The following is a 53,701-nucleotide window of genomic DNA, read 5'->3' on the forward strand; positions in this document are numbered from 1 at the left end:
TCGCAATGACCGTCGACGAGCAGGGCTGGATGCGCCCCTGGACGCAGATCTGGCCCTATACCAAGCGCTTCGTCGCCGTGGACACGGCCACGACCCGGCGCAACCCGGCCCTGCCCGAGCAGCGGATGGCGGATCTCTACTTCTTCGGGCGGTGGTCGCCGGTGAACCAGGCGCCGATGCTGTTCGATTGCGGCGCGCGGCGCTCGGCGCTGCTGATCGACGGGGCGGAATTCGCCGCCGATGGCAGCGTCGCCGACGCCGATTGGCGGGCCGTGCCCGAGGGCGACCCGATCCTGTCCCTGGTCTGCGAGACCTGAGATGCTGGCCCGCCTGCCCCTGCGCCTGCGGATCTTCCTGTTCTTCGGCTTCCTCGCCTTGGGCGGGGCGGCACTGGCGGCGGGGGCGCTCTGGTTGGGCTGGTCGCGCTCCGAGGGCGCGGCGGGGCCCTTCGTGACGGCGTTCCTGGTCTTCGCCTTCCTGAACACGGGGCTCGCGCTCGCCGTGTTCCTGCTCTTCGACGAACATGTGGCCAAGCCGATCGACCGTCTCTCCGCCGATCTGAGGCTCCGGGCGCATTCCGGCGTGGACGCCGCGCTGTCCACCGATGCCGCGCGCTGGCTGGGCGACCTCGCCCCTGCCGCCGACGCGCTCTCGCGCTCGCTGGGCGACAGCGTGATGGAGACGGCGGACAAGGTCGCCCGGGAAACGGAGCGACTGCGCACGGAAGCCGCGCGGCTCACGGCCCTGCTGACCGAGATTCCGATCGCGACGATCCTGCTCAATCCCCGGGGGGAGATCGTGCTTTATGACGGGCAAGCGGCGGATGTGCTGTCACAGATCGCCCCCCCGCGGCTGAAGGCGCCCCTAACCGACTATTTCGAGCGCGACGCGCTGGACACGGCCATCGCCGCCCTGCCCGAGGCGGGGGGAGAAATCCCGCTCACGCTGCGCGCCCTGCCCGACGGCAGCACGCATCAGGCGCGCCTCAAGCCCTTGGCGGGCGGCGGGCATATGGTGCTGATCGACGCGCAGGGCGCGCCGATCGCGCCGCGCCCGCTGGTCTTCGACTTCGACCTCATGGAGGCCACACCCTCCCGCGAGACCCAGGACACGCCCCTGCGCGACCTTTGCTACATTCCCTTCGACACCGAGACGACGGGCCTCTCGGTGGAGAGCGACGCGATCATTCAGATCGGCGCCGTCCGGGTGCTGGGCGGCCGCATCGTCGAGGGCGAGGTGCTCGATACCTATGTCGATCCCGGGCGCCCGATTCCTGCCCTCTCCACCCGGATTCACGGCATCCGCGATGCCGATGTCACCGGCGCCCCGAAGATCGAGACGGCGGGGCGGGCGCTGCACCATTTCGCCCGCGATGCTGTGCTCGTGGCCCATAACGCGCCCTTCGATATCGGGCTGCTCCGGCGCGATGCCGACCGGATGGGGGTCGCGTGGTCGCATCCGGTGCTCGACACCGTGCTGCTTTCGGCGGTGGTGTTCGGGACGACGGCGGAGCATTCGCTGGACGCGCTTTGCGCCCGGCTCGATGTGACGATCCCGGCGGAGTTGCGCCATACCGCGCTGGGCGACGCCCGCGCCACGGGGCAGGCGCTGGTCCGGCTTCTGCCGCTGCTGGAGGGCAAGGGGATCGAGACCTTCGGCCAGCTGATCGCGGAGACGCGCAAGCATGGCCGGCTGTTGAACGATCTCAACGTCTGAGGGGGGCGAGCCGCCCCCCGAGGGTCGGTTGGATCAGGCCGCCCGACGCCGCCGGCGCAGGCCGAGCGCCCCGAGGAAGATCACACCTCCACTCAGGAACGCGATGCCCCCCGGCAGCGGGACCGCCGCCGCCTCACCATAGATGAACTGCGCCCCCGCGATGTCGTCGGCCTGAAGTGCCGACAGCGCGGGGTTGTAGTACGGGTTCATCACCGCGACTTCGCAGGGCGTCGCGGTCCCATCGTTGCCGCATTCGTGGCCGAGCCCGATGCTATGCCCGATCTCATGCAGCGCCACAAAAAAGATGTCGAATGAGGTCGTCGTGCCACCGAGGCTCCACGTCTCATCCAGATCGAAGAAGATATCGCCCCGAAGGCTGTCGAACGGGTCGAAACTCCGGTCCGGGTTGAACGCATAGGCGAGCACGCCGCCCGGTCCGTCGATCGAGTAGCCGCTGATGCGAATATCCCCGAAATTGCCGTTGAGCGCGCCGTTCGGACTGCCATCGTCCGACACCTGTTGGAAAGAGATGTCGGCCACCGCCTCCCACGCCCCGAAGGCGTTTGTGATCGCCGTTTCGAATCCGCTCGGCATCGCGTCGGCCAGGGCGGTCGTTGTCCCGCTGCCGCAGTCGCCGAACTGCTGCATGATCGTGCAGTTCGTTCCGGTCGGCACGAGGCTCCAGGTCACGACGCCGCCGGGCGTTCCGTAGGTCGTCCCGCCCCACTTTATGGCGTCGCCATTCGTGTCGGTCCCGTAGGTCACGAAGGGGTCGGTCCGCCCAGCGCGCGGCGTGTGCAGCTTGTCCTCGACCTGTTCGACATAGGCCTGGTCGGTTCCCGGCGCAAAAATCGCGCCCGCCTGTCCAGCGCCTCCGGTTGCGATAAATGCGCAGGCCGCCGCGCCGAGAATACGTCTGTTCATGTTCGAATGCCCGTCTTCACTGCCCCCCATCAGGAGGACATTTTCTTTACCGTTACGTCAAACGATTTCTTCCCCTATGACGTCGAGCGCGAACCGGGATAGCGCGTCAAATGAGCCCAGGCCGTGCCTGTCGGATGCTTGGAGCGCCGAGCCTGACGCTTGCTCGCCGGGAGGCACCGCCGGAGATCGGACCGCCCCCTCGATCATTCCCTCGTGGCTCTCGGGGGCGGTGTCCGGCACCACCGCCGCGCAGCCCGTGGACGCGCCCTGCGCGCGAAGAGGTCCGCGTCTTTCGCCGGTTCGCCGCCGCCGATATGGCTGAGCCCCCATCGTAAAACGCGCGTCGCAATAGGCGTCGCTGCCTTGAAGATGTGTGGCTCGATCTGGAGCCCGCCGAAATCGCCTAGGAACAGATCTTCATCGGCCGACGCCGGCGCCGTCGAGATGGAGGGGCGCCTCGGCGGGAGGGTCCTGGATCGTCCAGGTGGAGCCCGTATAGACGATCACGGTATCGAAGCCCGAGCCGATGACGTTGATGGCGAGCGGACGGAAATCCTGCAGGGTCTGGGCGCTGTCCAATTCCTCTCCAGTCGACGAGACGACCGATTGCTGCCCGCCGGTGTAGCGATAGCTCTCCCCGGCCCGCAGGGCATCCGGCCCCGCCAGCGCCACCTGGAACTCCCGGAAGCGGGCGATCTCGACATCGCTGGCATCCGCGTTGATGGTGATCGTTACAGGCTCGCCGATGAAGACCTGCAAGTCGTCGCTGACGATCTGCTCCTGCTGGATGATGTGGCCCAGGTCGAAGGACAGGCCCGCGTCGGGATTGTTGCCCTCGATGGTCGGCGCGGCGTGCCCAGGGCCTTGGCCACGGCGCTGTCCCTAGGAATCTTGCCCAGCGCACCCGTCAGCAGCAGGTCGATATCGCCGGTCAACTCCAGAAAGGCCAGTTCGGAGAAGCCCTCGTCGGTGACGAAGGTCGCGCCGTGGTTGCGCCCTTCCGTCCTCGTCACGCCGCAGGTCGGCACCGCGCGTCACCGTTGCCTGCTCGAAGAGGATATTGTCGTAATGCGTGCGCATGGCGATGTCGGCGCCCATCGAGAAGTTGGGCGGCGTGCCGAGCGACACGCTGACGATGACGCCGAAGGCAAGGCTGACATCGAGCGTGGCCCGCAGCGCGCCCAAGGCGAAGAGGTCGATATCCGCGATGGTGGTCGCCTCGTCGATGCGCAGCACGAAATCGTCGAGGCTGTAGGTGGAAACCGCCTCGCCCGAGATGCCCTCACCCAGAAGAGACCCTGTGCTGGTGTTGTACGAATCAATGGAGTGACTGGTGATAATCGGCATGACGGATCCCCGGCTGCCGCCACCCGGGCTCCCCGGACCATCCGGCACTCATGATCATTGCAGCGACAAGGGAGCGACACCCTGACGCCAGGGAGGCCAAAGCATCTTAGCCGCCTCCTATTCGGGCAGCGATGGGGGCCTCGCACGCGATCGAGACGATTTCGGCCCCGGATCGGACCGATTGCGCAGGGGCGGCCCGCCCGGCGGCGCCCAGAATCCCGGCGGGCTGGCCCCACAGACGAGGAAGGCGGACATGCCCGCTCGTGCCCGGGCGCTCAAGCCTACCGGCCGGGCGTCGCGCCGCGCTGACGGTCCCGGTAGAACGCGGCCCCAAAATCGACGCCAGGCTTGCCCTCCGCGCCTTGCGCGCTCACCTACCTCCCCACCGGCCGGCCCAGGAGCCGGCCGCCCCAGGCGTCAGAGGAAGGAACCCGAACCATGCGCGTGAACGCCGATTTCAACGACCGCGTCCTCGTCCGCTTCGATGAGACCGACTGGGTCGCGTCGCCGGTCCCGGGCGTGGAGCGCAAGATGCTCGACCGGATCGGAGAGGAGGTCGCCCGCGCCACCTCCATCGTCCGTTTCGCGCCCGGCAGCGCCTTCTCGCCCCACACCCATGACGGGGGCGAGGAATATCTGGTGCTGGACGGCACGTTCCAGGACGAGGATGGCGACTTTCCGGCGGGCTCCTATGTCCGCAACCCGCCCACCTCTTCGCACAGGCCCGCCGCCCGGGACGGCGCGACGATCCTCGTGAAGCTCCACCAGTTCGCGTTGTTCGACCGGACCCAGGTCCAGATCGACAGCGGGACGGCGGAGTGGCAGGCGGTCGTGACGGGCGTCGATGCCCTGCCCCTGCATGCGGATGCGCGCGAGACCGTCATCATGGAGCGCTGGAGCCCCGGCACGGCCAGGACCTTGGACGCCTCGCGCGGCCTGGAGATCTTCGTGATCGACGGCGCCCTGACGGAGAACGGCGACACCCTGGGCAAATGGGACTGGCTCCGCCTGCCCGTGGGGTCGCAATTCCAGGCGGAGGCAGGCCCGGAGGGCGCCCGGGTCTGGATCAAGACCGGTCATCTCCGCCACGTCACCGCGCGCGCGGCGTGACCGGGGGAGGTCGAGATCGCCATCGTCGGCGCGGGGCTGTCGGGCCTCGCCCTGGCAGTTGCCTTGCGGGCCGAAGGGCGCGACGTCCGCGTTCTGGAGGCACGGGATCGGCCGGGCGGCCGGGTCCTGTCGCAGCATGGCTACGATCTCGGACCGGCCTGGATCTGGCCGCACAACCATCGTCTGCTCACGCTCGCGCGGCGGCTCGGGCTGCGGACGTTCCCGCAATACAGCGCGGGGCGGCTGGTCTTCGAGGATGGTCGCGCTCTTCTCGCGCAGTTCCTCGATGGTGCGGTTTCCAAGCTCGACGGCCGATTTTAGTTCCTGCAGGTCAGACATGGGTAACCTCCTTAGCCAGCAAGTTCGGTTCGGCGGCGCAGAAGCTCCGCTAGCTCGGAGAGGTCCATCTCGTCAGCGTCCTGCTTGACGTTCAGCGCCTCCATGCCGCCTCGCTTCCCCGAGCAAACTTCGATCGTGGATCTCGCCAAGCGCTGGATGCGCTGCCGTCGGTGCGGAGCGACAGGGGAGCACGTACTATCCTGGCATATCCAGCGGGCCTTCCCGCCCGTTCGGGAAGTCTAGCGAACTCCGGGGGGCCAGGCATGATGAACGGCCACCTAAACCTTCTCGCTCGGGCCGTGACCCTTGCCCTCGCCACCTTACGCGCCCTGGCCGATCGCGTGATCGACGACGACAGCCTGCACGGTGATCCGGTAAACCAGCGCCTGCCCCTGCGCGACGGCGCCCCCTTCGACGCGCGCGACACTTGGCGCTCCGGCTGTCCGGCGGAGGCGGCCCTGGGCGAGATGGCGACGGCCGCGCTTCGGATGCTGATGGCCGAGGGCGCCACCGTCCACGTCCTGCCCGGAACTTGCGGCTTCGACCGCGGCTGCGCCTGGGTCGAGCTGTCGGATAGAACCGACGCGGGCGAGCTGCTGCTCGCGCTGGGCCTGACCCAGCCCGAGCAGAACGCAGACTGGTGCGGGCGCTGAGGATGGCCAGGAATACCTCCGTAACGCAGTCTCAGATCGCTCGCGCCATCCGCGCGGCGCGGCGAGAAGGGTGTGCGGCGGTCGAGGTGCTAGGCGCGATCCGCATCTACCTGGACGAAGCGCCGATCGCAGCGTTACCGTCACAGCCCGAGGGGGACGAAGCGGAGTGCCACGAGATTTTCGGAACCAGAACGGAATGACGCGCCCGCCGAACGTGAAGATCGTGCGAAAGCCGAACGGGCGCGAGTTCCTCTATTACCAGGCCAAGGGTCTGCCGCTCATTGTGCTCCCGAACCTGCCCTACGACGACCCGACATTCCTCACCGCCTATGCCGACGCGCGCGAGACCACCCGCGCCGACGCGCCGCCAAAGACGACCGGCCTGGCGCATGGATCGGTCGCCGCCTGGATCGTCCGAGCCTGCGCAGGCAAGCGACTGGACGGATAATCTGCCGGATACCGGGCGATGCTGCGCCGCGAACTCGACACCGTGAGAGAGACAAGGGGCACCGCGACGCTTCGTGCCGTGCGCCCGCGCCACGTCAGAGCCGACGTAATTGGTGCCGGGAACCCCGGAAGCCGCCTCAAGGCTTGGCGCTACCTCTGCGCTTTCGCCATCGCCTCGGGCGGGATCGACGAGGATCCGGCTATTGCCGTCCGCCTACCGCGCGACCCAGGCCGCCAGAAGGCAACGATCGGGCACAAGCGCTGGCCGCGCGAGGCGATCGAAGCCTACCGGGCACGCCACCGCATCGGAACCGTGAAGCGCGCCGCGATGGCGCTGCTGCTCTGGACCGGGGGGCGGATCGGAGACGCGGTGGAGATGGGCCGCCAGCACGTGCCCCGGGACGGCGTGCTGGACTACAGCCAGTCGAAGACAGGCGGCCCGGGCTACGTGCCCTGGACCTCTCCGCTCCCGAACTGGGCGCTGGCCTGGGAGGCAGATCGGGATGCGATGCACCAAGCGCTATCCGCCCTTGGCACCGGTCGCCTGACCTTCCTGGAGACGCAGACCGGCCGGGTCCGCTCGTCAAAGGCGCTCGGCAACCTGATTCGGGAAGCGTGCGACGAAGCGGGCTGGGCCGACCTGACCGGCCACGGCGCCCGGAAGACGCGCGCATGCGACCTGATCGACAGCGGCGCGACTCCCCACCAGGCCGCCGCCTGGACTGGTCACGAAGACCTAAAGACGCTGATCCACTACGCCCGACAAGCTGATCGGCGCGGGTTGGTCATGGGACGAGAACGGGAACAGAACGTTGGAAACCGGGAACGATCTGACGGTGGAAACGGAAGCTAAGCCTCTAGCACAAAACAACTTGTTTGAGAGGGTGGCGCGCTGGGGAGGATTCGAACCCCCGACCCCTTGATTCGTAGTCAAGTACTCTATCCAACTGAGCTACCAGCGCACTACGAGGCGGCAGATAGCCGTCCCGCTCTGGGGGCGCAAGGGGGTCCGGAGGGAATTCCTCGTGACGCCGCAAGAGCCGGACGGTTTCCGCGCGGGCGCGGCAGGAAATTCGTCGCCCGAGGGAACCGGCCCGTCGGCGTGCAGTTGGAATAAGGCGAGCCCGGCCCAGCGATACCGTCCGCATCTTTAGACCGCGATCTCGCGCGGGAGCTCGATCAAGAAGACCGTTCCCTCCTCGCCCGTCCGCTCCAGCGTCAGCGTTCCGCCATGGCCCTGCACAAGCTCGCGGGCGATGGCGAGGCCAAGCCCCGTGCCGCCCTTGCGTACATTGCCCTGGAAGGCCTGGAACAGGTTTTCCTGCGCGCGCGGCGGCAGGCCGGGGCCGTTATCGGACACACGGATGCGCCAGGCTTCCGGCGTTTCCTCGGCGGAGATCACGATCTCGCCCGGCGCGTCGGTCGCCTGAATCGCCTGCCGCGCGTTTCGGATCAGATTGCCGATGACGCGGTGCAGTTGCTCCGGGTCCCCCCGGAACGCCAGGCCCGTCGGCGCCGTATGCCGCACGACGATGGGCGCATCGCCGATCGAGATCCGCGCATCCTCGCAAAGCTCGGCGAGAAACGGACCCGCTTCGATCATTTGCAGCGCGGGCGGGGCCTCTTCGGCGCGGCCGAAGGCCAGCGTGCCCTCGGTCAGCGTCACCGCGCGGGTCAACGAGGCGACGATGCGGGGAGCGACGCGCTTGACGGTCGGGTCGTCGACACGCTCGAGCCGGTCGCCGAGCAGCGTCGCGGTGGTGAGGATGTTGCGCAGGTCGTGGCTGATCTTGGCGACGGCGGAGCCCAGCTGCGCCAGCCGCTCCTTCTGACGCAGGTTCGCCGTCAGCTGCGTCTCCAGCGCCTGGAGCGTCGTTTCCGCCTCCCGCAGCTCCCGGATGCGGGAGCCGGGCTCGATGATGCGGCGGCCGTCCTCGGGGGAGGCGGCGTAGCGGTTCATCTGCCGCACGAGCGACCGGATCGGGATGACCATGAGCCGCCGCACGGCCAGGAAGAGAAACACGGCGGTGATCGCCGAGATCACCAGGCTCAGCCAGAGAATATTGAGCCCGTAGGTGAGCAGCGCGTTGCGCAGATCCGTGGTGTCGATCGCGGCCTCGATCTGCATGCCGCCGCCCTGGGCGGGTTCAGCAATCACGCGGATAACCTCCGCCTCGGGAGTGACGAAGCGCACCAGCGCATCGCGGATCAGCTCGGCCGTGCGCGGGTCGCGCAGGTCCACCGTCTTGGCCACCGGCCCCGGGAGATCGGAGGACAGCACCAGTTGCCGCATCTCGTCCCGGCGCAGCACGACATTCAGCACGCCGGCATTGGCCAAGAGCTCCGCCTCGACCGCTTCGTCGATCATCTCGCTCGAGCCGAGCAGGGCGAGCGCCGCGATCTGCGCCCGCTCCATTCGGTTGGTGAGATAATCCACGCGGTAGCGCGCGATGGAGGGCACGAATATCAGCACCTCCGCCAGCATGACGAAGATGACCGTCAGGATCAGAAAGCGCCCGGAGAGCGTGGTCAGCATGGCGTCGGGTCGATGTTATCCACGGTCGTGTTATGGCCGAGGGCGGCCCTGGGCGATAGGGGGGCCGGACCGCAAGCGGTCCGGTGGCCGGATCGGATCAGGGCAGATATTTCTGTACCAACCCGACCACTTTCTTGACCATATCGCTCTGGAACAGGCGTGGCACGTAATACTGCCCGGCCGCGCGCTTGGAGATCTCGCCCAGGGTCGGATAAGGCGCGACCATCGCCGCAACGGCGCCGATCTTGAGCTTGTTGGCCAGCACCAGCGCCCAGAGCCCGATCAACTCTCCGGCCTTCTCGCCCGCGATGGAGGCGCCGACCGGGCGGCCCTTGACCACCATCACTTTGATGAGGCCGTCGGTCTTGCCCTCGGCGATGGCACGGTCGTTCTCGTGATAGGGGAAGCGTAGCACCTCGACGGCGTGCTTTCCGTGCCGCTCGACCGCCTGCGCCTCGGTGAGGCCCACCTGAGCCAGTTCCGGGTCGGTATAGGTCGCCCAGGGAATGTGATCGGTCCGCGCCTTGGCGGGCAGGCCGAACAGGATCGGCCGGATCACGGTCGCGCCGTGATAGCCCGCGACATGGGTGAACTGGAATCCGCCCGCGACGTCGCCGATGGCGTAGACGCGCCGGTTGGTCGTGCGCAGATCGGCGCCGACGGTGATCGCCCGGTCATGCTTGATGCCTGCCGCGTCCAGGTTCAGCCGCTCGATATTGGCCTTGCGCCCCACCGCCATCAGCAACGTGTCGCCGGTGAAGTCGCCCTTGGGCGTGTGGACGGTGATCGTGCCTTTCTTGCCCGAGACGCGGCTGACCTGCGCCTCCTCGACGATCTCGACGCCCTCCTTGCGGAGCCTCTTCAAGACCACCTCGGCCATCTCCGGATCGTCCTTGCCCAGGGCCTTGGCTCCTTCGATCACTGTGACCCGGCTGCCCAGCCGGACATGCGCCTGCGCCATCTCCATGCCGATGGGACCGCCGCCGACCACGATCAGGTGGTCGGGCTTCTCCATCAGGTCGAAGAGCGTCTCGTTGGTCTCGAACGGAACCTCGTCCAGGCCCGGAATCGGGGGGACGAAGGGCGACGACCCCGTGGCGATCACGACGCGGCGGGCCTTGATGCGGTAACGACCCGCCTCGACCGTCTCCTTGTCGACGAAGCGTCCATATTCGCGGATGACGCGCACGCCCAGACCTTCGAACCGCTCCTGGCTGTCGACCGGGGCAATGGTCTCGATGACGCGATGAACGTGGCGCTTGGCCTCGGCATAGCTGACCTTGGGCAGGACCGGCGTGACGCCCAGCGTCTCGCCCGTCCGCATCGCCTGGGCCTGCTTGCCCGCCGCGATCAGCGCCTTGGAGGGCACGCAGCCGAAGTTCAGACAGTCGCCACCCATCTTGTGCCCCTCCAGCAGGGTCACGTCCGCGCCCATCTGGCTGGCGCCCGCGGCAAAGCTCAGCCCGCCGGACCCCGCGCCGATCACCAGTACATCGGTCTTGATCTCTTGCATCACGGGCTCCTGCGGCCGAAGGGTTTCGTTGGGTGTGTGAGCCGTATCCTTCATCGCTCAGACCCTCCGAAAGCGCTTGATGACGATGGGCAGCAGCGCCAAAGCGGCGAGCCCGACAATCGGCCCCAGGATATGCGGCTCGAAGATGATGCCCAGATCCGGGGTCTCGCCGCGGGCAAAGACCTCGCCCAGGCCGGCGCCGACCCAGGTATAGACCAGACCGCCCGGCAGGATGCCGAAGAAGGTGGTCAGGAAGAACTTCCGCAGACTCACGCCGACAAAGGCCGGGATCAGATTCGCGACGAAGAAGGGCACGGCAGGCACCAGGCGCATGATCAGCAGATAGGAGGTCTCATCCTCGCGAATGCCGTCCTTGATCCGCTTCACCGCCCCGCCCGAGGCGTCCATCTTGGCGGCAAGCCGGTCGCCCAGCCCGTGTTTCGCGGCCAGGAAGATCACCGTCGCCCCGACCGTGGCGGCGCCCGCGTTGAAGAGCACGCCGGGAAAGAGTCCGAAGAGGAAGCCGCCCGTCAGCGTCGCGATGGCCGCGCCGGGCAGCGAGAAGGCGACGATGAGGATATAGCAGCCGACGAAGGTCAGCGCCGTCGCCACGTAATTCGCGTCGCGGAAGGCGATCAGCGCCTCGCGGTTGTCGGCCAGGGTCTGGAACGACAGGTAATCGCGCAGAAGAAAGGCGCCAGCGGCGGCGACCGTCAGGATCGCGGCGAGGGGGAGGTAGCGGGCGACGCCGCCTTTGGGGCTCTCTTGCATCGTCTGATCAGCCATCTGTGTCGGGTCCATGTCTAGGGGTCTCGGGCGGGGCAGCGCCGGATCCCTGCCTGTCTGCCGAGTCGCGGGCGGTCGCGATACCCGGCCTCACGGCCCTGTGTCGGGCCGTGTGGGCGGGGCCCGGCCAGGGGACGAAATGTTTCAACTCGCCGCTTCGGACCCGCCCCGGACCGCCTGCCGCTGACACATTCTCAAGCGCCGGGAGCCCCCATCCCGCTCCCAGAGGCCCGCGCCGGGGCCCATCCGATGGAAGACCGGCCTCCGGCCTCCTTGGACGCCACGCCGATGTTGACACCCTCGCCCTGCCCTCCTATTGCGCGGCTTCCAAGTCATTCCGCCGTCGATTCACACCGGATCCGGCTACGCACCCGGAGAGCAGGCCATGAAGCGCACGTTCCAACCCTCGAACCTCGTCCGCAAGCGGCGCCACGGTTTCCGTGCGCGCATGGCCACGAAGGCCGGCCGCAAGATCCTGAACGCCCGTCGCGCCCGCGGCCGGAAGTCGCTCTCGGCCTGATCGCCCCCATGGGACCGCAAGACGCGACGCCGGAGGCCCCGCCCCCGGCGTCTCTTCGCGTTCTCAAGGTCCGGCCCCAATTCCTGGCTTTGGCCCGCGCGCGCCGGGTTCCGGCGGGGTCTTTCCTGCTTCAGGCCCGCGACCGGGGCGACGACGATCCCGCCATCGGCGTCGGCTTCACCTGTTCCAAGAAGGTCGGCAACGCAGTGGCCCGCAACCGCGCCAAGCGCCGCCTCCGGGAAGCCGCTCGCGCCGTCCTGCCCGAGGCAGGGCACCCGGGCTGGGACTACGCGCTGATCGGCCGGGCGGAGGCCACCGCGGCCCGCCCCTTCCCGCTTCTGCTCGACGACTTACGCCGCGCTCTGGCCAAGGTGCATCGGTGACCCCCTTGGCCCGTTTCCTGTCCTTTCCGGTCCACGCCTACCGCGCGGTCTTCTCTCCGCATGTGGGGCATAACTGCCGCTACCACCCGACCTGCTCCGCCTACGCGCTCGAAGCCTTGGAAAGGCATGGCGGGCTGAAAGGCGGCTGGCTCGCGCTCCGCCGCATCCTGCGCTGCAATCCCTTCGGCGGCTCCGGCATCGACAACGTGCCCGACTGAGCCCCGTTCCTCCCCATCACGGGTTCGAAAATACTCCAGAGAGCGCGAGAGACAGCGTCTCTCGTCGGGCCGCGCGGGGCTCGATGCCCCGCCCGGCCCGCCCCCCTCGCGCGACAGATCGAAGAAAACGCTTGGTGGATCGCAAGATGTGGCGTAAGCACGCGCCACCACGCGCTCGAACCAAGGGAGGGGCAGCATGACAACCGCATATCGCCGCTCCCTCCGACGCGCTTGGCTCATGTCCGGCCTCCGCGGCTGACAATTCGTCGCCTTCGGGCGACCCCCTCGCCGGCAGACTGATCCGCCCCGCCGCATAAGCGGCCGGCCCCAGCCCGTCCGGTTCTTCCAAACTGCCACCAGAGGCCCCGAGTCCCTCGGGGAATGACCCATGACCGCACTCCCTTTGCGTCCGGATACGTCCCGGACCGCCATCGAGATCGCCATCGACGCCCACGGTCCCGGCCGCGTCCTGCTCGCCGCACTCGCCGCCCTGCTGCGGCCGCGCGCCCGGCCGCCCGACACCGCCGCCCTGCCTTCGCATCTGAGGCGCGATATCGGCTTGCCCCCGCACGAGCCGGGCCTTCCCTCTCAGCGGGTCGATGCCGCCTTGGCCATCCGCGGCCCCTTCGCGGGCCTGCGCTGACATGCCCCGCGCGTCCGGCCTCTGGCCGGGCGCCTCCGAACCGGCTAGAGGGGCGCCATGCTCGACGATGGCGACGACATTCACCCGCTCTTCCGCGGTGCCCCCCGCACCACGGAGTTCCGCAAGCTGCGCAAGCGCCTCGTCCGCGAGACCCGCGAGGCGATCGACCGCTATGCGATGATCGACCGCGACGGCCCGCGCGCCAAGTGGCTCGTCTGCCTCTCGGGCGGCAAGGACAGCTACACGCTGCTCGCCGTCCTGACCGAGCTGCAATGGCGCGGCCTGCTGCCCGTCGATGTCCTGGCCTGCAACCTCGACCAGGGGCAGCCGGGCTTCCCGGCGACGGTCCTGCCAGAGTTCCTGGAGCGGATGGGCGTCCCCCACCGGATCGAGTATCGCGACACCTATTCCGTCGTGGTCGACAAGGTGCCCGCCGGGCGCACCTATTGCGCGCTCTGCTCGCGCCTGCGCCGGGCGAACCTCTACCGCATCGCCCGCGAGGAAGGCTGCTCGGCCGTCGTGCTGGGCCATCACCGCGACGATCTGCTGGAGACGTTCTTCCTGAACCTCTTCCACGGCGGAAAAATCGCGACCATGCCGCCGAAACTGCGGAACGACGAGGGCGATCTGCTGGTCCTGCGCCCCCTCGCTCATGTCGCCGAAGCCGATTGCGAGCGCTTCGCCCGGGCCATGGACTACCCGATCATCCCCTGCGACCTCTGCGGCAGCCAGGACGGGCTGCAACGTCAGGCGATCAAGGCGATGCTCGACGGCTGGGAGGCAAAGGTCCCCGGTCGCCGGGCCAAGATGTTCTCCGCGCTCTGCCAGGTCCGGCCCTCGCATATGCCCGACCCGGCGCTCTGGGATTTCGCGGGTCTCTGGCCGGAGGGCGACATGCCGGACGACATCCCCCGCCTTCGCTAAACCTTCTGTCAGGGATTTGGCGCTATCCCGGGGCAATACCGCCTCGTGAGACGCCGATGACCCGACTGTCCGACATCCCCCATTTCGACAGCCCGCTCGGCCATCGCCTGCGTGCCCTGCGGGATCGGGTCGACTGGATGATGCTGTTCCCCGTCGCGGCAGCCTTTGCCTGGTTTCTTGGGGAGGCTGCGGTGGCCGTGGTGCTGGCCGTGATCCTCCCGGCCTTCCTGGCGCTGCAAGGCCGCCCCGCGGGCGCCACCGCGCGGGGCGCGCCGCGCGCGGGCGCCGCGATCGCCCCCGATGCGCTGCGCCGCCAGGTGGACGATATCCTGACGGACTGCGCGGCGCTGAACCGGACCACCGCTGTCCTGCGCCTGCATCTCTCGCCGAAGGGCAATGAGGACTGGGACGAAGAAACCCGCGCCAAGGTCACGGCGCGCCTCGCGCTCCGGGTCATGGCGGCGATGCGCGGGCAGGATCAGGTGCTCCGCACGGGCGCCACCGATCTCGTCCTGCTGCTCTGCCCGACCCGGCGCGCCGACCTCCAGGTGCTGATGAACATCGTCGACCGCGTGCAGATGGCCGTGGCCGAGCCGATCTCGCTCGACGGGGCGACGCTGTCCGCGCAATCCGCGATCGGCGTCTGTTCGGAGACGATGGCAACCAGCCGAACCGGTCATGCCTTGCTTCGCGGCGCGGAGACCGCGCTGACCGTCGCCCGGCGAGAGCGGGAGGACAGTGTCCGCTTCTTCAACGCGGACCTCCGCGCGGAGGCCGAGATCGACGCCCAACTCACGCGCGAGATCGATGCCGCGCTCGAAGGCGGGCAGATCGGGGCGTGGTTTCAGCCTCAGATCGACGCCGCGACCGGCGAGATCGCCGGCTTCGAGGCGCTTGCTCGCTGGACTCACCCGGAACTCGGCGTTTTGGAACCCGACCGCTTCCTCAGCGCGGCACAGGCCTCTGGACGTATGTCAGACCTTGGGGAAGCGGTGCTCGCGGCGGCGCTCGACGCCTTGGCGAGTTGGGACGCGGCCGGACTGACGGTGCCGGGGATCTGCGTCAATCTCTCCATGGAAGAACTGGCGGACCCTCGACTGGCGGAGCGGATGGTCTGGCAGGTCGATCAACGGGACGTGAGGCCGACGCGGATCGCGTTCGAGCTCCCCTCCTCGGTGACGGAGCTGGCCGAGGACGCCGTGGTCCAAGCGAATATCGAGGAGTTGCGCCATGTCGGCTTCCGCCTCGACCTCGACGATTTCGGGACGGGCCCCGCGACGGTCAGCCATGTCTCGCGTTTCGGCGTCCACCGCATCGTCCTGGACCGCAGCTTGGTGGCCGGCATCGACGTCGATCCGGCCCGTCGCCGCGTCGTCGCGGCCATCCTGGCCATGGCCGAGGTCCTGGGCCTCGTGACCCTAGCCGAGGGTGTCGAGACAGACGACTTGCAGGCGCTGCTCAAGCGGATGGGCTGCGTCCACCTCCAGGGCTTTGCGGTCGCGCGGGCGATGCCTCTGGTCGATACGCTGACCTGGCTGCGCGGCCGTGTCGCCGCCCGTGGCGCCGCAATGGCCCGCCAGAGCCGCGTGCGCGCCCGAACGGAGGATGCACCCGAACCGACCGCACCCCGGGCCGCGCAGAAGCGCTGGCTTCAATAGGGCGACCGACGAGCGACAAGCGAAAGGGCGGCTCGGCCCGGAGACCCTCGAAGAGCGCGCCGCCGAAGGGGATCTCTTCGTCTCCGCGCCCCGCCGCGTCCCAATCCGTCCCCGCGGCCCTTTTCACAAGCGGCTTCCCCTTGGACAAGAAAAGCCCCCGCCGGATCGCTCCGACGGGGACTCTCGATTTCCATCCGCCCCGCGACCGCGGGACTCGGATCACCAGTCTTCGCGGACGACCGTGCGGGTCTTCACCGGAAGCTTCATCGCGGCGAGGCGCAGCGCCTCGCGGGCGATCGGCTCGGACACGCCGTCGATCTCGAACATGATCCGGCCGGGCTTCACCTTGCAGGCCCAGTAATCGACCGAACCCTTACCTTTACCCATCCGGACTTCGACCGGCTTCGACGTCACGGGCACGTCGGGGAAGATGCGGATCCAGACACGGCCCTGACGCTTCATGTGACGCGTCATAGCCCGGCGGGCGGCTTCGATCTGGCGGGCAGTGACCCGCTCGGGCTGGGTCGCCTTGAGGCCATAGGTGCCGAAGTTCAGGTCGGACCCGCCCTTCGCCTCACCCTTGATGGCGCCCTTGAACTGCTTGCGGAACTTGGTCCGTTTCGGTTGCAACATGACTGCTACTCCTTACCGGCGCGGGCCGCGGGGACCGCGGTCGTCACGGCGGCCGCCACCGGCGCCGCGGGGGGTCGGGCCGTCCTGCAGCTCCTGCGCCTTGCGATCACGAGCCGACGGGTCGTGCTCCATGATCTCGCCTTTGAAGATCCAGACCTTGATGCCGATGATGCCATAGGGCGTCTCGGCCTCGGAATGGGCGTAGTCGATATCGGCGCGCAGCGTGTGCAGCGGCACCCGGCCTTCGCGATACCACTCGGTCCGCGCGATCTCCGCGCCGCCCAGACGGCCAGCCATGTTCACGCGGATGCCGAGGGCGCCCATGCGCATGGCGTTCTGCACCGCGCGCTTCATGGCGCGGCGGAAGGACACCCGGCGCTCCAGCTGCTGGGCGATGCTCTCGCCGACCAGTTGCGCGTCCAGCTCGGGCTTGCGGACCTCGACGATGTTGAGGTGCAGCTCGCTGTCGGTCATCTTGGCGAGCTTCTTGCGAAGCACCTCGATATCCGCGCCCTTCTTGCCGATGATGACGCCGGGACGGGCCGTGTGGATCGTGACGCGGCACTTCTTGTGCGGGCGCTCGATGATGACGCGGCTGACGCCGGCCTGCTTGCAGTCCTCTTCGATGAACTCGCGCATCTTGAGGTCTTCCAGCAGGAGCGGACCGTATTCGGCGGTGTCGGCGTACCAGCGCGAGTCCCAGGTGCGGTTGACCTGGAGGCGCATGCCGATCGGATTGACCTTATTGCCCATTACGCTTGCTCCTCGACTTGACGCACGACGACGGTCAGCTCCGCGAACGGCTTGGTGATCCGACCGAAACGACCGCGCGCGCGGGGCCGGCCGCGCTTCATGGTCAGGTTCTTGCCCACGTAGGCCTCGGCGACGACCAGCTCGTCGACGTCCAGGTTGTGGTTGTTCTCGGCATTGGCGACGGCCGACTGAAGGCACTTCTTCACGTCCACGGCGATCCGCTTCTTGGAGAAGGTGAGGTCGGACAGGGCCGATTCGACCTTCTTGCCGCGGATCATGGCGGCGACGAGGTTCAGCTTCTGCGGCGAGACGCGCAGGCTCCGCACTTTCGCCATGGCCTCGTTATCGGCCACGCGGCGGGGATTTTTCTCCTTGCCCATGGCTTACTTCCTCTTGGCTTTCTTGTCGGCGGCGTGCCCGTAATAGGTGCGCGTCGGCGAGTATTCCCCGAACTTCTGGCCGATCATCTCTTCGGTGACGTTCACGGGGATATGCTTGTGCCCGTTGTAGACGCCGAAGGTGAGGCCCACGAACTGGGGCAGGATGGTGGAGCGGCGCGACCAGATCTTGATGACCTCGTTGCGGCCCGACTCACGGGATTTCTCGGCCTTCCGGAGGACATGCGCGTCCACGAAAGGGCCTTTCCATACGGAACGAGCCATGGATCAGCGGCCTTTCTTCTTGGCGTGACGCGAGCGGATGATCAGCTTCTGCGACGCCTTGTTCGTGTTGCGGGTCCGCGCGCCCTTGGTGGGCTTGCCCCACGGGGTCACGGGGTGACGGCCGCCGGAGGTGCGGCCTTCGCCGCCGCCATGCGGGTGGTCGATCGGGTTCATCACGACGCCGCGGACGCTGGGGCGGATGCCCTTGTGCCGGTTGCGCCCCGCCTTGCCGAGGTTCTGGTTCGAGTTGTCAGGGTTCGAGACCGCGCCGACGGTCGCCATGCATTCCTGGCGGACCATGCGCAGTTCGCCCGAGGAGAGCCGGATCTGAGCGTAGCCGCCGTCACGGCCGACGAACTGGGCATAGGTGCCCGCGGCGCGCGCGATCTGACCGCCCTTGCCGGGCTTCAGCTCGATGTTGTGGACGATCGTGCCGATCGGCATGCCCGAGAACGGCATCGCGTTGCCCGGCTTGATGTCCGCCTTGGCCGAGGCGACGACGCGGTCGCCGACCGACAGCCGCTGCGGGGCCAGGATGTAGGACGCTTCGCCATCGGTGTAGCGGATGAGCGCGATGAAGGCCGTGCGGTTCGGGTCGTATTCGATCCGTTCCACATTCGCCTGGACGTCCAGCTTGTTGCGCTTGAAATCGACGATCCGATAGAGGCGCTTGGCCCCGCCGCCCTTGCGGCGCATCGTGATCCGTCCGGTGTTGTTGCGGCCACCATTCTTGGTGAGACCTTCGGTCAGCGCCTTGACGGGGCGCCCCTTCCACAGCTCCGAACGGTCGATCAGAACCAGCCCACGCTGGCCCGGCGTCGTCGGCTTGTACGACTTGAGTGCCATTGTTTACCTGTCTTCCGTTGTGTGTCGGACGCCCGCCTCGCGACGATCCGCCCGGGATGTAGGGCCCCGTAGGTCCCCGGTGCGAAGCCGTCCCGAGAGACGGCGAACGCAAAGCCCCGAGCGAGGCCCGGGGCTTTGCGGTTGCCGCCTGCTATGGGAATCGCACGAGGGGGTCAAGGGCGCATCGCACCCTCCCGACCAGCCGTGCGAAGAAGCACGTCGAGGCGCGGCGCGACCAGCGTGGCCAGAGCGGCGTCGCGCCCGTCATGCCGCATCCGCGCGGTGGCCACGGCGACCAGTTTTGGCCCCTCCGCATGGGCGCGCAGCACGGCGCCGCCGCTCTGGCCGCCGACCACCTTGCAGCCGAGCACGACCTGCTCGGTCGGCAAGGCCAGCACCGGACAGCCGCGCCGAACCGGTGCCAAACCGTCCTCCCCGAGCCAGGTCTCCAGAATGAGCGTCTCCCCCACCTCCGGCGGCCCCGGATCGACCGGAACGATGGGCGCTCCGGGCACGGGCGCGACGGTCGCGAGCGCGATGTCGTAGCGCCGCCCGGAGGCAGCGCCCCCTGCGAGGCCGAACACCGGATGCCGGTGGATCTCGCTGACGGGCCACGTGCCCCGCAGCGTGGCGAGGCCCGGGCGGTAGCCATACTCGTGTTCGGGACTCAGGCAGTGGGCGGCGGTCAGGATCAAGTCGGGCGCAATTTGCGTGGCGCTGCACGTCCAGGCATGGGCGCTCGTCTCGATCCGGCCTGAAACGGGTTGGGCACTCGCCTGAGTGGCCAGCATAAGAACGAAGATGACTAGGCGCATGCCCGCAGCGTAACGCCAGTTTGCGACGTTGTCCCGGGGCGTGAACCGCGTGTCAGGCGGCTTGGCGTCTGCGCCGACGGATGGCCACAAGCCCTCCCAGCGCGGGAAGCATCAGCGCAATCGCTGGAGGCAGGGGGATCTCGCCCGAGACGCGGTCAACGCCCCAGAGCGACATGTGGCTCAGACCCTGGGCCGAAGGAAAGCCGAGTTGCAGAACGTCGAAAAGGACCTCCGTTCCGCCCGTGACGATAGGGTCGTAGACGGCGACCACGAAGGAATTCCCCGCCTTGTAGACGACCACATCCGCGTCGCCCTGCGCGATCCAGCTGCCCGAGGTCTGCTCGTTGCAGTCGATCTCGACGCCATCGCAATCCTGGCGCACCAGCCAGCCAGCGGGCGCGGACCCCTCGTTCGAGATCGGGCTCGCGTCGGCTTGACGGGCGATCAGCGTGAGGGATGAACTGTCGAAGGTGCTCCCGTCGGACAGCGTGATCCCATCGAGAAACGTCTGCAAATCCGTGTTGGTCGCTTCGTCGTTGCCGCTGAAGACATCGGAGATGAAGGCAGGCAGTGGGGACAATGTCGCGGCGTTCGCCGCCCCGACAAAAAGACAACCCACCGACATGAGGGCCGCAGCAGCATTCGACAGAACAGACTTAGGCATAATTAACACGCTCGACTGACCAGCCCCAGATATGTCGGAACTTATTCAATATGACAAGAGATTCGGCCAAGACCGGGGGCTGCGAATGATCTTCGCCGGGCGATTTTGTGGCTAATTGGCCGAACGGACGCGGTCGGCGGCGGCGTCCCCATCATCAGGGGCGCGACCAAAGAAAAAGGCCCCGGCATCGCTGCCGGAGCCCTCTCGGGACGGACGGGACGGGGCTCAGAGGCCGGTCGTCACGTCGATCGTGTTGCCCTCTTCGAGCGTCACATAGGCCTTCTTGACGTCCTTCCGGCGGCCCAGCTGACCGCGGAAGCGCTTGACCTTGCCCTTGGTGACGGTCGTGTTGACGGCCTTCACCTTGACGCCGAAGAGCTCCTCCACCGCGGCCTTGATCTGCGGCTTGGCGGCATCGATGGCGACTTCGAAGACCACCGCGCCCGTCTCGGACGCCATCGTGGCCTTCTCGGTGATGATCGGCTTACGGATCACATCGTAGCTGTTCATTTCAGTCGCGCCTCCAGAGCTTCGACACCCGCCTTCGTGAGCACGAGCGTGTCACGCTTGAGGATGTCGTAGACGTTCGCGCCCTGGCTGGGCAGAACGTCCAGAGTGTCGATGTTGCGCGCGGCCTGGGCGAAGTCCTCGTTGACCGAGGCCCCGTCGATGACCAGCGCCCGCTTCCAGCCGAGATCGGCGATCTGCTTGGCCAGAACGCCGGTCTTGGCGTTCTCGATCGTCAGATCCTCCAGCACGACCAGCTTGCCGGCCTGGGCCTTGGAGGCCAGCGCATGGGCGAGGCCCATCTTGCGGACCTTCTTGGGCAGGTCATGGGCGTGGCTGCGGGGCGTCGGGCCTTTGTAGACACCGCCCTTGCGGAAGATCGGCGCCTTGCGGGAGCCGTGGCGCGCGCCGCCGGAGCCCTTCTGGCGGACGATCTTCTTGGTCGAATAGCTGACCTCGGAGCGCGTCTTGACCTTGTGGGTGCCCTGCTGCGCTTTGTTGCGCTGCCAGCGCACGACGCGGAACAGGATGTCCCGGCGCGGCTCGACGGCATAGATGTCGTCGGAGAGCTCGATGTCCCCCGCCGACGAGCCGTCCATCTTGATGACGTCGAGTTTCATTCGTCACCTTCCTTCTTCTCGGCATCCGAGTTGTCGGTCGCCGCAGTCTGTTCGGCGATCTCCGCCTCGGCTTCCTTGAGCGCGGCCTCCTGCGCGGCGGCCTCCTCGGCCAGACGCGCCTCCTCGGCGGCCTTGGCTTCGGCCTCAGCGGCAGCGGCGGCTTCCTCGGCGGCCTTCTGGGCCTCGCGCTTGGCGGACATCAGGGCGGCGGGCAGGATCGCGTTCTCGGGGAACGGCTTCTTGACCGCGTCCTTGATCGTCACCCAGTTGCCCTTCGACCCAGGGACGGCGCCCTTGATCATGATCAGGCCACGGTCGGTGTCGGTCTTGACGACCTGCAGGTTCTGCGTGGTCACACGGGCGGCGCCCATGTGCCCGGCCATCTTCTTGCCCTTGAACACCTTGCCAGGGTCCTGACACTGACCGGTGGAGCCGTGCGAGCGGTGGCTGATCGACACGCCGTGCGAGGCGCGCAGGCCGCCGAAATTGTGCCGCTTCATGGCACCGGCAAAGCCCTTACCGATCGAGGTGCCGCTGACGTCGACGTACTGACCCTCGAAATAGTGGTCGGCGATGATCTCCTCGCCCACATCCACCAGGTTCTCGGGATCGACCCGGAACTCGACGATCTTGCGCTTGGGCTCGACGCCCGCATTGGCGAAGACCTTGCGCATGGCCTGGCTGGTGCGCTTCGCCTTGGCGGTACCGGTGCCCAGCTGCAGCGCGGTGTAGCCGTGCTTGTCTTCGGTGCGCTGGCCCACGACCTGGAGGCCGTCGAGCTGCAGCACGGTGACGGGGATCTGCTTGCCGTCTTCCTGGAAGATACGGGTCATCCCGATCTTCTTCGCGATCACTCCGGAACGCATCATATCCGTGCCCTCCTCAGACCGAGATCTGGACGTCGACGCCGGCGGCGAGGTCGAGCTTCATCAGCGCGTCCACGGTCTGGGGCGTCGGGTCGACGATGTCGAGCATGCGCTTGTGGGTGCGGATCTCCCACTGGTCGCGGCTCTTCTTGTCGATATGGGGGCCACGGAGCACGGTGAAGCGCTCGATCTTGTTGGGCAGCGGAATCGGGCCGCGGACCTGCGCACCCGTGCGCTTGGCGGTGTTGACGATTTCCTGGGTGCTGGCGTCCAGCACGCGGTAATCGAACGCCTTGAGCCGGATGCGGATGTTCTGGCTTTTCATGTCGTTCTTTCCGACAGGGCGACAGCCCCCTCGGGGGTCGGCCGCGTTCAAGTCGAGAGGAGGAGGACGGACCACCCGGCCCCCTCATCGGACCAGAACGGAAGCGGGGCCGCAAAGCGACCCCGTCCGTGGAAGCGGGCGATAGACCGACTCGCCCCGGGGCGCAAGCCCCCTGCCCCACCTTTCGAGCGGCGACACGAGAACGCCCGCGCCGGATTGCGCAGCGCCCATCAGAAACTGGCAACGCAGGCGAGAAATCCCAAGCCTCGGGCCAGTCGATGCCGGGCGCCGGCCTGTCTAGTCGGAGAGGCCAGTTCCATGGAGACCGACAAGACCCTCCTCGCGACCGCGACGTTCACCCCATGCGCGTCAGCTACGGGGACAGAGCGGCGACCTGCTCGGACCGCTTCAGCGCGACGGGCGCGGTCCAAACCTGCACGATCGTGATCGCCGGCGCTGACATGATCGCCCCGTGTGACGCCCACGCCCCCTTCAGCCGGCGGTCTCGGCGCGCGCGTAGCCGGCGACGCCTTCGTCGCGGCGATAACGGAGCGCTGGATCGTTGCCGCGGACGCCGGTCTCACCGGCGGGGAGGCAACTGCGTCGCGCGCATCGGCGGTGCCTTCGCGCCTTTGCGGTGCCCCGTCCCGCCCCCGCCTTCCGAGCCCGCGGCGCCGAAGACCATGGCTCAGCTCATGGCGGCCCGCCGCAGCGATGACTCTGCGGACGGGGACCCATCCGATGCGGCACCGATCCGGAACGTCTCGATGAGCCCCAGCATATGCGAGGCGGCGTTCTTCAGCGACAGGTTCGCCGTCGTCATCTCTTCGAACATGGCCGTATTCTGCTGTGTCGTCTGATCGATCTGGAGCAAGGCGCGGTTGATCTCCTGGACGGCGACGGACTGCTCGTCTGCGGAGACCGCGATCTGTTCCATCTGGCCGCCGATCCGGTCGATGCTCGAGCCCAGCTTTTCCAAGGCCTTGCCCGTCCATCCGACACTCTCGACCCCTTTCTCGACCTGTTCTGCGGAGGTCGCCATCAGCGCGCCGATCTCCTCTGCCGCAATGGAGGCGCGCTGAGCCAGCGCCCGAACCTCCGAGGCAACGACAGCGAAGCCGCGTCCGGCCTCGCCCGCCCGCGCGGCTTCGACCCCAGCGTTCAGCGCAAGCAAGTTGGTCTGGAACGCGATATCGTTGATTACGTTCAAAGATCTTGAGATGTCGCTCGACACGCTGCGGATGCTCTCCATGGAGTGGATCGCCTCTCGGACGATGCGGTCGCTCTCGACGGCCTCGTCGCGAGCCGCGCGCGCCGTTTGCCGAGCTTCGCCAGTCGATGCGGCCGCGGTGGCGATCAGGTCCACGATCTGGTCGAGCGCGGTCGTCGTTTCCGCAAGGGAGACGGCCGCCCGCTCCGTCCGCTTCGACAGGTCTTCCGCGGACGCCGAGAGGTCGCTGCTATCGCCGAGGATTTCGGTCGCGTTCTCGTTGAACTCCTCCAGGGCGCAATTCAGTCGCGCAGCCGTGGCATTTGCCGCGGATTGCAGCGCCTCATAGCGCCCCGCGCAAGCCCGCTGCATGCGTGCCGTCAGATCCCCTTGCTCGAGCCGGGCCAACATCTCGACGACGTCGTCGATGACCGCCCCCATCTGCTCGACCATCTCGTTGACCATCCTGCGCAACGCGATCTGGTTCGCCGGAACACCCTCCACCGGCATGCGGTGATCCAGAGCTCCGGCGGTCACCGCCGCGACAATGTCGCTCAGGCCCGCTTGCAGCAGCTCCGCCTCCGCGCGCACGCGCCGCGCCTCGGCCTCGTCTTGCTCCGCCCGGCGCTCGGCCTCCAGCCGATCTGCGGTCGCTCGTGCTTCCCGCTCCTCGATCAGGGCGCGGCGCTCGGCCTCGTCCCGGGCTTGGGTCGCGGCCAGATCCCGTCGGATGAGGATGTTCTCTCGAAACGCCTCCAGGCAGGTACGTGCCGCAGCGATCTCTGTGGTGGCCGCGTCCGGGAGAACGATGTCGAGCCGGTCCTGCGAGAGATCCCGCATGGCGTCTATGACTTGCGCCAGGGGCCGCGCGATCATTTTCTGCAACGTAATCGAGATGATCGCCGAGATCACGACGAGACAGAGCGCGAAGTATCCGACCATCTGCCAGATCGCGGCGCTGGCCTCGCGAGATGTCGGCTCCTTGCTCCAAACCGTCAGCAATTCTCCCACGTGGACGGTCTCAGCCCCCGTCTCCAGAAGGATCGGAACCGAAACACTGAGCAGTTCCTCCCGGCTGGTCGCCATCGGCGTCGCGTCTGTGCGAGGGGGCGGCAGTTGCGCGGACAGAGCCGTCCCGGGATCGGCGAGGAAAGCGACCTCATAGCCATCGCTATGGGTGACGCGTGCGGCCTCGAGATCGAGGGCGGAGGAACCGATGAACTCCGCCAGTTGAGGCGCGATCACGTCCCGGCTCTTGAGCCGCGCGCCCGCGGCGATGCGGCTGGTGAACAAGATGGATTTCGTCACGGCAGCTTCGCTGAAGGCCCGGTCCATCCGGGCATTCGTCACCATCGATTGCCAGACCAGCAGGATCGCCATGCAGGCCGACGTGGCGATGACCGCGACGATGGTCGCGCGAACCACGAAGGAATGGAGCTGTCTCGCCATCGAGCCATCCATGGTGGGGCCGCCCGCGCGGCCGGATCAAAAGACCAACGCCCCCTGCGAAGGTGCGCGACACGATCCAGCGATCCTCTCCGTCTCGGTCCTCGCTGCGGTCTCTGCGATGCCTACCCGGCCCGCCTTAACATCTCCTTACCTCCGCAGCGCAGCGCGCGACCGGTCTGGGCCTTGGCAAAGGAAAAGGGCCGCCTTAGGAGGCGGCCCTTCCAGTAGGTCGGGGTCGTCTGTCGCGCCCTGGCAGTCCGGGCGCGTCAGATCATCGATTACTCGATGATCTTCGACACAAGCCCCGGGCGCGTCAGATCATCGATTACTCGATGATCTTCGACACGACTCCGGCGCCGACGGTGCGGCCGCCTTCGCGGATGGCGAAGCGCAGGCCTTCCTCCATCGCGATCGGCGCGATCAGCTCGACGCCAAAGCCGACATTGTCGCCCGGCATCACCATCTCGGTCCCTTCCTTCAACTGAACCGTGCCCGTCACGTCCGTCGTCCGGAAGTAGAATTGCGGGCGGTAGTTCGCGAAGAACGGCGTGTGGCGGCCGCCCTCTGCCTTGGTCAGGATGTAGGCCTCGGCCTCGAACTTCGTGTGCGGCGTCACCGATTTCGGCTTGCACAGAACCTGGCCGCGCTCCACGCCGTCCCGGTCGATGCCGCGCAGCAGCGCACCGATATTGTCGCCCGCCTCACCGCGATCCAGCAGCTTGCGGAACATCTCGACGCCCGTGCAGGTCGTCTTCTGGGTGTCGCGCAGGCCGACGATCTCGATCTCGTCGCCCACATTGATCACGCCGCGCTCGACCCGGCCCGTCACAACGGTGCCGCGGCCCGAGATCGAGAACACGTCCTCGACAGGCATCAGGAAGGGCTGGTCCACCGCGCGCTCCGGCGTCGGGATCCACTCGTCCACGGCCGCCATCAGCTTGCGGATCGACTCCTCGCCGATCTCCGGGTCGCGGCCTTCCATCGCGGCCAGAGCCGAACCGGCGATGATCGGAATGTCGTCGCCCGGGTAGTCGTAGGAGGACAGAAGCTCGCGCACTTCCATCTCGACCAGCTCCAGCAGCTCCTCGTCATCGACTTGGTCGACCTTGTTGAGGAACACGACCATCGTCGGGATGCCGACCTGGCGGCCCAGCAGGATGTGCTCGCGGGTCTGCGGCATCGGGCCGTCGGCCGCGTTCACAACCAGGATCGCGCCGTCCATCTGCGCCGCGCCCGTGATCATGTTCTTCACGTAGTCGGCGTGGCCGGGGCAGTCGACGTGGGCATAGTGCCGGTTCTCGGTCTCGTATTCCACGTGGGCGGTCGAGATCGTGATCCCGCGCGCCTTCTCCTCGGGCGCACCGTCGATCTGGTCATAGGCCTTGAAGTCGCCGAAATACTTCGTGATCGCCGCCGTCAGCGTCGTCTTGCCGTGGTCCACGTGACCGATCGTGCCGATGTTCACATGCGGCTTCGTGCGTTCGAACTTTGCCTTCGCCATGATGGCTCCCCGACTTGCAGGGGCACCCATCCCGGGCGCCCAGATTCCATATCGCGGGCCGTCTAGCGGGGCATCGCCCCAAGCGCAAGCGGCGCGTGCGCCTTGCGCGTCAAAGCTCGGGCGGGATCTCGGGCGCGGCGTTGCCCAGGCCCGGCGGCAGCCCGAACATCTCCCCGTTGCGGAGCATCCAGGACTGGATCTTGAAAGCCGCGTTCCGCGCGAGCGTCACCATCTGCGCCTCCGCGTCCTTCATCAGGCCGGAGCCGAGGAAAAGCGTGTTGGCCCCCTCGAACGTGCTGATCTGCTCGGGCCCCGCGATTTTCCGCTGGGGGTCCGCTTCCCAGACATTGGCGGTGACGACCAGCAGCGATTTCGGCGTCAGAACCAGCGGAATGCCCGGCGGCGCCAGCGCGTAGCCGTCGATGGCCAGGGCGATCACATAGCCCTTGCCGCCACGATAGCCGCCGAAGCGGCGTTCCAGCTCCGAGGTCATCACCTGCTCCCACGCCTCGGGCGAGGCGTCGCGCGACGGCGGAACCTTCTTGATGTTGTTGGTGACGACCACGGTGAAGGCCAGCTCGAAATCGCCCATCGGACGCTGCTCGGACTCGAGCGGATCGGGGATGGCGCAGGCGGTGAGCGCCCCCGACGCCCCGGCAAGCGACAGAGCCGAGAAGGCGCGGCGGGATAGTCGGGTCATCGAGCACTCCTGGCAGTCGGCGCGGGGATAGCGAAGGCGCCCGGCGGTGGCAACTCAGCTGCAGATGTCGCGCAAGTCCGCCCATTGCTTGGGGGTCAGCGCCGGCCGGCCGATGGGCGGATCGCCCGCGGCGTCGGCGGTCCGAATGCGGTCGGCCAGGGCGGGATGGGTGCTGAAATGCTCCATCAGCCCTTCGACATCACCATAGCGGTCGCGCAGCCGCTGGAACATCTCGCCCAGGGCCGAGGGCGGCAGGCCGACGGACCGAAGCTGATCCGCAGCGAAGGCGTCTGCCGCCAGTTCCGCGTCGCGGGAATAGCCGGAGGCGATCGCCCCGCCCAGCATCCCGCTGAGCAATCCGCCGCCGGTCACGTCACCGACCAGGACGGAGATAACGGCCAGCCCCGAGGCCGATTGCAGCGTATGGCGGACAGGATCGTCGTTAACGACATGGGCGATCTCATGGGCGAGGATAGCGGCGATCTCCTCGGGCCGCTCGGCCGCCTGGATCATGGAGTTGAAGAAGGCGATCCGCCCGCCCGCCACGGCATAGGCGTTCAGGATCGGCCGGGCGCTGTCGTCGAGCACGGCAACTTGCAGATCGTACGGAAGGTCCACGCCCTGCGCCACGCGCTCGGTCAGCGCGTCGAGCGCGGCGGCACCTGCGGGGCTGCCGCATTCGCGCAAGGGCTCCAGCCCCTGGGCGAAGAAGACGCGGGTCTGTTCGTAGTGGATCTCGCCCATGGCGATCTCGGCCTCGACATCCATGAACCGGGCCAGAAGGCCGGCGAGGCCGGGCAGGACGAGGAACAGCAGCACCGCCAGCGCCGCCACACCCCCCGCCGACACCATCAGCGCCCGGCGCCAGAGCGGCGGCCCCGGCAGCTTGGCCCGGGTCGCGGGGTCTAGCCGCTCGATCAGGTCGCGCGCCTCTTCGTCTTCGACCACGAGGCGGGCCTCGCCCCCGGTCACAAGACCATAGGCCAACGCCCCGCCCGGCGCCTGGTCCGGCAGCAGACGGATGCGGCGGACGGGCCAGCGGACGGCCTCGCCCGCGGGCGGCTCGATCAGCAGGACGCGGCCGCGATCCCCGGTCTGGGCCCGCAGGCGCGCGCGCTGGCGCAGGGCGCGGATCCCGTCGAAGTAATCGGCGAAGACCGGCGCGCCGGGATCCGGGGCCATCGAGGGCTCGGGGGCGGGCGCATGTCCCCAGGGGCCGCTCATATCCCCGACCCCATGTCGAAGAGGTTCGCGAAGCCGTCGGCGTCATGCATGTGCGAACTCTCCCCTTTGCGGACGGCGTTCACCTCGGCGGCGCCGCGCACTTCCAGGCCCTGGCCGACATGGCGGATCAACGGATAGGTCACGAAGACGAGCCGCAGCGCGCTGCGGCCCAGAAAGAAGGTCAGATAGAAGAGCAGGCCGCCGAGGACGAACCAGATCGGGTCCAGTTCCTCGATATTCTCGATCTGCGGCAGGGCGCTGACGGCAAGGAAACCGAAGGCGAAAAGCGCCGCGATCAGCGCGACGACCAGCACCAGGCCCACCGCCAGCCAGCCGCCCGTATGGATGCCGATGACCCGGCCTGTCGCGGGGCGCACCGTCAGCCCCGCCGCTCCGGCGAAGGCGAGCGAGGAGGCCAGGAGGCGGAAGGAGACGGTCTTCCAGTGGACCCAACCGAACACGGCGAGCGGACCGAACAGCAGATAGAGCCAGGCGTAGTCCTCCCGCTCCATGCCGCCAACGATATAGGTCGTGGCCGCCAGCCCCCAGATCCCCGCCAGGGCCGGCAGGAAGGGCGGGACTAGGCGCCGCGCCGGAATGGTCAGACGAAAATGGTCGTCCCCGTAATAGGTGTTGCGCGCGCGGAAGCGCCAAAGCTGCTGCTGTCGCACCGGCCAGAGCAGCCCCAGGGAGAGGATGGAGAGAAGCGTCCAGAGCGTCGCCAACCCGCTATAACGCCAGGCCCCGGGCGTCATCGAAAAGGAGATCCCGCGCCAGCGCGTGTGGTTGAGCAGGTAGCGCAGGCCCCGATATTGCGCGAACCAGTAGACCGGCAGCAGCAGGCCGAAGGCCGCCGCCGTCCCAGGCCCCGGCCCTCCGAAGAGGTTGAGGGAGGCGAAGATCAGGACCATCACGATCAGGCCCAGATAGACCGCCACGATCACCGCCGCGATGACGAAGCCCATCAGCTTTTCCAGCGGCTGGCCGACATATTCGAAGGGCGAGCCGCCCACCCGGAGCGACGACCAAAGCCAGCGCCGCGTCCGCGTCCGCGCCCAGAAGGAATAGATCCCCAGCGTTGCCACCGTCAGCGCCGTCGTCTTAAAGACGAGGGCGAAAAGCGCCCCCTTGGAGCCCACCACCTCCGCGCTCATCCGGTCGAGCGCGGTGCCGCTACTCATGGATCAGCGTGGCGAAGCTGTTGTCCCTTGGGAACCCCCGCGGCGCCATGCGGCCCGCGCTCGCCCGGGCGCCAAGCCATTCGGACAGGTCCTGTTGATGCCGCGTGCGCCCGCCCGCGTCGGGCCATTTCATACCATCGGCCAGGGTCACGACGGTCACGTCCGACAGTCCGCCATCCTTGAACCGCTGGAGCCGCACGCCCTTGCCCCGTGGCATCTCCGGCAGGTCGGCCAGCGGGAAGACCAGCATCTTGCGGTTCTCGCCGATCGTGGCGACGTGGTCGCCGCGCGCAGGCACCGGCTTCATCGCGGTCACGTCCCCCCGGACGTTGAGCACCTGCTTGCCAGCCCGCCGCATGGCGATCATCTCGTCCTCGGGGCAGACGAAACCGTCGCCCGCCGAGGACGCCAGGAGCAGCTTGCGGCCCGGGACGTGGATGAACATGTCCACGATCCGCGCCTCTTGGGGCATGTCGACCATCAGCCGCAGCGGCTCGCCCATACCGCGCCCGCCGGGCAGCGCGCTGGCTTGGAGCGTATAGGCCCGCCCGTCCGAGCCCCAGACGATCAGCTTGTCGGTGGTCTCAGCGTGGAACACGAAGGCGGGCCCGTCGCCGTCCTTGTATTTCAGCTCCTTGTCGAGCGGCTGATGGCCCGAGAGCGCGCGCAGCCAGCCCATCTGAGAGCAGACGACGGTGATCGGCTCGCGCTCGATCATGGCCTCCAGCGGCACGTCGGCCACTTCGACCGCCTCGGCGAAATCGGTGCGCCGCCGCCCCGCCTCGGTCGCCTTGCCCATCAGCTTGCGCACCTCGCGCAGTTCGGCCGAGATCGCCTTCCACTGGAGATCCTCGTCGTCGAGCAGGTCTTGCAGCCCCGCCCGCTCCTCCATCAGAGCATCCCGCTCCTTCAGAAGCGCCATCTCTTCGAGCCGCCGCAAGGCGCGCAGCCGCATGTTGAGGATCGCCTCGGCCTGAACCTCCGACAGCTGCGGCTCGCCCTTGGCGGGCAGGGGCGAGACATAGTCCGACTCGTCGGTGGCGCGGCGATAGTCCGCCGACCACTGTTCGTGGATCAGCGCCTCTTTCGGGGCGTCGTCATAGCGGATGATGTCGATCACGCGGTCGAGGTTGAGATAGGCGAGGATGAAGCCTTCGAGCACCTCCAACCGATGGTCGATCTTGCCGATCCGGTGCCGCGAGCGCCGCAGCAGCACGTCCTGCCGATGGTCGAGGAAGGCCTGAAGCACCTCGCGGAGCGAACAGACCTTGGGCGTCACCCCGTCGATCAGCACGTTCATGTTGAGCGGGAAGCGCGTCTCAAGATCCGACAGACGGTAGAGCGTCGACATCAGCACGGCCTCGTCGACATTGCGTGTCTTGGGCTCCAGGATGATGCGGATGTCGTCGGCGCTCTCGTCGCGCACATCGGCCAGGATGGGCACTTTCTTGGCGGTGACCAGCTCCGCCAGCTTTTCGATCAGTTTGCCCTTCTGGACCTGATACGGGATCTCGGTGACGACGATCTGCCACTGACCCTTGCCCAGATCCTCCCGGTGATGCCGCGCCCGAAGACGGAAAGCGCCGCGGCCCGTGCGGTAGGCCTCCAGGATGTTCTCCCGCGGCTCGACGATGATGCCGCCGGTGGGAAAGTCCGGACCCGGCACATGCTCCACCAAGGTCTCGTCCCGGGCATTGGGCGCCTTGATGAGATGCAGGCAGGCCGCGATCAGCTCATCCAGGTTGTGGGGCGGGATGTTGGTGGCCATGCCCACCGCGATCCCCGCCGCGCCATTGGCCAGCAGATTCGGGAAGGCGGCGGGCAGGACGACCGGCTCCCGCAGGGTGCCGTCGTAGTTGTCGCGCCAGTCGACCGCGTCCTGGTCCAGCCCCTCCAGCAGCGCCTCGGCGGCCGCCGTCATCCGTGCTTCGGTGTAGCGAGCGGCGGCAGGGTTATCGCCGTCGATGTTTCCGAAGTTCCCCTGCCCGTCCACCAATGGGTAGCGGACCGCGAAATCCTGCGCGAGCCGCGCCATCGCATCGTAGATCGCGGCATCGCCATGGGGGTGATAGTTCCCCATCACGTCGCCCGAGATCTTGGCCGACTTGCGGAAGCCCCCGGTCGAGCTGAGCCGCAGTTCCCGCATGGCGTAGAGGATGCGGCGATGCACCGGCTTCAGCCCGTCCCGCGCGTCCGGCAGAGCACGATGCATGATCGTGCTGAGGGCATAGGTCAGATACCGGTCGCCGATCGCCCGCGAGAGCGGTTCGGACACGGTCATCTCGTCTGGGGCGTGATCTGGGTCATTATCCGGCGCGGTCATGGCATGGGATGTAGCGGTGCCTCGGAAACATCACAAGAACACGGGTTCGAATTGCAGGCCATCTGTGGTATCGTCTTTTTCGCTGGCCGCGCTCCCAAGGAACTCATTAGGCTGGCGATTGTTATTTTAGCGAATCGTGATTGTCGCACGGGGGGATCTTGCAATGCTCAAACTGACCGTCACCCTTGCCCTCGCCCTTTATGCGGGCTTCGTGATCTGGGGCCAGCCCACCGACGCGACCACCGAGCGGGAGGCATTGGCGCCCGTCATCGCTTCGGTCGTCCCGACCGAGCGGTCGGAATTTACCGAACCCACGATTCTCGGTGCCGAGCCAGAAGCACAGGTGACGCGCACAATTGTCGAGGCGCCGGACCCGGCCGCCATCGCCGCCTCCACGCCCGTCCCCAGCGTCTCCGAGCCGCGCCTGATCGGCGAGCCAGTCGTCGTCAGCCTCGTCTCGCCCGCGTCCCGCCCCAGCGAGGAGGCGGCGCCAGAGGCGCCGACCAACCTGCTGCGCGTGACGGGCAGCCGGGTGAACATGCGCTCCGGTCCGTCGACATCGAACGGAGTGGTCGACAGCCTGCCGCAGGGTACCCTGGCGGAGCCGTTGGGCGAGCCGATCGATGGCTGGCAGGAGATCCGCGACGTGGAGACCGGCCGCACCGGCTTCATGGCCGACCGCTTCCTCGAACCCAGCTGACCGCCATCATCGGACAAAGGAAGGGGGCGTCCCGGCGGGGCGCCCTTGCGCATTTCGGACGGTTCGGACCTAGCTGCGTCCCGGGCAGCGAATCGGAGGCGAGGTTGGCGCAGCGCAGCATTCTCATCACCGGATGTTCCAGCGGGATCGGGTTGGACGCCGCCCGCACATTGGCGGAGCGGGGATGGAAAGTCTTCGCGTCCTGCCGGAAAGCCCAGGATTGCGCCCGCCTCGAGGCCAACGGGTTCAGCAGCCCGCGCATCGACTATGAGGACGCTACGACCTTCGACCCGGCGCTGGAGCGGGTCGCGGAAGAGACCGGCGGCACGCTCCACGCGCTTTTCAACAACGGCGCCTATGCCATTCCCGGCCTGGTCGAGGACCTGCCGACCGACGCGCTCCGCGCCAATTTCGAGGCCAACTTCTTCGGCTGGCACGACCTGACCCGCCGCGTCATCCCGATCATGCGCACGCAGGGTCACGGCCGGATCGTCCAGAATTCGAGCGTTTTGGGCTTTGCCGCCATGCCCTGGCGCGGCAGCTACAACGCCACCAAGTTCGCGCTGGAGGGGCTGACCGACACGCTGCGTCTGGAAATGGCCGGCAGCGGTATCTACGTCTCTCTGATCGAGCCGGGGCCGATCACCTCCGCCTTCCGCATCAACGCCAAGAAGCAGTTCGATAAATGGATCGATTGGAAGAACGCCGCCCGCGCCTCGGACTACAAGGGCGAGATCGCGCGCCATTCCTCCACGGCTAAGGGCCGGTTCGAGCTTCCGCCCTCGGCGGTGACCGAAAAGCTGATCCACGCGATCGAGTCCGACCGCCCCCGCGCGCGCTACTACGTCACGGTCCCCACCCACATCGCCGGCACGATGAAACGCCTGGTGCCGACCGCGACTTTGGACCGAATTCTCTCGAAAGGCTGACACGGCCCACTAGGTAGCGGGGCCAAGCAACAGGAGCCAACATGGCAGATGATCCTCTTTTCTACGTCGTCGCCGCCGCCTGTCTGGCGGTGGTGGTGATCCTGCTCGTCGGCGTCGGCGGCTTCGCCAAGGGCGGCGAGTTCAACCGCAAGCACGGAAACCGGATGATGCGCTGGCGCATCTACGCGCAGTTCATCGCGGTCGCGCTGCTGCTCGGGTTCGTCTGGCTCCGCGGCGCCTGACGGTCGCTCCGCGGGAGCGCGAATGACAAGCGCTCCGAAGGGGCGCGAGTGATAGTCGCTCCGAGGGAGCGCGAATAATGATCGGTCGAGAGGAGTGCGGCGAATGGTCGTTCTGTCGAAGATTTACACCCGCACCGGTGATGCGGGAACCACTGCGCTGGGCAACGGAGAGCGCGTGCCGAAGACCTCCGCCCGGGTCGAGGCCTACGGCACCGTCGACGAGGCGAACGCGACGATCGGCCTGGCGCGCCAGCATGCCGAGGGCGAGATGGACGCGCGGCTGGCCGCGATCCAGAACGACATGTTCGATCTGGGCGCGGATCTCTGCCGCCCGGACATGGCCAAGGATGCGGAGGCCGAATACCCCCCGCTGCGCATGGCCCCGGCCCAGGTCGAGCGGCTGGAGGCGGAGATCGACGCGATGAACGACGCGCTGGAGCCGCTGCGCAGCTTCGTGCTGCCGGGCGGCTCGGCGCTCTCGGCGCAGCTGCATCTCTGCCGCACGGTGACCCGCCGTGCGGAGCGGCGCTGCGTCGAACTGGCCCTCTCGGAGGACGTGAACGAAGCGGCGGTGAAATACCTAAACCGTTTGTCCGACTGGTTCTTCGTCGCCTCCCGCATCGCGAATGATGACGGGAAAGCGGATGTTCTCTGGATCCCTGGCGCGAACCGCGGTTGAGGCCGAACTTGTAGGGCGGGGTTAACCCCGCCCTACCCCACTGCCCTTCCGCCTCGCGACGTCAAACGTCAGGCCATTGCGTCAGATGGCCCTGGCCCTTCGTTTTCCGGCTGTCGGGTCCCTGCGCCCTGCGCTAAACGCACACCGAAGACGCGAAGGAGGAAGCCATGAAGGTGCTGGTGCCCGTGAAGCGGGTGATCGACTACAACGTCAAGGTTCGGGTCAAGGCCGACGGGTCGGGCGTGGATCTGGCCAACGTCAAGATGTCCATGAATCCCTTCGACGAAATCGCCGTCGAGGAGGCGATCCGCCTCAAGGAAAAGGGCGCGGCCGAAGAGATCGTCGCCGTTTCCATCGGCGTGAAGCAGGCGCAGGAGACGCTGCGGACCGCGCTCGCCATGGGGGCCGACCGCGCCATCCTCGTCGTCGCGACCGATGACGTCCATCAGGACATCGAACCGCTCGCCGTCGCCAAGATCCTCAAGGGCGTCATCGACGAAGAGCAGCCAGGCCTCGTGCTGGCCGGCAAGCAGGCGATCGATAACGACATGAACGCCACCGGGCAGATGCTCTCGGCACTGCTGGGCTGGTCGCAGGCGACCTTCGCCTCGGAGGTAAACGTCGAGGGCGATCACGCCGTCGTCACCCGCGAGGTCGATGGCGGGCTCCAGACCATCAAGGTCAAGATGCCGACCATCGTGACGGTCGACCTGCGTCTGAACGAGCCGCGCTATGCTTCCCTGCCGAACATCATGAAGGCCAAGAAGAAGCCGCTGGATGAGAAGACGCCCGCCGATTACGGCGTCGACGTCGCCCCGCGGCTGGAGATCGTGAAGACGTCCGAGCCTGAGGCCCGCAAGGCCGGGGAAATGGTGCCGGATGTCGACACGCTCGTAGCGAAACTCAAGGAAGTGGGAGCTGTGTGATGGCCGTTCTTCTGATCGGAGAAGTGACCAACGGGGAACTCAACGTCGACGCGACCTCCAAGGCACTGACGGCGGCGACCCAGCTGGGCGAAGTGACACTGCTCTGCGCCGGGGCCTCGGCCGCGGCCGCCGGAGAAACGGCGGCGACGTTGGCGGGCGTGGCCAAGGTGCTGGTCGCAGAGGATCCGTCCCTGGGCCACCGCCTGGCGGAGCCGACCGCGGCGCTGGTCGTCGGGCTCGCCGGCGACTACAAGCACATCCTGGCACCGTCGACGACCGACGCGAAGAACGTGATGCCCCGGATCGCCGCCCTGCTCGACGTTATGATCCTCTCGGACGTGACCGCCGTGGTGGATGCCGACACGTTCGAGCGCCCGATCTACGCCGGCAACGCAATCCAGACTGTCAAATCGTCCGACGCGACCAAGGTCATGACGATCCGGACCTCGACCTTCGACGCCGCGGGCGACGGCAATTCGGCCCCGATCGAGACGATCGCGGCAGCCGAAAATCCCGGCCTGAGCGAGTGGGTCGAGGACAAGGTTGCCGAGAGCGATCGCCCCGAGCTGACCTCGGCCGGAGTTGTCGTGTCCGGTGGACGAGGCGTGGGCTCCGAGGAAGACTTCAAGATCATCGAAGGTCTGGCCGACAAGCTGGGCGCGGCGGTGGGCGCGTCCCGCGCCGCGGTCGACTCGGGCTACGCGCCGAACGACTGGCAGGTCGGACAGACCGGCAAGGTCGTGGCGCCGGATCTCTATATCGCCGTCGGCATCTCGGGTGCGATCCAGCACCTTGCCGGGATGAAGGACTCCAAGGTGATCGTCGCGATCAACAAGGACGAAGAAGCGCCGATCTTCCAGGTCGCCGATTACGGCTTGGTGGGCGACCTCTTCACCGTGGTGCCGGAACTGACCGAAAAGCTGGGCTAAGCGCCCGGCTCTTCGGCCCTGTCGGACCTCATCGCCGCGGCCTTCCCTGGCCGCGGCGTTTTGCGCTCAGGCCGCCGCCTGATCCCGCCAGCCCAGCGCCTTGGCGAGAGCGATACCGACCCGATCATGCGCCAATTGCGGAAAGGCGCCCAAGGCCGCCAACTCCTCCCCCTCGGAAAATACGAGCCCCTTTGGTCGGCGGTCAAGCCGATCCTCGGTCACGTCGCAATGGACGAGCTTGTCGATCAACGGCCTGAGCTTCTGTATCATGTCCACGGTCACGAAGAGCGGCTCGGGTCCCAGCGCGTCGTTGCCCGGGTCCTCGATCCACAGCAGGATCTTTTCGCCGGGGATACGAGAGAGCAGAAGGCGCATGCGCGCGACCCAGGCCTCTCCCAACTCACGGGTGACCATCGCGAACTTGTCCGGACTGGCATGTTGCAGCGTCACCAGCATGTGCCGGGTGAAGGCGAAGTCGCTGAAATCCACGTCCTGAAACAGCGTCTCCATCAGGACGGACCGGTGCAGGAAGCGATCGTTGCGACGTGGATGCACGGTATAGAACCGGTTCGACAGGTTGGCCGCGCCCATCGCCTGGACGATCACCGTCTCCGCGCCCGCGATCACCGGATGCAGCGTTTCGTCCCGGGCGAACACGTCCAGCCCGCCATTGTGAACGCCCAGATTGACGACCCGGCGATGCGTCAGCTCGGCCACGCGGTCGCAGAACGGATCCTCGACGAACTTGCCGTAGGTCTCGCTGCCGCCCAAGACGACCGTATAGGGCCGCGTGAGCTCGACCCGCGGACCGCGGAACGGAATCCGGCACGCCCCGTAGCGGCAGGGGTAATAGTCGAGCGGAGCATCGGGCTGCAGTTGGGCCATCGTCCTCGGGGCGCGTGATTCGCTGGATACGTTCAGCTTTGCCCGAGACGGGTTGACGATAGGTTGAGCCCTGCATTCGACACAAATCGACGGCGCTTGCGGCCCCTCGCCGCGCTGATATGGTCGCGCCAGCAATCCGGAGGGACCGCCATGGAGATCGGCAGCATCGGCATCGTAGGCGCCGGGCAGATGGGCAACGGCATCGCCCATGTCTGCGCATTGGCGGGCTATGACGTGGTCCTCACCGATGTGAGCGAGGACGCGCTGGCCGCCGCGCTGAACCTGGTGACCAAAAATCTGGACCGTCAGGTCTCCCGCGAGAAGATCGACGCCGCCGAGCGCGACGCGGCGCTCGCGCGGATCCGCACCACGCCGACCCTGATCGACTGCGCGAAATGCGATCTCATCATCGAAGCCGCGACCGAGCGGGAGACCGTCAAGCAGGCCATCTTCGAAGACCTAGTGCCGCATCTCGCGCCGCAGACGATCCTGACCTCGAACACCTCGTCGATCTCGATCACGCGGCTGGGCTCGCGGACCGACCGGCCGCAGAAATTCATGGGCTTCCACTTCATGAACCCGGTGCCGGTGATGCAACTGGTCGAGCTGATCCGAGGCATCGCCACCGATCAGGAGACCTTCGACGCCTGCAAATCCGTGGTGGACCGGCTGGGCAAGCAGGCTGCGACCGCCGAGGACTTCCCCGCCTTCATCGTCAACCGCATCCTGATGCCGATGATCAACGAAGCGGTCTATGTCCTCTATGAGGGGGTGGGCACGATCAAGTCGATCGACACCTCGATGCGGCTGGGGGCGAACCACCCGATGGGGCCCCTGGCCCTGGCCGATTTCATCGGGCTGGATACCTGTCTCGCCATCATGAACGTGCTGCATGACGGGCTGGCGGACACGAAATACCGGCCCTGTCCCCTGCTGGTGAAATATGTCGAGGCCGGATGGCTGGGCCGCAAGACGCAGCGGGGATTTTACGATTACCGGGGGGACGGCGATCCCGTGCCGACGCGCTGAGCGCGCCACCGGAGACCTGCGAGGTCAGCCTTCCAGCGTGCGGGCGCGCAGCCAGGCCATGAACTCCTTGGGATTTTGGGCCATCGGCCCCCATTCCGCCGGCCGGATCGGCGCCCGGATGACGGGGGCTTGCGGCTTGTTCAGGGCATACACCACCTCATGCAGCAGAAGGCCCTGCCGCAGCGTCGCCGATACCTGGTTGGCGATCTGGTAGGCGCGGGAGTTGCTGCCGGCGAAGTGGACCGGCAAAACCGTCGCACCGCTGAGCCGGATGATCTTGGCTGTGAACGGGTTCCACTCCTTTTCGACGGCAGGGCCCAAGGCCGTCTCGGAGGAAGCGACCGAGCCTGACGGAAACAGGACGATGACGCCGCCATCCGAGAGATGAGCCATCGTCTCGCGCCGCATCTCCAGGTTCCGCTCCCGCGCGTCGGCCTCGTGCGGGAACGGGACGGGGATCATGAACTGCCCGATCTCGGGCACCCCGGTTAGAAGCGACCGGGTAAGGATCTTGTAATCCGTCCGCACGCGCCCGATCAGATCAGCGAGGACCATGCCGTCGACCAGGCCGTGGGGATGGTTGGCCACCACCACGAGAGGTCCGGTCGCCGGGATGCGCGTGATCTGCTCGGCGGGCGTGTCGATGCGGATGCCCATCACTCGCAGGGCATGGGCGAAGAATTCCTGCCCCTCCTCGACGCCCTCACGTTCGAACTTGCGGATGAGATAGAGCAGGCGCGCCTTGCCGGTCAGCCACTCCATCACGCGGATTACAGCGGCGCGGCGCGGGTCGGTGAAGGTGCCCGCATAGCTCAGCTTGGTGCGGTCATACGGGACGTATCCGTCGGGCACTCCCGGCTCTTCGGCCTCCGACGGCTTGGACGGTTCTCGCAGGTAACTGATGTCGCTCACATTCCCTCTCCGAACCTGTCGGCCACCAGCGCGGCCAACGCGTCCATCAGCGCCTCCGCCTCCGGGCCTTCCGTCTCGACCTCGATCTGCGTACCGCATGCGGCGGCCAGCATCAGCAGGCCCATGATCGAGTCGCCCCCGGCCTGCATCCCGTCGCGGGAGACGGTCGCCGTGGCGTCGAACCGCTCCACGCATTCGACGAACTTGGCCGAGGCCCGGGCGTGCAGGCCCTTTTCGTTAACGATATCCAATACCCGCCGTGGCATGTCCCCTCCCGGCCCGCCCCAGCCCGCCGATCAGGCGGCCGGCCCCTGTGCGACGTCCATGTAGCGCATTCCCGCGGCCTTGGCCAAGGCGACCGCCTCGGACACCGGCTTGGCGCGGCTTCGCGCCAGCTTGATCAGCGCCGGAAGGTTGGCGCCGTAGAAGATCACGCGATCCTCGGGCTGGCAGGCCGCCATCGAGAGATTGGAGGGCGAACCGCCGAAAATGTCGGTGACGATCACCACGCCCTGCCCTTCATCCACGGCATCGGCGGCAGCACGTATCTCGGCTTGTTTGGAGGCCCGGTCGCAGGCCGCGGAGACGGTGATCGCGCGCACACCGTGCTGCGGACCGATGACGTGTTCCACCGCCTTCAGATACTCATCCGCAAGCCCGCCATGGGCAACGATCACAATCCCGATCAACCGGCAGTCCCTCCGTCGGCCCGAGGGGCAGGCCGCGCGGCTTGGGGATCTTCCGCGTGCCCGGGCCCGCGACGATCCAGTTCCCTGTGGCGACTAGACACCCGCCACCCCGCCTCCGCAAGAGTGGCCGTCAGCATTTCGGTGACCGCGACCGAGCGATGCTTGCCCCCAGTGCAGCCCAGCCCGATCGTGAGATGCGCCCGCCCCTCGGCCCGGTAGGCCGGCAGGGTCGACAGGATCAGTCCGCTCATCCGCTCGTAGAAATCCGCGAAGCGCGGGTCGGAGGTGACATGCGCCGCCACGTCCGGGTGCAGCCCGGTATGGGCGCGCAGCTCCGGCACCCAATGCGGGTTCGCGAGAAAGCGCAGATCGAACACGATATCGAGTCCGCGCGGCAGGCCCCGCTTATAGCTGAAGGACTGGACCGAAACGGACAGATCGGAGTCGCGTCCGAAGAGACGCACCACCTCGGCCTTGAGCGTGTGGACGGTGAAGTGGGTCGTGTCGATTGAGACATCCGCCTCGGCGCGAATATCCGAGAGGAGGTCGAGTTCCCGGCGCACCCCGGTCTCAGCGTCCTCGGACGGGGCCAGCGGATGGCGGCGGCGCGTCTCGGAGAAGCGAGCGATGAGCTTGTCGGCATCGCAGTCCAGGTACAGCAACCGCGCGGCCACGCTGGGATCGGCCCGCAGCGCCGCCATGCGCGACAAGAGCCCATCCACACTGAAATCCCGGTTGCGGACATCGAAGCAGAGCGCGAGGGGCTGCGGGTCATCCTGCGACGAGGAAAGAAGCCGCTCCAGAAGCGACATCGGCAGATTGTCGATCACCTCCCAGCCGCTGTCTTCGAGGGCACGAAGCGCGGTCGTGCGCCCCGCGCCGGACGGGCCGGTCACGAGAAGCAAGTCTGGCGCGGTATCGGTGGAGGTCACACGGGCACTCTGGCGCAATGGGTCAACGAGGGAAGTAGTGCTGCGGCTAAGCGGAAGAAAGGGCGCCGCGATACTATCGCAGGATGGTGATGCCTTGAGGTCATGGCAGAGCCCGGAGCCAGAGCGTCAGCTTGGCGCCCAGATCCGGCGCCGCGGCGTGACGCAGGAGGGGAACGCGGTGCCCGGCCAGATCGAGCGTCTCGGGCTCCGGCAGGCGGGCCGTGGGGGCGGCAAGCAGGAGCGACGCCGAAAACGGCGCGGGGGCGACGGGGCAGGCGACCAGACCTAAGCCGCGCAGCTCGATCAGGGCCGACGCCCCCGGCGGCGGCGCCAACCGGCCATCCTCCAGGATCTCGACCCGGTCGTCGGAGACGAGCGTTGCGCCCAGCGCGATCATCTGCGCCGCGACGGAGGACTTGCCCGAGCCCGACGGTCCCAAAATCAAGAGGCCGCGCCCCGAGCAGGACACGGCCGTCGCATGGATGGCATGGCGGCCCGGAGCGACGCGATGCGCCTCGGGCAGGTCCATCCGATCAGACCGGCAGGCCCACGACAAAGCGGGCGCCCAGCGGCTCCGAGGTCACGTCGAGCTCTGTCGGGCGGATGTTTTCGGCCCAGATCACCCCGCCATGGGCTTCGACGATCTGCTTTGAGATGGCGAGGCCCAGGCCCGAGTGGTTGCCAAAATCCGACATCGGACGTTCGCTGTAGAAGCGGTTGAAGACCTTGGTCAGGGCCGCGTCGGGAATGCCGGGGCCGGTATCCTCGACCACGACCAGCACACGATTATCGCGGCGGCGCAGCCAGACGCGGACCGCGTCTCCCTCTTCGCAGAATGAGAGCGCATTGGTGATGAGGTTGACGAAGACCTGAGCGAGCCGCGCCTCCAGCCCCATGATGATGATCGGTTCCTTCGGCAGGTCGGTGATGAAGTCGATCCCCTGCATCTCAGCCTCTTGGGCGTGATAGACGGTCAGGTTGTTGAGCATCTTGACGAGGTCGAAGGGCTCCTCTTCCTCCTTGACGAGTTCGCTGTCGAGACGGGACGCATTGGAGATATCGGAGACGAGCCGGTCGAGACGGCGCACGTCGTGCTCGATCACTTCCAGCAGGCGGCTGCGCTGTTCGTCGGTCTTGGCCAGGGCCATGGTGCCCACGGCGGAGCGGAGCGAGGCCAGCGGGTTCTTGATCTCATGGGCGACGTCGGCCGCGAATTGCTCGTTCGATTCGATCCGGTCGTAGAGCGCCGAAATCATGCCGCGCAGCGCGCCGGACAGGCGCCCGATCTCGTCGGGCCGCGCCGTCAGGTCGGGGATGCGGACCCGCTGCGGCGACATCTTCCGGGCGTGCTTGTCACGGCCCAGCTCCGCCGCGGCGGCGAGGTCGGAGAGCGGATTGGCGATGGTCGCCGCCAGCAACAGGCTGAGGATGATCGACACCATCAGCGCGATCATAAACATCTGGAGCAGTTGCTCCCGCTCGGCACGGACCAAGGCGTCGATCTCGCCCGCGGGAGTCGTCACCGCGATGGTCCCGAGCATCCGCTCGCCCACCATGATCGGCGTCGTTACGGTGTAGAGCAGCCCCTCTTCGCCGCGATACCCGCTGATCTGGGTCTCGCCCGGGATGGCCGTGGCGACCAAGTCACGGGCGACGGCCAGAGGGCGCGGCGCCTGGTCCTCGGAGGGGGCGAAAACGGCGGTGACGCCTTCCCAAAGAGCATTGAGGGCGCTGGTGATGACGGTGGTCTGCTGCACCTGGTCGTCGAGACCGCGTACCGCCCCGACACCCGTGTTGCCAACGGCCTGCGCCACCAGGGCGCCTTGCGTATCGAAGACGTGAACCTCGATCCCGCGGGCGATATCGATGCGGCTCAGAAGGTCGGGCACGTCGACCCCGTCGCCTGCGCCGAAGCTGACGGGCACGCCGGCTGGCAGCGATGCTTCGAGGATATCTGACACGAGGCGGGCCTCGGTCACGAGGCCCTTCTCGCGCTGCATGACGAGGCTTTCCTGCGTCGGATTCAGAAAGAGCACCCCCGCGACCAGCAGCAGGATCGCCAGAAGATTGAAGAGGATGATCTTTCGCGCCAACGGAGATCGATCAAGCGACAGCAATCCCCGCCGCTCCCGGGCGGAGGCAAGCTCCGCCTCGGTGCCTTCGGGACGGTCCCAGTCCTCACCCAGGACGACGCCACCTCCGGAGCCGGCGCGACCGCGCGCGCCACCGCTTGGCGCCATGTCCATCTCCGTCGCCGATGCCATATGCTCGGCCTATTCCTCGTTGTAGCGGTAGCCAATACCGTACAGCGTCTCGATCGCCGAGAATTCGGGATCGGCAGAGCGCATTTTCTTGCGCAGGCGTTTGATGTGGCTGTCGATGGTCCGATCGTCCACGTAGACCTGATCGTCATAGGCCACGTCCATCAGCTGGTCGCGCGACTTCACGAAGCCGGGACGCTGGGCCAGCGCCTGGAGCAGCAGGAACTCGGTGACCGTCAGCGTGACGTCCCGGCCCTTCCACTTCACGGCATGGCGCAGCGGGTCCATGGTGAGGTCGCCGCGAACCATGACCTGGGTCTCTTCCGGCGCCTCGGTGTCGTCGGAGGCGATGGCCTCCTGCCGGCGCAGGATGGCGCGGATCCGCTCCACCAGAAGGCGCTGGCTGAAGGGCTTGCGGACGTAGTCGTCGGCCCCCATGCGCAGGCCCAGAACCTCGTCGATCTCGTCATCCTTGGAGGTCAGGAAGATCACCGGGACCGAAGATTTCTGGCGCAGACGCTGGAGCAGGTCCATCCCGTCCATGCGCGGCATCTTGATGTCGAAGACGCCGAGATCCGGCATCTGCCGGCTGAAGGCGTCGAGCGCCGATTGTCCGTCATTGTAAGTTTCGACCTCGAAGCCCTCTGCTTCAAGAGTCATGGAAACCGACGTCAGGATATTCCTGTCGTCGTCTACAAGCGCGATCCGCGACATGTGACTACCCTTTTCTGGTGCCTGCGTTGCTGCCGTCTGTGTTTTTTCGACAAGTCTCCGAAAAATCGCGACGGAATCAACTGATTTCGACTGCGGGGTGATTCGCTCCCCGGACTGTGGCTCCTCCGCCATTAAGGCAGGGTTAAGGCAGGGTCGGGTCGGCTCCTCGGCGGTGATAGCGCAAACACCTGGGCATGGTTGCGCTAACCCGGGCTACCACTTCCTCGCCGGCGTGTTACCCAAGGATTCAAGGCGGATTTTTAGCCAATCCCCGTCCGCCCTCATGTCAGCGATTGGTAGGAGGCCATCATGACCCATCCCCGCGTGAACCCCGAGCGCACGCTCGAAGCCCAAGGCATCACGGGGCTTGGCCAGGTCTATTACAACCTCATCGAGCCGGCGATCATCCAGGAGGCGCTCGTCCGCAAGGAGGGCACGCTCGGCCGGGGCGGTGCCCTGCTGGTCACGACGGGAAAGTTCACCGGCCGTTCGCCCAAGGACAAGCATATCGTCCGCACGCCGGGGACCGAGGCCGAGATCTGGTGGGAAAACAACGCCGAGATGTCGCCTGAGGGCTACGCCGCCCTCCGCGCCGACATGCTGGAGCACATGAAGGGGCGCGACTACTTCGTGCAGGACCTCTATGGCGGGGCCGATCCGGCCCACCGCCTTGACGTGCGGGTGGTGACCGAGCTCGCTTGGCACTCGCTCTTCATCCGGCACATGCTGCGCCGCCCCGGCACCGACGAGTTGGCGACTTTCGATCCCGAATTCACCGTCATCAACTGCCCCAGCTTCAAGGCCGACCCCCAGCGCCATGGCTGCCGGTCCGAGGTCGTGATCGCCCTCAACCTCGAAGCGAAGGAGATCCTGATCGCCGGCACCGAGTATGCGGGCGAGAACAAGAAGTCCGTCTTCTCGCTGCTGAACTACATCTTGCCCGAAAAGGGCGTGATGCCGATGCACTGCTCCGCCAACCACGCCATCGGCAAGCCGACCGAGACGGCCGTCTTCTTCGGCCTGTCGGGCACCGGCAAGACCACGCTCTCGGCCGCGCCCGACCGCGTGCTGATCGGCGATGACGAGCATGGCTGGTCGGACACCGGCACGTTCAACTTCGAAGGCGGCTGCTACGCCAAGACGATCAACCTCTCCGCCGAGGCGGAGCCCGAGATCTACGCCACGACGACGAAATTCGGCACCGTGGTCGAGAACATGGTATTCGACCCCGACACGCTGGAACTCGACTTCGAGGATGACAGCATCACGGCGAACATGCGCTGCGCCTACCCGTTGGACTACATCTCCAACGCCTCGGCCACGGCGCTGGGCGGCCACCCGAAGAACGTGGTGATGCTGACTTGCGATGCGTTTGGCGTTCTGCCCCCGATCGCGCGGCTGACCCCGGCGCAGGCGATGTATCACTTCCTGTCGGGCTTCACCTCAAAGGTGGCAGGCACCGAGCGTGGCGTGACCGAGCCGCAGCCGACCTTCTCCACCTGCTTCGGCGCGCCCTTCCTGCCGCGGCGGCCCGAGGTGTATGGCAAGCTGCTCCAGCAGAAGATCGCCAAGTTCGGCTCCGATTGCTGGCTGGTGAATACCGGCTGGACCGGCGGCGCCTATGGCACCGGTTCGCGGATGCCGATCAAGGCGACCCGCGCGCTGCTGACGGCGGCGCTGGACGGCACGCTGGCCAAGGGCAAGTTCCGCAAGGATCCGAATTTCGGCTTCGACGTGCCTGTCACCTGCCCGGGCGTGGCCGACATGCTGCTGGACCCGCGCCGGACCTGGGACGACAAATCGGCCTATGACGCGCAGGCGGCAAAGCTGGTGGGCATGTTCTCCGACAACTTCGCCCAGTATATCGATCACATCGACGAGGACGTGCGCGCCGCCGCGCTGGGCTGAGCGCGAGGCCCAAAGGGGCGCTTGCGCCCTCCCCCACGCGATGGTTTCCTCAAAGGGCTGCCCCTCGGGCGGCCCTTTCTTCGATGCGGAGCCAGTCATGCGTCAGTGCCTCCTCGCCCTGCCATTCCTGTTGGCCAGTCCGGCGGCCGCGCAGGTTCAGCTGCTCGAAGCGGGGATCGTCTGCCCCCGGACTACCAAGGGCGAACTGATCGAGGCGCCCGATACCGAAGTGGGCGCGATCCGCCTGATCGAGGGCGGCGTCGTCTTCGATCTGAACGCGCGCACCGTGCCGACGATGAGCAATCTCAGCTTCGGCTTCCGCATCGGCCTGAAGGAAAGCGCGCCGGCCCAAGACGTGACGATCGTCGTCACGCATCCGCCCATGGGCGACCGCGGCGTGACCCGGCAATCCTGGGGCAAGAGCCTGCTCCCCGGCGAGGCGGGCCTCAGCATCTTCACCTTCGAATACGACTACGAAAAGGTTCCGGGCCCCTGGACCTTCGGCGTCGAGATAGAAGGCGAGACGGCGATCGAGGTGCCCTTCCAGGTCACCGAGGAAGGCGGGCGCGGCCCGGTCGAGGCGGCCTGCTTCCGGTTCATGTCCTGAGGCGGGCGCGGGGCGGAATGCGCCGGGGCTCTGCCACTCGCAAGCTCGCCCCCGGAGTATTTGCGGCGAGAAGAAGGAGGCTCAGAGGCCAAGGCCTTTTCGGATCAGGTTGGCCCCCGCGATGACCAGCACGATCAGCGTGGCCTTGCGGAACAAGTCCTGGTCCATCCGGTCCTGCAACCTGAAGCCGACCCCCATGCCCGCCAGCGCAGCAGGCACCAAGGCGGCCGAGAACATCGCCGTCTCGGCGTTGAGGATCCCGGACCTCAGATGCGCCAGCACCAGCACGATCGAGCCCGTGCCATAGATCACGCCTTGGACCACCATCTGCCGCGCCTTTGGCGTGTCGACCGCCATCAGGTAGAGCGCCGTGGTCGGGCCCCAGGTGCCCGCCAGCCCCCCGAGCACGCCCGAAAAGAGCCCCGCCGCCCATTCCGCCGGGATGCGGTGCGCGGGCGGAACATGGAGCCGCACCCCCGCCAACTGCACCACCGACAGTAGGATCGTCGGCACGCCGAGGACGAAATAGAACGCATTGCGCGGGATCGACGTGACCAGCTGCGCCGCGGCGAAGATCGCCACCATCACGATCACCACATAGCGCCAGTGCAGCCGCGCCCCCTCCTTCGCCGGGGTCCAGCCGAAATGGGTCACCTGCCAGAGATTGGTCAGCAGGATCGGGATCATGATGCCCGCGAGCGCCGTGTAGGGATGCAGGAAGCTGGACAGGCCCGAGATCATGATGAGCGGGAGCGCGAAACCGATCGCGCCCTTTACCAATCCCGCAACGAAGGCGATGATAAGGGCAAGCGTCCAGAGAAGGGGGGTAAGCGGCTCCATGGCCTTGGCTTATGCCGCCGGCGGGCCGCAGGCCACCGAAATCGCTTCGGTTACTTTCTTCTCTTGCCCGGGGGTTGTCGTGGAATTATGTTTCGCTGCGACTGCAAAAGAGATTCGAAGATCAAGGAGGCACCGATGCCCCACGATGGACAGACCATGCCCCAGGCCGATGCCCTGCTGCCCGACCTTCTGGAGCTGACCGGCGCCGCCGTCGCTGCGGTGCAAGCGTTGGAAGAAAAGGCCAAAGCCTCCGTCCGGTCCCGCGTGGCGCCGTCGGGCCGCGTCGATCCGGCCTTGCTGGAGGCGGACCAGACCGCCGCCCATGGCCTGGCATGGGTCGCGACCTATACCCAGGCCCTCGCGCAGATGCAGCATTGGGCCGAGCGGCTCAGCGCCGAGGCCAAGTTCGGCGAGACGGAAGCGCTGATGCACCAGATCGCCTTCGGCGAGTATCTCTCGCAGCTCTCTGGCGGTCTCCCGATGAGCCAGACCGAAATCCTGCGCCCGCAGGATATGGGGCTGAGCCAGGAGGACCAGCGCGCCCTGATGGTCCCCGCCGTCATGACACTCTGCGACGAGGGCAACAGCCAGGCCGCCCGCACCCGCCTCGTGGCGCTGATGCGCGACCAGACGGCGAACGCGACCTTCGGCGCCTCCGGTTTGGACGATGAACTGGAGATGATCCGCGATCAGTTCCGCCGCTGGTCCCAGGACAAGGTTCTGCCCCACGCCCATGAATGGCACCTGAAGGACGAATTGATCCCGATGGAGATCATCCAGGAAATGGCCGAGATGGGCGTCTTCGGCTTGACCATCCCCGAAGAGTTCGGCGGCCTCGGCATGCCCAAGGCCGCGATGTGCGTCGTCTCGGAAGAGCTGTCGCGCGGCTATATCGGCGTGGGCAGCCTGGGCACCCGCTCCGAGATCGCGGCCGAGCTGGTGCTGGCCGGCGGCACCGATGAGCAGAAGGCCCATTGGCTGCCCAAGCTCGCCTCGGGCGAGACGCTCCCGACCGCCGTGTTCACCGAGCCGAACACCGGCTCCGATCTGGGATCGCTCAGGACCAAGGCGGTCAAGGCCGAGGACGGCTCCTGGACGATCAACGGCAACAAGACCTGGATCACCCATGCCGCCCGCACTCATGTGATGACGGTGCTGGCCCGCACGATCCCCGACACCGACGATTATCGCGGCCTCTCGATGTTCCTGGCCGAGAAGACCCCCGGCACGGACGCGCGGCCCTGGCAGGACCCCGGCATCTCCGGCGGCGAAATCGAGGTGCTCGGCTATCGCGGTATGAAGGAATACACGGTCAATTTCGACGACTTCAAGGTCGATGGCGCCAACCTGCTGGGCCAGACCGAGGGTCAGGGCTTCAAGCAGCTGATGCAGACCTTCGAAAGCGCCCGCATCCAGACCGCCGCCCGCGCCATCGGCGTGGCCCAGGCCGCGCTGGACGCCGCGCTGGCCTATGCCGAGACGCGCAAGCAGTTCGGCAAGGCGCTGATCGAGTTCCCGCGCGTGGCCAACAAGATCGCCATGATGGCGGTCGAGATCACGGTGGCCCGGCAGCTGACCTATTTCTCGGCCCACGAGAAAGACAACGACCGCCGCTGCGATCTCGAGGCGGGCATGGCCAAGTTGCTCGGCGCCCGCGTCGCCTGGGCCGCGGCCGATAACGGGTTGCAGATCCACGGCGGCAACGGCTTCGCCCTGGAATATCCGATCAGCCGCATCCTGTGCGACGCGCGCATCCTCAACATTTTCGAGGGCGCCGCCGAGATCCAGGCGCAGGTCATCGCGCGCCGACTTCTGGGATGACCGGTTTCGACCGGCGGGCCGGATCACCTGCCGGCCCTTGCCTGCCCGCCCGTCACGACGCCTCCCGGTCCGCGACCCGTCCGGACGGACCGGCCTGCGCGTGACACGGGAGGCCGATCATGCGACGGACGCTCATGCGATACCTCACCTGTCTTCTCCCGATCGCCTTGATGGCCTGTAACGGCGACACCACGGTCGGCGGACCCGATCCCGACACCGTCTGGGCGCTTCAGGAAATCGACGGAACGCCGTTCGGCGCGCGCGCGACACTGTCCTTCCCGGAGGAGGGCGTCGTTCGCGGGCAGGCCCCCTGCAACACGTTCAACGCCCGCCTCCTGGAGACCCATCCCGGCTTCCGCGTGGACCAAATGGCCGTCACGCGCATTCTCTGTCCCGAGATCGAGCAGGAGACCGCGTTCTTCGAGGCGCTGCGCCGCATGACGCGCGCCGACGCCACGGCGAACACCCTCATCCTCTCTGATGAGGGCGACAGCCTTATGGTCTTCGCCCCTGCCCCGTGAGGTCAGAGCGCCCGCTGTAGAGCCGCGATGAGCCGGGCGCGGGCGGGCGGAATGGGGCGCTCGCCCAGCGTCGGCGCCAATTGCGCCTCCAGGAAGTGCCCCGTCGCCGTGAGCGCCGCGAGCGTGCCCTGCAGCGTCGCCGGCCCGCCCAGCATCATCTCGGGCAGGGGCAGCAGCCGGTCGGCCCAGGCCCCTGCCCCGGCCCGGCTGACCGCGCGTCCCGTCCGCGGCGAGATATATGCCAGATCGTCCGCCGCCCCCCCGGCGGCGCAGCCCGACAGGTCCAGTCCGATGCCGGATTCCTCCAAGAGGGCCATCTCCCAGAACACATAGTCCCGCAGCCAGCCCGCCCCGTCTGCCAGCGCGTCGGCCAATGCCTCGGTCCGCGCCTGAAAGGCGGGCACCGGTTCCCGCTCGGGCAAGGCGAAGGCCGAAAGGGCGCAGACCGAGCTCAGCGCCGCGAGCCGGAGCGGATCGCCGAGCAAATCCCCGGCGCGGGTCCGCAGCGGCTCGACGGTGAAGGTGCCCAGATGCGTATCCAACCGCGCCCGCCAGACGACCTCCACCTCGTTGCCCGGCTGGAGCATGGGCGCGCGCCGCCGCGACCGACCGCCATGGACGATGCCCAGATGGCGGCCATGGCCCCGGGTCAGCGTCTCCAGGATCACCGCCGTCTCGCCATGGGGCCGGACGGCGAGGATCAAGCCCCGGTCCCGCCACTCGATCACGCGAGCCCCTCCTCCTCAAGCAGATGGCGGCCTCTCGGGTCTTCGATCTCCAAAACCCAGAGATCGGGGTCGAATTCCGCCTGTCGCGCGCAGGCGGCGTCGCAGTCGCGCTCAGCTCCTTCGGTCAGAACGATCCAGGCGCGGTCCCCGGTCATCAGGTCGAAACTGCGCTGGAACACGCGGGCCTGCCCGTCCAGCGTCGCGAGCTTGACCAACACCGCGCCCGAGGTCGCATCGCCCCTGCGCGCCACGAAACAGGGTATTCCGGCGAGGTCCAACCGCTTGCGGTAGGCGGCGATCCATATCTCTGTGGCGAGGCGGGGGGTCATCGGGCGGAGGGGGGCTCTGCCCCCCGCGGCTGCGCCGCCCCCCCGGAGTATTTTTGGCCAGAAGAAACCCGCATTGCATTCTTCTGGCTGGAAATACTCCCGCCGGAGGCGGCCGTCCTCGACGCGGCGATCCCGGCTGACGGGGGGCGGCGCCAGCGAAGTCGGGGGTCCGGGGGGCGTCCCCCGGCGCTCGCCGCAAGCGCGGGGCTAGCCATCCTTGAAGTCGAGCCCCATGGCGTCGAAGCGCTCCGCCTCTTCCAGCCAGCCGGGGCGGACCTTGACCGTCAGGAAGAGGTGGACGCGGTGGCCGAGGAACGCCTCCAACTCGGCGCGAGCCGCCTGACCGACGGCCTTGGTCGTCTCGCCCTTACGGCCCAGCACGATGCCCTTGTGACCATCCCGCGCAACATAGATCACTTGGTCGATTCGGGACGAGCCATCCTCGCGGTCCTCCCAGCCCTCGGTCTCGACGGTCAGCTGATAAGGCAGTTCCTGGTGGAGGCGCAGGGTCAGCTTCTCGCGGGTGATCTCGGCGGCGATGGCGCGCAGCGGCGCGTCGGCGATCTGGTCCTCGGGATACAGCCAGGGCCCCTCCGGCAGGCGGGCGGCCAGATCCGCGCGCAGGTCGTCCACGCCATGGCCTTTCTCGGCGGAGATGAGGAACGTCGCGGCGAAAGGATAGCGCGCGTTCATCCTCTCCGTCAGCGCCAGGAGCTTGGGCGCCTCCACCCGGTCGATCTTGTTGATAGCGAGCAGGACGGGCGCGCCGGTCCCCCGCTCCTCCAGTCCGGAGAGGATCGCCTCGACCCCCTGGGTCAGGCCGCGATGGGCCTCGATCAGCAGGACCACGACATCGGCATCGGCCGCGCCCGTCCAGGCGGCGGCGACCATGGCGCGGTCCAGCCGGCGCTTGGGGCGGAAGAGCCCAGGCGTGTCGACAAAGACGATCTGCGCCGCACCCTCCATCGCGATGCCGCGGATGCGGGCGCGCGTGGTCTGGACCTTATGGGTGACGATCGAAACCTTGGCTCCGACCATTCGATTGAGAAGCGTGGACTTGCCCGCGTTCGGCTCACCGATGAGCGCGACGAAACCCGCGCGGGTGGGGGCGTCGGTCATGGATCGACCTCCTTTAGCAGAGCGCGGGCGGCCGCCTGCTCGGCGGCCCGCTTGGCCGTGGCCTCGCCCTCGGCGGCGCGGCCATTCTCCAGCCGGGCCCGGATGCGGAAGACCGGGGCGTGATCGGGGCCGGAGCGGTCCACGACTTCGTAGCGGGGCGGGGCCATGCCACGGGCCTGGGCCCATTCCTGCAGGGTGGTTTTGGCGTCGCGGGCGTCTTCCTCGACGCGGTCGAGCCGCTCGCCCCAAAGGCGCAACACCACGGCGCGCGCCACCTCCAGCCCCGCGTCGCGATAGATGGCGGCGATCAGCGCCTCCATCGCGTCGCCCAGCAGCGCTTCCTTGCGGCGGCCGCCGGTCACCTGCTCGGAGCGGCCGAGCTTGAGCACGGCGCCCAGGTCGATCTGGCGGGCGACATCGGCGCAGGTCTCCTTGCGGACCAGCGCGTTGAAGCGGGGGGCCAGCTGCCCCTCGGAGGCGGAGCGGTCTTCGCTCATCAGCGCCTCGGCCATGACGAGGCCCAGCACCCGGTCGCCCAGGAATTCCAGCCGCTGGTTGTCGGGCCGGGTGGGCGAGCCCAGCGAAGAGTGGGTCATCGCGCGGATCAGCAGCTCGGGATCGGCGAAGACATGGCCGATCCGCTCCTGAAAGGCGCGAAGGTCGTGGGAGAGCCTCATGGCGTCACCTTGGCAAAGGTCAGGACACGCCCCTCGACCGCCGAGACCGGGACAAGGCCCAGGCCGCCCTCCTCGGGGGGGATGCGGCTGTCGCGCGCGGCGATCCGATTGTCGGCCAACAGGAAAAGCGCGCCCTCGGGCACGGTGACGGCCGCCATCGGGCGGGACGAAGGATCGGTGCGGATGCGGTAGCTGACACCGTCGGGCAGAGTCTCGACCGTGCAGGCCGCAAGCGGACAGGGGGCATGGGTGGCCGGCACGCCGTCCAGCACGGGCACGCCATCCTGCAAGGCTACGCTCTGACCCGCTGTAGCGACGACCCGGGCGACGAGGCGCCGGGTCCGGCCGTCGGAGGCCGTCACGGTAACCAGGACGATTTCCCCCGGCCCGTATCGCCCCGGGCCGAAGCGATAGCTGACGAAGGGCGTCCCCTGCGTGATCGTCGGCACCATCGCCACCGAGACCATGCGATGCGGGGCCCAGAACGCGCGGGACGCGAAGAGCGCCACGCAGAGCAGCATCACGATGGAGGCGATGCGATAGCGGCGCTTGGGGCGGAAACGGTCGGGGTCGAGGGGCCGGGGAGCGGCCGTGAGCGCCCAGGCGAGCGGCGCAAGCCCCACCACCGGGATCGCGAAGAGCGGCGCGAACCAGCCCGAGCGCCCCATGTCGTGAAGCCGCCTCACGATCGCGCAGACCCATGCCGTGGAGGCCAGTCCGAGCGCCCCATAGCAGACCAGCCGGCCCCAAGGCCCCAGCGTATCGAGCGGCCCCCAGGCGAGAATCCCTAGCGCCGCGACATGGTAGACGACCGTCCAGGCGAACAGCGCCCGCCGTCCCCCGGTCCCCGAAAGGACGAAAGATCGGCGGAGCGCCCTGGCAGTCACACGATCTCCTCGAAGAAGCGGTCGAGGCGCCAAGTCCAGAAGAACAGCATCCGCGACCCGGCGGAGGAGAAGATAACACGATCCGCGCGTCCGATCAGGTTCTCATAGGGAACGAAACCGACCCCGCCGATGGATCGCGGCACCCGGCTGTCGGAGGAATTGTCGCGGTTGTCGCCCATGAAGAAATACTGCCCCGGCGGGACGGTGTAGACCGGCGTGGTGTCGGTCCGGAAGTCGCCGATATTGAGCACCGAATGGGTCACGCCGTTCGGCAGGGTCTCCAGGCTGCGCTCCTTGACGCATTCGGCGCCGCGGCCCACGGGCGCGTTGGCGCAGCGGGGCAGGATCTGCTGCGGCCCCTGCGGCTCCATGATCTCGACGAAGGGCTCGGCCGCCTGGACCGGCAGTTCCTCACCGTTGAGCCAGAGCCGCCCCTCGCGC

Annotated in this window: 62 protein-coding genes and 1 tRNA gene (2 of these 63 only partly in view); 24 read left to right on the forward strand and 39 right to left on the reverse strand. The window is 67.5% G+C overall.

Going from position 1 to position 53,701, the window contains the following annotated elements; genetic code table 11:
• Positions 1 to 317, forward strand: partial view of a hypothetical protein gene (locus DTQ71_RS05520; protein ID WP_109563288.1) — the 3' portion only. The gene continues 202 nt to the left of window position 1, outside the view; the window shows 317 of its 519 coding nt (coding positions 203–519); its start codon lies off the left edge, out of view; it ends in the stop codon at positions 315 to 317.
• A 1-nt stretch (position 318) separates the two neighbouring features.
• Positions 319 to 1,716 carry a 3'-5' exonuclease gene (locus DTQ71_RS05525; RefSeq protein ID WP_109563289.1) on the forward strand — a complete coding sequence of 466 codons (1,398 nt, stop codon included), beginning with the start codon at positions 319 to 321 and terminating at the stop codon, positions 1,714 to 1,716.
• Positions 1,717 to 1,749: 33 nt separating this feature from the next.
• Here DTQ71_RS05525 and DTQ71_RS05530 read toward each other — a convergent pair whose 3' ends face one another.
• The 3 genes from DTQ71_RS05530 to DTQ71_RS05540 form a co-directional block, all read right to left on the reverse strand.
• On the reverse strand, positions 1,750 to 2,640 hold the full coding sequence (locus tag DTQ71_RS05530; RefSeq protein ID WP_170125307.1) for a matrixin family metalloprotease: 891 nt from the start codon (positions 2,638 to 2,640) through the stop codon (positions 1,750 to 1,752).
• 417 nt (positions 2,641 to 3,057) lie between these two features.
• Positions 3,058 to 3,399, reverse strand: coding sequence for a hypothetical protein (locus DTQ71_RS05535; protein ID WP_109563291.1), 342 nt, complete (start codon positions 3,397 to 3,399; stop codon positions 3,058 to 3,060).
• A 123-nt stretch (positions 3,400 to 3,522) separates the two neighbouring features.
• A complete protein-coding gene (locus tag DTQ71_RS05540; protein ID WP_109563292.1) occupies positions 3,523 to 3,987 on the reverse strand; it encodes a hypothetical protein in 465 nt (154 codons plus the stop codon).
• 438 nt (positions 3,988 to 4,425) lie between these two features.
• On the opposite strand from DTQ71_RS05540, the gene DTQ71_RS05545 reads away from it, so the two are divergent.
• The 5 genes from DTQ71_RS05545 to DTQ71_RS05570 all read left to right on the forward strand — a co-directional run bounded on the left by DTQ71_RS05545 (position 4,426) and on the right by DTQ71_RS05570 (position 7,389).
• Positions 4,426 to 5,097, forward strand: coding sequence for a cupin domain-containing protein (locus DTQ71_RS05545; RefSeq protein ID WP_109563293.1), 672 nt, complete (start codon positions 4,426 to 4,428; stop codon positions 5,095 to 5,097).
• Between the two features lie 15 nt (positions 5,098 to 5,112).
• Complete coding sequence (locus tag DTQ71_RS05550; protein WP_109563294.1) at positions 5,113 to 5,418, forward strand: FAD-dependent oxidoreductase; 306 nt, start codon at positions 5,113 to 5,115, stop codon at positions 5,416 to 5,418.
• Positions 5,419 to 5,735: 317 nt separating this feature from the next.
• Positions 5,736 to 6,089 carry a hypothetical protein gene (locus DTQ71_RS05555; protein WP_146204801.1) on the forward strand — a complete coding sequence of 118 codons (354 nt, stop codon included), beginning with the start codon at positions 5,736 to 5,738 and terminating at the stop codon, positions 6,087 to 6,089.
• A gap of 196 nt (positions 6,090 to 6,285) precedes the next feature.
• Positions 6,286 to 6,537 (forward strand): hypothetical protein, encoded by a 252-nt coding sequence (locus tag DTQ71_RS05565; protein ID WP_109563297.1) that lies wholly within the window; start codon positions 6,286 to 6,288, stop codon positions 6,535 to 6,537.
• Between the two features lie 18 nt (positions 6,538 to 6,555).
• Complete coding sequence (locus DTQ71_RS05570; RefSeq protein ID WP_109563298.1) at positions 6,556 to 7,389, forward strand: tyrosine-type recombinase/integrase; 834 nt, start codon at positions 6,556 to 6,558, stop codon at positions 7,387 to 7,389.
• A gap of 32 nt (positions 7,390 to 7,421) precedes the next feature.
• On the opposite strand, the gene DTQ71_RS05575 is transcribed toward DTQ71_RS05570, so the two are convergent.
• From DTQ71_RS05575 to DTQ71_RS05590, 4 genes are all read right to left on the reverse strand, one after another.
• A tRNA-Arg gene (locus tag DTQ71_RS05575) sits at positions 7,422 to 7,498 on the reverse strand.
• 188 nt (positions 7,499 to 7,686) lie between these two features.
• Complete coding sequence (locus tag DTQ71_RS05580) at positions 7,687 to 9,072, reverse strand: sensor histidine kinase (RefSeq protein ID WP_109563299.1); 1,386 nt, start codon at positions 9,070 to 9,072, stop codon at positions 7,687 to 7,689.
• 97 nt (positions 9,073 to 9,169) lie between these two features.
• Positions 9,170 to 10,585 (reverse strand): dihydrolipoyl dehydrogenase family protein, encoded by a 1,416-nt coding sequence (locus DTQ71_RS05585; protein WP_109563754.1) that lies wholly within the window; start codon positions 10,583 to 10,585, stop codon positions 9,170 to 9,172.
• 57 nt (positions 10,586 to 10,642) lie between these two features.
• A complete protein-coding gene (locus tag DTQ71_RS05590; protein ID WP_109563755.1) occupies positions 10,643 to 11,371 on the reverse strand; it encodes a TVP38/TMEM64 family protein in 729 nt (242 codons plus the stop codon).
• A 385-nt stretch (positions 11,372 to 11,756) separates the two neighbouring features.
• On the opposite strand from DTQ71_RS05590, the gene rpmH reads away from it, so the two are divergent.
• The 6 genes from rpmH to DTQ71_RS05620 all read left to right on the forward strand — a co-directional run bounded on the left by rpmH (position 11,757) and on the right by DTQ71_RS05620 (position 15,717).
• Positions 11,757 to 11,891 (forward strand): 50S ribosomal protein L34, encoded by a 135-nt coding sequence (gene rpmH, locus DTQ71_RS05595; RefSeq protein ID WP_012177012.1) that lies wholly within the window; start codon positions 11,757 to 11,759, stop codon positions 11,889 to 11,891.
• Positions 11,892 to 11,899: 8 nt separating this feature from the next.
• Positions 11,900 to 12,274, forward strand: a complete 375-nt coding sequence (locus DTQ71_RS05600) for a ribonuclease P protein component (protein ID WP_109563300.1) — start codon at positions 11,900 to 11,902, stop codon at positions 12,272 to 12,274.
• The gene (yidD, locus tag DTQ71_RS05605; RefSeq protein WP_109563301.1) at positions 12,271 to 12,492 is read left to right on the forward strand and encodes a membrane protein insertion efficiency factor YidD; all 222 of its coding nucleotides are present in this window, start codon (positions 12,271 to 12,273) and stop codon (positions 12,490 to 12,492) included. The genes DTQ71_RS05600 and yidD overlap by 4 nt, the downstream gene beginning before the upstream one ends.
• Before the next feature lie 388 nt (positions 12,493 to 12,880).
• Entirely contained in the window at positions 12,881 to 13,135 is a 255-nt protein-coding gene (locus DTQ71_RS05610) for a hypothetical protein (RefSeq protein ID WP_109563302.1), read from the forward strand.
• Between the two features lie 57 nt (positions 13,136 to 13,192).
• Positions 13,193 to 14,059 (forward strand): tRNA 2-thiocytidine(32) synthetase TtcA, encoded by an 867-nt coding sequence (gene ttcA, locus DTQ71_RS05615; RefSeq protein WP_109563303.1) that lies wholly within the window; start codon positions 13,193 to 13,195, stop codon positions 14,057 to 14,059.
• 56 nt (positions 14,060 to 14,115) lie between these two features.
• Positions 14,116 to 15,717: a GGDEF domain-containing phosphodiesterase gene (locus DTQ71_RS05620; RefSeq protein ID WP_109563304.1), complete on the forward strand. Its 1,602-nt coding sequence runs from the start codon at positions 14,116 to 14,118 to the stop codon at positions 15,715 to 15,717.
• Positions 15,718 to 15,936: 219 nt separating this feature from the next.
• Here DTQ71_RS05620 and rplP read toward each other — a convergent pair whose 3' ends face one another.
• The 17 genes from rplP to DTQ71_RS05705 all read right to left on the reverse strand — a co-directional run bounded on the left by rplP (position 15,937) and on the right by DTQ71_RS05705 (position 31,954).
• A complete protein-coding gene (rplP, locus tag DTQ71_RS05625) occupies positions 15,937 to 16,350 on the reverse strand; it encodes a 50S ribosomal protein L16 (RefSeq protein ID WP_109563305.1) in 414 nt (137 codons plus the stop codon).
• 12 nt (positions 16,351 to 16,362) lie between these two features.
• Positions 16,363 to 17,103 carry a 30S ribosomal protein S3 gene (gene rpsC, locus DTQ71_RS05630; RefSeq protein ID WP_109563306.1) on the reverse strand — a complete coding sequence of 247 codons (741 nt, stop codon included), beginning with the start codon at positions 17,101 to 17,103 and terminating at the stop codon, positions 16,363 to 16,365.
• Positions 17,103 to 17,483, reverse strand: a complete 381-nt coding sequence (gene rplV, locus DTQ71_RS05635; RefSeq protein ID WP_109563307.1) for a 50S ribosomal protein L22 — start codon at positions 17,481 to 17,483, stop codon at positions 17,103 to 17,105. Before rplV ends, rpsC begins: the two co-directional genes overlap by 1 nt.
• 3 nt (positions 17,484 to 17,486) lie before the next feature.
• Positions 17,487 to 17,765 (reverse strand): 30S ribosomal protein S19, encoded by a 279-nt coding sequence (gene rpsS, locus DTQ71_RS05640; RefSeq protein ID WP_109563308.1) that lies wholly within the window; start codon positions 17,763 to 17,765, stop codon positions 17,487 to 17,489.
• A 3-nt stretch (positions 17,766 to 17,768) separates the two neighbouring features.
• A complete protein-coding gene (rplB, locus tag DTQ71_RS05645) occupies positions 17,769 to 18,611 on the reverse strand; it encodes a 50S ribosomal protein L2 (RefSeq protein WP_109563309.1) in 843 nt (280 codons plus the stop codon).
• Between the two features lie 173 nt (positions 18,612 to 18,784).
• Positions 18,785 to 19,426, reverse strand: a complete 642-nt coding sequence (locus DTQ71_RS05650) for a trypsin-like serine peptidase (protein ID WP_109563310.1) — start codon at positions 19,424 to 19,426, stop codon at positions 18,785 to 18,787.
• Between the two features lie 52 nt (positions 19,427 to 19,478).
• Positions 19,479 to 20,006: a hypothetical protein gene (locus tag DTQ71_RS05655; RefSeq protein ID WP_146204802.1), complete on the reverse strand. Its 528-nt coding sequence runs from the start codon at positions 20,004 to 20,006 to the stop codon at positions 19,479 to 19,481.
• Positions 20,007 to 20,315: 309 nt separating this feature from the next.
• Positions 20,316 to 20,600 (reverse strand): 50S ribosomal protein L23, encoded by a 285-nt coding sequence (locus DTQ71_RS05660; protein WP_109563312.1) that lies wholly within the window; start codon positions 20,598 to 20,600, stop codon positions 20,316 to 20,318.
• A complete protein-coding gene (gene rplD, locus DTQ71_RS05665; RefSeq protein WP_109563313.1) occupies positions 20,597 to 21,217 on the reverse strand; it encodes a 50S ribosomal protein L4 in 621 nt (206 codons plus the stop codon). Before rplD ends, DTQ71_RS05660 begins: the two co-directional genes overlap by 4 nt.
• The gene (rplC, locus tag DTQ71_RS05670) at positions 21,214 to 22,086 is read right to left on the reverse strand and encodes a 50S ribosomal protein L3 (RefSeq protein WP_109563314.1); all 873 of its coding nucleotides are present in this window, start codon (positions 22,084 to 22,086) and stop codon (positions 21,214 to 21,216) included. Before rplC ends, rplD begins: the two co-directional genes overlap by 4 nt.
• A gap of 13 nt (positions 22,087 to 22,099) precedes the next feature.
• Positions 22,100 to 22,408, reverse strand: a complete 309-nt coding sequence (rpsJ, locus tag DTQ71_RS05675) for a 30S ribosomal protein S10 (protein ID WP_109563315.1) — start codon at positions 22,406 to 22,408, stop codon at positions 22,100 to 22,102.
• A 688-nt stretch (positions 22,409 to 23,096) separates the two neighbouring features.
• Complete coding sequence (locus DTQ71_RS05680; protein ID WP_170125308.1) at positions 23,097 to 25,067, reverse strand: methyl-accepting chemotaxis protein; 1,971 nt, start codon at positions 25,065 to 25,067, stop codon at positions 23,097 to 23,099.
• A gap of 325 nt (positions 25,068 to 25,392) precedes the next feature.
• Positions 25,393 to 26,568 (reverse strand): elongation factor Tu, encoded by a 1,176-nt coding sequence (gene tuf, locus DTQ71_RS05685; protein WP_109563317.1) that lies wholly within the window; start codon positions 26,566 to 26,568, stop codon positions 25,393 to 25,395.
• A 109-nt stretch (positions 26,569 to 26,677) separates the two neighbouring features.
• The gene (locus DTQ71_RS05690) at positions 26,678 to 27,268 is read right to left on the reverse strand and encodes a hypothetical protein (protein ID WP_109563318.1); all 591 of its coding nucleotides are present in this window, start codon (positions 27,266 to 27,268) and stop codon (positions 26,678 to 26,680) included.
• A gap of 54 nt (positions 27,269 to 27,322) precedes the next feature.
• A complete protein-coding gene (locus tag DTQ71_RS05695) occupies positions 27,323 to 28,450 on the reverse strand; it encodes a M48 family metallopeptidase (protein ID WP_109563319.1) in 1,128 nt (375 codons plus the stop codon).
• Between the two features lie 38 nt (positions 28,451 to 28,488).
• Positions 28,489 to 29,673: a DUF898 family protein gene (locus DTQ71_RS05700; RefSeq protein WP_109563320.1), complete on the reverse strand. Its 1,185-nt coding sequence runs from the start codon at positions 29,671 to 29,673 to the stop codon at positions 28,489 to 28,491.
• Positions 29,666 to 31,954, reverse strand: a complete 2,289-nt coding sequence (locus DTQ71_RS05705) for a DNA topoisomerase IV subunit A (RefSeq protein WP_407066393.1) — start codon at positions 31,952 to 31,954, stop codon at positions 29,666 to 29,668. The genes DTQ71_RS05700 and DTQ71_RS05705 overlap by 8 nt, the downstream gene beginning before the upstream one ends.
• A gap of 205 nt (positions 31,955 to 32,159) precedes the next feature.
• Between DTQ71_RS05705 and DTQ71_RS05710 the strand changes: the two genes are divergently transcribed.
• From DTQ71_RS05710 to DTQ71_RS05735, 6 genes are all read left to right on the forward strand, one after another.
• Entirely contained in the window at positions 32,160 to 32,696 is a 537-nt protein-coding gene (locus tag DTQ71_RS05710) for an SH3 domain-containing protein (protein ID WP_109563322.1), read from the forward strand.
• A gap of 104 nt (positions 32,697 to 32,800) precedes the next feature.
• A complete protein-coding gene (locus DTQ71_RS05715; protein WP_109563323.1) occupies positions 32,801 to 33,625 on the forward strand; it encodes an SDR family NAD(P)-dependent oxidoreductase in 825 nt (274 codons plus the stop codon).
• Between the two features lie 41 nt (positions 33,626 to 33,666).
• Positions 33,667 to 33,867: a twin transmembrane helix small protein gene (locus tag DTQ71_RS05720; RefSeq protein ID WP_109563324.1), complete on the forward strand. Its 201-nt coding sequence runs from the start codon at positions 33,667 to 33,669 to the stop codon at positions 33,865 to 33,867.
• Between the two features lie 103 nt (positions 33,868 to 33,970).
• A complete protein-coding gene (locus DTQ71_RS05725; protein WP_109563325.1) occupies positions 33,971 to 34,546 on the forward strand; it encodes a cob(I)yrinic acid a,c-diamide adenosyltransferase in 576 nt (191 codons plus the stop codon).
• Positions 34,547 to 34,713: 167 nt separating this feature from the next.
• Positions 34,714 to 35,472, forward strand: a complete 759-nt coding sequence (locus DTQ71_RS05730) for an electron transfer flavoprotein subunit beta/FixA family protein (protein WP_109563326.1) — start codon at positions 34,714 to 34,716, stop codon at positions 35,470 to 35,472.
• Positions 35,472 to 36,401: an electron transfer flavoprotein subunit alpha/FixB family protein gene (locus DTQ71_RS05735; protein WP_109563327.1), complete on the forward strand. Its 930-nt coding sequence runs from the start codon at positions 35,472 to 35,474 to the stop codon at positions 36,399 to 36,401. The genes DTQ71_RS05730 and DTQ71_RS05735 overlap by 1 nt, the downstream gene beginning before the upstream one ends.
• Before the next feature lie 66 nt (positions 36,402 to 36,467).
• Here the strand turns inward: DTQ71_RS05735 and DTQ71_RS05740 are convergent, their stop codons facing one another.
• Positions 36,468 to 37,286, reverse strand: coding sequence for a DUF6473 family protein (locus tag DTQ71_RS05740; protein ID WP_109563328.1), 819 nt, complete (start codon positions 37,284 to 37,286; stop codon positions 36,468 to 36,470).
• A 150-nt stretch (positions 37,287 to 37,436) separates the two neighbouring features.
• On the opposite strand from DTQ71_RS05740, the gene DTQ71_RS05745 reads away from it, so the two are divergent.
• Positions 37,437 to 38,315, forward strand: coding sequence for a 3-hydroxybutyryl-CoA dehydrogenase (locus DTQ71_RS05745; protein WP_109563329.1), 879 nt, complete (start codon positions 37,437 to 37,439; stop codon positions 38,313 to 38,315).
• Between the two features lie 24 nt (positions 38,316 to 38,339).
• On the opposite strand, the gene DTQ71_RS05750 is transcribed toward DTQ71_RS05745, so the two are convergent.
• The 7 genes from DTQ71_RS05750 to DTQ71_RS05780 form a co-directional block, all read right to left on the reverse strand.
• Positions 38,340 to 39,209, reverse strand: a complete 870-nt coding sequence (locus DTQ71_RS05750) for a lysophospholipid acyltransferase family protein (RefSeq protein WP_407066396.1) — start codon at positions 39,207 to 39,209, stop codon at positions 38,340 to 38,342.
• 14 nt (positions 39,210 to 39,223) lie between these two features.
• Positions 39,224 to 39,493, reverse strand: coding sequence for an HPr family phosphocarrier protein (locus DTQ71_RS05755; RefSeq protein ID WP_109563331.1), 270 nt, complete (start codon positions 39,491 to 39,493; stop codon positions 39,224 to 39,226).
• A 30-nt stretch (positions 39,494 to 39,523) separates the two neighbouring features.
• Positions 39,524 to 39,916 carry a PTS sugar transporter subunit IIA gene (locus DTQ71_RS05760; RefSeq protein WP_109563332.1) on the reverse strand — a complete coding sequence of 131 codons (393 nt, stop codon included), beginning with the start codon at positions 39,914 to 39,916 and terminating at the stop codon, positions 39,524 to 39,526.
• Entirely contained in the window at positions 39,913 to 40,848 is a 936-nt protein-coding gene (rapZ, locus tag DTQ71_RS05765) for an RNase adapter RapZ (protein ID WP_109563333.1), read from the reverse strand. The genes DTQ71_RS05760 and rapZ overlap by 4 nt, the downstream gene beginning before the upstream one ends.
• Positions 40,849 to 40,948: 100 nt before the next feature.
• Positions 40,949 to 41,377 (reverse strand): HPr kinase/phosphorylase, encoded by a 429-nt coding sequence (locus tag DTQ71_RS05770; protein WP_109563334.1) that lies wholly within the window; start codon positions 41,375 to 41,377, stop codon positions 40,949 to 40,951.
• A 4-nt stretch (positions 41,378 to 41,381) separates the two neighbouring features.
• On the reverse strand, positions 41,382 to 43,088 hold the full coding sequence (locus DTQ71_RS05775; protein WP_245947270.1) for a sensor N-terminal transmembrane domain-containing protein: 1,707 nt from the start codon (positions 43,086 to 43,088) through the stop codon (positions 41,382 to 41,384).
• A gap of 33 nt (positions 43,089 to 43,121) precedes the next feature.
• Positions 43,122 to 43,823, reverse strand: a complete 702-nt coding sequence (locus tag DTQ71_RS05780) for a response regulator transcription factor (protein WP_109563336.1) — start codon at positions 43,821 to 43,823, stop codon at positions 43,122 to 43,124.
• A gap of 309 nt (positions 43,824 to 44,132) precedes the next feature.
• Here DTQ71_RS05780 and DTQ71_RS05785 point away from each other — a divergent pair, with 309 nt between their 5' ends.
• Both DTQ71_RS05785 and DTQ71_RS05790 read left to right on the forward strand, forming a co-directional pair.
• On the forward strand, positions 44,133 to 45,731 hold the full coding sequence (locus DTQ71_RS05785; RefSeq protein WP_109563337.1) for a phosphoenolpyruvate carboxykinase: 1,599 nt from the start codon (positions 44,133 to 44,135) through the stop codon (positions 45,729 to 45,731).
• A gap of 97 nt (positions 45,732 to 45,828) precedes the next feature.
• Positions 45,829 to 46,338, forward strand: a complete 510-nt coding sequence (locus DTQ71_RS05790) for a DUF3859 domain-containing protein (protein ID WP_170125309.1) — start codon at positions 45,829 to 45,831, stop codon at positions 46,336 to 46,338.
• Positions 46,339 to 46,419: 81 nt separating this feature from the next.
• Here DTQ71_RS05790 and DTQ71_RS05795 read toward each other — a convergent pair whose 3' ends face one another.
• Complete coding sequence (locus tag DTQ71_RS05795) at positions 46,420 to 47,178, reverse strand: sulfite exporter TauE/SafE family protein (RefSeq protein WP_109563339.1); 759 nt, start codon at positions 47,176 to 47,178, stop codon at positions 46,420 to 46,422.
• Between the two features lie 135 nt (positions 47,179 to 47,313).
• Between DTQ71_RS05795 and DTQ71_RS05800 the strand changes: the two genes are divergently transcribed.
• Together DTQ71_RS05800 and DTQ71_RS05805 are read left to right on the forward strand one after the other, a co-directional pair.
• On the forward strand, positions 47,314 to 48,999 hold the full coding sequence (locus DTQ71_RS05800) for an acyl-CoA dehydrogenase family protein (protein WP_109563340.1): 1,686 nt from the start codon (positions 47,314 to 47,316) through the stop codon (positions 48,997 to 48,999).
• Between the two features lie 119 nt (positions 49,000 to 49,118).
• Positions 49,119 to 49,520: an META domain-containing protein gene (locus DTQ71_RS05805; RefSeq protein WP_109563341.1), complete on the forward strand. Its 402-nt coding sequence runs from the start codon at positions 49,119 to 49,121 to the stop codon at positions 49,518 to 49,520.
• 2 nt (positions 49,521 to 49,522) lie between these two features.
• Here DTQ71_RS05805 and recO read toward each other — a convergent pair whose 3' ends face one another.
• From recO to lepB (DTQ71_RS05835), 6 genes are all read right to left on the reverse strand, one after another.
• The gene (gene recO, locus DTQ71_RS05810; protein WP_109563756.1) at positions 49,523 to 50,245 is read right to left on the reverse strand and encodes a DNA repair protein RecO; all 723 of its coding nucleotides are present in this window, start codon (positions 50,243 to 50,245) and stop codon (positions 49,523 to 49,525) included.
• Positions 50,245 to 50,577, reverse strand: a complete 333-nt coding sequence (locus DTQ71_RS05815; protein ID WP_109563342.1) for a DUF1491 family protein — start codon at positions 50,575 to 50,577, stop codon at positions 50,245 to 50,247. Before DTQ71_RS05815 ends, recO begins: the two co-directional genes overlap by 1 nt.
• A 207-nt stretch (positions 50,578 to 50,784) precedes the next feature.
• Positions 50,785 to 51,696 carry a GTPase Era gene (gene era / locus DTQ71_RS05820; protein WP_109563343.1) on the reverse strand — a complete coding sequence of 304 codons (912 nt, stop codon included), beginning with the start codon at positions 51,694 to 51,696 and terminating at the stop codon, positions 50,785 to 50,787.
• Positions 51,693 to 52,373 carry a ribonuclease III gene (rnc, locus tag DTQ71_RS05825; RefSeq protein WP_109563344.1) on the reverse strand — a complete coding sequence of 227 codons (681 nt, stop codon included), beginning with the start codon at positions 52,371 to 52,373 and terminating at the stop codon, positions 51,693 to 51,695. The genes era and rnc overlap by 4 nt, the downstream gene beginning before the upstream one ends.
• The gene (gene lepB, locus DTQ71_RS23765; RefSeq protein WP_146204803.1) at positions 52,370 to 53,260 is read right to left on the reverse strand and encodes a signal peptidase I; all 891 of its coding nucleotides are present in this window, start codon (positions 53,258 to 53,260) and stop codon (positions 52,370 to 52,372) included. The genes rnc and lepB (DTQ71_RS23765) overlap by 4 nt, the downstream gene beginning before the upstream one ends.
• A protein-coding gene (gene lepB, locus DTQ71_RS05835) for a signal peptidase I (RefSeq protein ID WP_109563345.1) crosses the window boundary here: on the reverse strand, positions 53,257 to 53,701 show its 3' portion. 341 nt of this gene lie beyond the right edge of the window; only the last 445 of its 786 coding nucleotides appear in the window; its start codon lies beyond the right edge, outside the window; the stop codon is at positions 53,257 to 53,259. Before lepB (DTQ71_RS05835) ends, lepB (DTQ71_RS23765) begins: the two co-directional genes overlap by 4 nt.

Origin of the sequence: Jannaschia seohaensis, from assembly GCF_900116765.1 — a bacterium.
Classification (GTDB): Bacteria; Pseudomonadota; Alphaproteobacteria; order Rhodobacterales; family Rhodobacteraceae; genus Jannaschia; species Jannaschia seohaensis.

What these genes read in the sequence shown, in the direction of transcription:
- DTQ71_RS05525 (WP_109563289.1), top strand. Translation starts at nt 319, where the DNA reads ATGCTGGCCCGCCTGCCCCTGCGCCTGCGGATCTTCCTGTTCTTCGGC.
- DTQ71_RS05530 (WP_170125307.1), bottom strand. Translation starts at nt 2,640, where the DNA reads ATGAACAGACGTATTCTCGGCGCGGCGGCCTGCGCATTTATCGCAACC.
- DTQ71_RS05540 (WP_109563292.1), bottom strand. Translation starts at nt 3,987, where the DNA reads ATGCCGATTATCACCAGTCACTCCATTGATTCGTACAACACCAGCACA.
- DTQ71_RS05545 (WP_109563293.1), top strand. Translation starts at nt 4,426, where the DNA reads ATGCGCGTGAACGCCGATTTCAACGACCGCGTCCTCGTCCGCTTCGAT.
- DTQ71_RS05565 (WP_109563297.1), top strand. Translation starts at nt 6,286, where the DNA reads ATGACGCGCCCGCCGAACGTGAAGATCGTGCGAAAGCCGAACGGGCGC.
- DTQ71_RS05570 (WP_109563298.1), top strand. Translation starts at nt 6,556, where the DNA reads ATGCTGCGCCGCGAACTCGACACCGTGAGAGAGACAAGGGGCACCGCG.
- DTQ71_RS05580 (WP_109563299.1), bottom strand. Translation starts at nt 9,072, where the DNA reads ATGCTGACCACGCTCTCCGGGCGCTTTCTGATCCTGACGGTCATCTTC.
- DTQ71_RS05585 (WP_109563754.1), bottom strand. Translation starts at nt 10,585, where the DNA reads ATGCAAGAGATCAAGACCGATGTACTGGTGATCGGCGCGGGGTCCGGC.
- DTQ71_RS05590 (WP_109563755.1), bottom strand. Translation starts at nt 11,371, where the DNA reads ATGGCTGATCAGACGATGCAAGAGAGCCCCAAAGGCGGCGTCGCCCGC.
- rpmH (WP_012177012.1), top strand. Translation starts at nt 11,757, where the DNA reads ATGAAGCGCACGTTCCAACCCTCGAACCTCGTCCGCAAGCGGCGCCAC.
- DTQ71_RS05600 (WP_109563300.1), top strand. Translation starts at nt 11,900, where the DNA reads ATGGGACCGCAAGACGCGACGCCGGAGGCCCCGCCCCCGGCGTCTCTT.
- DTQ71_RS05610 (WP_109563302.1), top strand. Translation starts at nt 12,881, where the DNA reads ATGACCGCACTCCCTTTGCGTCCGGATACGTCCCGGACCGCCATCGAG.
- ttcA (WP_109563303.1), top strand. Translation starts at nt 13,193, where the DNA reads ATGCTCGACGATGGCGACGACATTCACCCGCTCTTCCGCGGTGCCCCC.
- DTQ71_RS05620 (WP_109563304.1), top strand. Translation starts at nt 14,116, where the DNA reads ATGACCCGACTGTCCGACATCCCCCATTTCGACAGCCCGCTCGGCCAT.
- rplP (WP_109563305.1), bottom strand. Translation starts at nt 16,350, where the DNA reads ATGTTGCAACCGAAACGGACCAAGTTCCGCAAGCAGTTCAAGGGCGCC.
- rpsC (WP_109563306.1), bottom strand. Translation starts at nt 17,103, where the DNA reads ATGGGCAATAAGGTCAATCCGATCGGCATGCGCCTCCAGGTCAACCGC.
- rplV (WP_109563307.1), bottom strand. Translation starts at nt 17,483, where the DNA reads ATGGGCAAGGAGAAAAATCCCCGCCGCGTGGCCGATAACGAGGCCATG.
- rpsS (WP_109563308.1), bottom strand. Translation starts at nt 17,765, where the DNA reads ATGGCTCGTTCCGTATGGAAAGGCCCTTTCGTGGACGCGCATGTCCTC.
- rplB (WP_109563309.1), bottom strand. Translation starts at nt 18,611, where the DNA reads ATGGCACTCAAGTCGTACAAGCCGACGACGCCGGGCCAGCGTGGGCTG.
- DTQ71_RS05650 (WP_109563310.1), bottom strand. Translation starts at nt 19,426, where the DNA reads ATGCGCCTAGTCATCTTCGTTCTTATGCTGGCCACTCAGGCGAGTGCC.
- DTQ71_RS05660 (WP_109563312.1), bottom strand. Translation starts at nt 20,600, where the DNA reads ATGAACAGCTACGATGTGATCCGTAAGCCGATCATCACCGAGAAGGCC.
- rplD (WP_109563313.1), bottom strand. Translation starts at nt 21,217, where the DNA reads ATGAAACTCGACGTCATCAAGATGGACGGCTCGTCGGCGGGGGACATC.
- rplC (WP_109563314.1), bottom strand. Translation starts at nt 22,086, where the DNA reads ATGATGCGTTCCGGAGTGATCGCGAAGAAGATCGGGATGACCCGTATC.
- rpsJ (WP_109563315.1), bottom strand. Translation starts at nt 22,408, where the DNA reads ATGAAAAGCCAGAACATCCGCATCCGGCTCAAGGCGTTCGATTACCGC.
- DTQ71_RS05680 (WP_170125308.1), bottom strand. Translation starts at nt 25,067, where the DNA reads ATGGCGAGACAGCTCCATTCCTTCGTGGTTCGCGCGACCATCGTCGCG.
- tuf (WP_109563317.1), bottom strand. Translation starts at nt 26,568, where the DNA reads ATGGCGAAGGCAAAGTTCGAACGCACGAAGCCGCATGTGAACATCGGC.
- DTQ71_RS05690 (WP_109563318.1), bottom strand. Translation starts at nt 27,268, where the DNA reads ATGACCCGACTATCCCGCCGCGCCTTCTCGGCTCTGTCGCTTGCCGGG.
- DTQ71_RS05695 (WP_109563319.1), bottom strand. Translation starts at nt 28,450, where the DNA reads ATGGCCCCGGATCCCGGCGCGCCGGTCTTCGCCGATTACTTCGACGGG.
- DTQ71_RS05700 (WP_109563320.1), bottom strand. Translation starts at nt 29,673, where the DNA reads ATGAGTAGCGGCACCGCGCTCGACCGGATGAGCGCGGAGGTGGTGGGC.
- DTQ71_RS05705 (WP_407066393.1), bottom strand. Translation starts at nt 31,954, where the DNA reads ATGACCGTGTCCGAACCGCTCTCGCGGGCGATCGGCGACCGGTATCTG.
- DTQ71_RS05710 (WP_109563322.1), top strand. Translation starts at nt 32,160, where the DNA reads ATGCTCAAACTGACCGTCACCCTTGCCCTCGCCCTTTATGCGGGCTTC.
- DTQ71_RS05720 (WP_109563324.1), top strand. Translation starts at nt 33,667, where the DNA reads ATGGCAGATGATCCTCTTTTCTACGTCGTCGCCGCCGCCTGTCTGGCG.
- DTQ71_RS05725 (WP_109563325.1), top strand. Translation starts at nt 33,971, where the DNA reads ATGGTCGTTCTGTCGAAGATTTACACCCGCACCGGTGATGCGGGAACC.
- DTQ71_RS05730 (WP_109563326.1), top strand. Translation starts at nt 34,714, where the DNA reads ATGAAGGTGCTGGTGCCCGTGAAGCGGGTGATCGACTACAACGTCAAG.
- DTQ71_RS05735 (WP_109563327.1), top strand. Translation starts at nt 35,472, where the DNA reads ATGGCCGTTCTTCTGATCGGAGAAGTGACCAACGGGGAACTCAACGTC.
- DTQ71_RS05740 (WP_109563328.1), bottom strand. Translation starts at nt 37,286, where the DNA reads ATGGCCCAACTGCAGCCCGATGCTCCGCTCGACTATTACCCCTGCCGC.
- DTQ71_RS05745 (WP_109563329.1), top strand. Translation starts at nt 37,437, where the DNA reads ATGGAGATCGGCAGCATCGGCATCGTAGGCGCCGGGCAGATGGGCAAC.
- DTQ71_RS05755 (WP_109563331.1), bottom strand. Translation starts at nt 39,493, where the DNA reads ATGCCACGGCGGGTATTGGATATCGTTAACGAAAAGGGCCTGCACGCC.
- DTQ71_RS05770 (WP_109563334.1), bottom strand. Translation starts at nt 41,377, where the DNA reads ATGGACCTGCCCGAGGCGCATCGCGTCGCTCCGGGCCGCCATGCCATC.
- DTQ71_RS05775 (WP_245947270.1), bottom strand. Translation starts at nt 43,088, where the DNA reads ATGGCGCCAAGCGGTGGCGCGCGCGGTCGCGCCGGCTCCGGAGGTGGC.
- DTQ71_RS05780 (WP_109563336.1), bottom strand. Translation starts at nt 43,823, where the DNA reads ATGTCGCGGATCGCGCTTGTAGACGACGACAGGAATATCCTGACGTCG.
- DTQ71_RS05785 (WP_109563337.1), top strand. Translation starts at nt 44,133, where the DNA reads ATGACCCATCCCCGCGTGAACCCCGAGCGCACGCTCGAAGCCCAAGGC.
- DTQ71_RS05790 (WP_170125309.1), top strand. Translation starts at nt 45,829, where the DNA reads ATGCGTCAGTGCCTCCTCGCCCTGCCATTCCTGTTGGCCAGTCCGGCG.
- DTQ71_RS05795 (WP_109563339.1), bottom strand. Translation starts at nt 47,178, where the DNA reads ATGGAGCCGCTTACCCCCCTTCTCTGGACGCTTGCCCTTATCATCGCC.
- DTQ71_RS05800 (WP_109563340.1), top strand. Translation starts at nt 47,314, where the DNA reads ATGCCCCACGATGGACAGACCATGCCCCAGGCCGATGCCCTGCTGCCC.
- DTQ71_RS05805 (WP_109563341.1), top strand. Translation starts at nt 49,119, where the DNA reads ATGCGACGGACGCTCATGCGATACCTCACCTGTCTTCTCCCGATCGCC.
- DTQ71_RS05815 (WP_109563342.1), bottom strand. Translation starts at nt 50,577, where the DNA reads ATGACCCCCCGCCTCGCCACAGAGATATGGATCGCCGCCTACCGCAAG.
- era (WP_109563343.1), bottom strand. Translation starts at nt 51,696, where the DNA reads ATGACCGACGCCCCCACCCGCGCGGGTTTCGTCGCGCTCATCGGTGAG.
- rnc (WP_109563344.1), bottom strand. Translation starts at nt 52,373, where the DNA reads ATGAGGCTCTCCCACGACCTTCGCGCCTTTCAGGAGCGGATCGGCCAT.